At 62.9% G+C, this 46489-nt stretch carries 47 protein-coding genes (1 of these 47 cut by a window edge); 26 read left to right on the top strand and 21 right to left on the bottom strand.

The genetic code is table 11. The annotated features are described in order from the left end of the window. Positions 1–116 precede the first annotated feature (116 nt). From NCS02_RS19885 to pqqA, 3 genes are all read right to left on the bottom strand, one after another. Complete coding sequence (locus NCS02_RS19885; RefSeq protein WP_033536730.1) at positions 117–806, bottom strand: (5-formylfuran-3-yl)methyl phosphate synthase; 690 nt, start codon at positions 804–806, stop codon at positions 117–119. A 36-nt stretch (positions 807–842) separates the two neighbouring features. Continuing rightward, positions 843–1409: a DUF447 domain-containing protein gene (locus NCS02_RS19880; RefSeq protein ID WP_008354334.1), complete on the bottom strand. Its 567-nt coding sequence runs from the start codon at positions 1407–1409 to the stop codon at positions 843–845. Between the two features lie 80 nt (positions 1410–1489). Beyond that, a complete protein-coding gene (pqqA, locus tag NCS02_RS19875) occupies positions 1490–1564 on the bottom strand; it encodes a pyrroloquinoline quinone precursor peptide PqqA (protein ID WP_008354335.1) in 75 nt (24 codons plus the stop codon). Between the two features lie 392 nt (positions 1565–1956). On the opposite strand from pqqA, the gene NCS02_RS19870 reads away from it, so the two are divergent. From NCS02_RS19870 to fba, 7 genes are all read left to right on the top strand, one after another. Then, a complete protein-coding gene (locus NCS02_RS19870; protein WP_250503158.1) occupies positions 1957–3450 on the top strand; it encodes a form I ribulose bisphosphate carboxylase large subunit in 1494 nt (497 codons plus the stop codon). 684 nt (positions 3451–4134) lie between these two features. After that, positions 4135–4551, top strand: coding sequence for a ribulose bisphosphate carboxylase small subunit (locus NCS02_RS19865; RefSeq protein WP_008354337.1), 417 nt, complete (start codon positions 4135–4137; stop codon positions 4549–4551). A 15-nt stretch (positions 4552–4566) separates the two neighbouring features. Next, the gene (gene cbbX / locus NCS02_RS19860; RefSeq protein WP_008354338.1) at positions 4567–5487 is read left to right on the top strand and encodes a CbbX protein; all 921 of its coding nucleotides are present in this window, start codon (positions 4567–4569) and stop codon (positions 5485–5487) included. A gap of 16 nt (positions 5488–5503) precedes the next feature. Then, the gene (locus tag NCS02_RS19855; protein ID WP_008354339.1) at positions 5504–6598 is read left to right on the top strand and encodes a class 1 fructose-bisphosphatase; all 1095 of its coding nucleotides are present in this window, start codon (positions 5504–5506) and stop codon (positions 6596–6598) included. Positions 6599–6647: 49 nt separating this feature from the next. After that, positions 6648–7520, top strand: a complete 873-nt coding sequence (locus NCS02_RS19850) for a phosphoribulokinase (protein ID WP_175982833.1) — start codon at positions 6648–6650, stop codon at positions 7518–7520. A 35-nt stretch (positions 7521–7555) separates the two neighbouring features. Beyond that, positions 7556–9598 (top strand): transketolase, encoded by a 2043-nt coding sequence (gene tkt / locus NCS02_RS19845; protein ID WP_250503155.1) that lies wholly within the window; start codon positions 7556–7558, stop codon positions 9596–9598. Positions 9599–9626: 28 nt separating this feature from the next. Then, positions 9627–10664 carry a class II fructose-bisphosphate aldolase gene (gene fba, locus NCS02_RS19840; RefSeq protein WP_008354342.1) on the top strand — a complete coding sequence of 346 codons (1038 nt, stop codon included), beginning with the start codon at positions 9627–9629 and terminating at the stop codon, positions 10662–10664. A 164-nt stretch (positions 10665–10828) separates the two neighbouring features. Here fba and NCS02_RS19835 read toward each other — a convergent pair whose 3' ends face one another. Next, on the bottom strand, positions 10829–12205 hold the full coding sequence (locus NCS02_RS19835; RefSeq protein ID WP_250503154.1) for a glycosyltransferase family protein: 1377 nt from the start codon (positions 12203–12205) through the stop codon (positions 10829–10831). 192 nt (positions 12206–12397) lie between these two features. Between NCS02_RS19835 and NCS02_RS19830 the strand changes: the two genes are divergently transcribed. After that, a complete protein-coding gene (locus tag NCS02_RS19830) occupies positions 12398–12946 on the top strand; it encodes a thioredoxin family protein (protein ID WP_175982836.1) in 549 nt (182 codons plus the stop codon). Here NCS02_RS19830 and NCS02_RS19825 read toward each other — a convergent pair. The 3 genes from NCS02_RS19825 to NCS02_RS19815 are packed head-to-tail and all read right to left on the bottom strand — an operon-like array spanning position 12943 to position 16975. Further along, positions 12943–14343, bottom strand: a complete 1401-nt coding sequence (locus tag NCS02_RS19825) for a DUF6513 domain-containing protein (protein ID WP_250436150.1) — start codon at positions 14341–14343, stop codon at positions 12943–12945. The two genes, NCS02_RS19830 and NCS02_RS19825, sit on opposite strands and share 4 nt — an antisense overlap. Next, positions 14322–14921 carry a flavoprotein gene (locus NCS02_RS19820; RefSeq protein ID WP_250460606.1) on the bottom strand — a complete coding sequence of 200 codons (600 nt, stop codon included), beginning with the start codon at positions 14919–14921 and terminating at the stop codon, positions 14322–14324. Before NCS02_RS19820 ends, NCS02_RS19825 begins: the two co-directional genes overlap by 22 nt. Next, positions 14918–16975, bottom strand: coding sequence for a sigma-54-dependent Fis family transcriptional regulator (locus NCS02_RS19815; protein WP_250436148.1), 2058 nt, complete (start codon positions 16973–16975; stop codon positions 14918–14920). Before NCS02_RS19815 ends, NCS02_RS19820 begins: the two co-directional genes overlap by 4 nt. Before the next feature lie 327 nt (positions 16976–17302). On the opposite strand from NCS02_RS19815, the gene NCS02_RS19810 reads away from it, so the two are divergent. Next, positions 17303–17794 carry a dihydroneopterin aldolase gene (locus NCS02_RS19810; RefSeq protein ID WP_250503153.1) on the top strand — a complete coding sequence of 164 codons (492 nt, stop codon included), beginning with the start codon at positions 17303–17305 and terminating at the stop codon, positions 17792–17794. A 184-nt stretch (positions 17795–17978) separates the two neighbouring features. On the opposite strand, the gene NCS02_RS19805 is transcribed toward NCS02_RS19810, so the two are convergent. From NCS02_RS19805 to NCS02_RS19765, 9 genes are all read right to left on the bottom strand, one after another. Beyond that, a complete protein-coding gene (locus NCS02_RS19805; protein WP_008354350.1) occupies positions 17979–18380 on the bottom strand; it encodes a hypothetical protein in 402 nt (133 codons plus the stop codon). 85 nt (positions 18381–18465) lie between these two features. After that, a complete protein-coding gene (gene fae, locus NCS02_RS19800; RefSeq protein WP_008354351.1) occupies positions 18466–18975 on the bottom strand; it encodes a formaldehyde-activating enzyme in 510 nt (169 codons plus the stop codon). 171 nt (positions 18976–19146) lie between these two features. Beyond that, positions 19147–20004: a triphosphoribosyl-dephospho-CoA synthase gene (locus NCS02_RS19795; protein WP_175982838.1), complete on the bottom strand. Its 858-nt coding sequence runs from the start codon at positions 20002–20004 to the stop codon at positions 19147–19149. Continuing rightward, positions 19991–20920: an ATP-grasp domain-containing protein gene (locus tag NCS02_RS19790; protein WP_250503152.1), complete on the bottom strand. Its 930-nt coding sequence runs from the start codon at positions 20918–20920 to the stop codon at positions 19991–19993. The genes NCS02_RS19795 and NCS02_RS19790 overlap by 14 nt, the downstream gene beginning before the upstream one ends. Further along, positions 20917–21915: a methenyltetrahydromethanopterin cyclohydrolase gene (gene mch / locus NCS02_RS19785; protein WP_250503151.1), complete on the bottom strand. Its 999-nt coding sequence runs from the start codon at positions 21913–21915 to the stop codon at positions 20917–20919. Before mch ends, NCS02_RS19790 begins: the two co-directional genes overlap by 4 nt. Next, the gene (locus NCS02_RS19780; protein WP_008354355.1) at positions 21912–23087 is read right to left on the bottom strand and encodes an ATP-grasp domain-containing protein; all 1176 of its coding nucleotides are present in this window, start codon (positions 23085–23087) and stop codon (positions 21912–21914) included. Before NCS02_RS19780 ends, mch begins: the two co-directional genes overlap by 4 nt. Then, positions 23084–24013, bottom strand: a complete 930-nt coding sequence (locus NCS02_RS19775) for an NAD(P)-dependent methylenetetrahydromethanopterin dehydrogenase (protein ID WP_250503150.1) — start codon at positions 24011–24013, stop codon at positions 23084–23086. Before NCS02_RS19775 ends, NCS02_RS19780 begins: the two co-directional genes overlap by 4 nt. A 49-nt stretch (positions 24014–24062) precedes the next feature. Further along, positions 24063–25115 (bottom strand): beta-ribofuranosylaminobenzene 5'-phosphate synthase family protein, encoded by a 1053-nt coding sequence (locus tag NCS02_RS19770; RefSeq protein ID WP_008354358.1) that lies wholly within the window; start codon positions 25113–25115, stop codon positions 24063–24065. 833 nt (positions 25116–25948) lie between these two features. Continuing rightward, positions 25949–26329 (bottom strand): 4a-hydroxytetrahydrobiopterin dehydratase, encoded by a 381-nt coding sequence (locus NCS02_RS19765; RefSeq protein ID WP_250503149.1) that lies wholly within the window; start codon positions 26327–26329, stop codon positions 25949–25951. A 345-nt stretch (positions 26330–26674) separates the two neighbouring features. Here NCS02_RS19765 and NCS02_RS19760 point away from each other — a divergent pair, with 345 nt between their 5' ends. The 11 genes from NCS02_RS19760 (at position 26675) to NCS02_RS19710 (ending at position 37456) form a co-directional block, all read left to right on the top strand. Further along, positions 26675–28486 carry a methanol/ethanol family PQQ-dependent dehydrogenase gene (locus tag NCS02_RS19760; protein WP_008354360.1) on the top strand — a complete coding sequence of 604 codons (1812 nt, stop codon included), beginning with the start codon at positions 26675–26677 and terminating at the stop codon, positions 28484–28486. Between the two features lie 112 nt (positions 28487–28598). Continuing rightward, the gene (locus tag NCS02_RS19755; protein ID WP_250440783.1) at positions 28599–29021 is read left to right on the top strand and encodes a c-type cytochrome; all 423 of its coding nucleotides are present in this window, start codon (positions 28599–28601) and stop codon (positions 29019–29021) included. A gap of 62 nt (positions 29022–29083) precedes the next feature. Beyond that, a complete protein-coding gene (locus NCS02_RS19750; RefSeq protein WP_008354362.1) occupies positions 29084–29995 on the top strand; it encodes a substrate-binding domain-containing protein in 912 nt (303 codons plus the stop codon). Beyond that, entirely contained in the window at positions 29992–30741 is a 750-nt protein-coding gene (locus tag NCS02_RS19745) for a hypothetical protein (RefSeq protein WP_008354364.1), read from the top strand. The genes NCS02_RS19750 and NCS02_RS19745 overlap by 4 nt, the downstream gene beginning before the upstream one ends. 539 nt (positions 30742–31280) lie before the next feature. Then, the gene (locus tag NCS02_RS19740) at positions 31281–32255 is read left to right on the top strand and encodes a LysR family transcriptional regulator (RefSeq protein ID WP_033536897.1); all 975 of its coding nucleotides are present in this window, start codon (positions 31281–31283) and stop codon (positions 32253–32255) included. Beyond that, positions 32252–33184, top strand: coding sequence for a quinoprotein relay system zinc metallohydrolase 2 (locus NCS02_RS19735; protein WP_034473493.1), 933 nt, complete (start codon positions 32252–32254; stop codon positions 33182–33184). The genes NCS02_RS19740 and NCS02_RS19735 overlap by 4 nt, the downstream gene beginning before the upstream one ends. Positions 33185–33204: 20 nt before the next feature. Beyond that, on the top strand, positions 33205–34071 hold the full coding sequence (locus NCS02_RS19730; RefSeq protein WP_250503147.1) for a quinoprotein dehydrogenase-associated SoxYZ-like carrier: 867 nt from the start codon (positions 33205–33207) through the stop codon (positions 34069–34071). Continuing rightward, complete coding sequence (locus NCS02_RS19725) at positions 34068–35000, top strand: MBL fold metallo-hydrolase (protein ID WP_250519945.1); 933 nt, start codon at positions 34068–34070, stop codon at positions 34998–35000. The genes NCS02_RS19730 and NCS02_RS19725 overlap by 4 nt, the downstream gene beginning before the upstream one ends. Before the next feature lie 53 nt (positions 35001–35053). Next, positions 35054–35362, top strand: a complete 309-nt coding sequence (locus NCS02_RS19720; RefSeq protein ID WP_008354369.1) for an EthD family reductase — start codon at positions 35054–35056, stop codon at positions 35360–35362. A gap of 186 nt (positions 35363–35548) precedes the next feature. Beyond that, positions 35549–36163: a TetR/AcrR family transcriptional regulator gene (locus NCS02_RS19715; protein ID WP_250503145.1), complete on the top strand. Its 615-nt coding sequence runs from the start codon at positions 35549–35551 to the stop codon at positions 36161–36163. 69 nt (positions 36164–36232) lie between these two features. Beyond that, on the top strand, positions 36233–37456 hold the full coding sequence (locus NCS02_RS19710) for a YbfB/YjiJ family MFS transporter (RefSeq protein WP_175982847.1): 1224 nt from the start codon (positions 36233–36235) through the stop codon (positions 37454–37456). Here the strand turns inward: NCS02_RS19710 and NCS02_RS19705 are convergent. Together NCS02_RS19705 and NCS02_RS19700 are read right to left on the bottom strand one after the other, a co-directional pair. Then, the gene (locus NCS02_RS19705; protein WP_250440779.1) at positions 37453–38196 is read right to left on the bottom strand and encodes a Pr6Pr family membrane protein; all 744 of its coding nucleotides are present in this window, start codon (positions 38194–38196) and stop codon (positions 37453–37455) included. The genes NCS02_RS19710 and NCS02_RS19705 overlap by 4 nt on opposite strands. A 278-nt stretch (positions 38197–38474) precedes the next feature. Then, positions 38475–39863, bottom strand: coding sequence for a dihydrolipoyl dehydrogenase (locus NCS02_RS19700; protein WP_008354374.1), 1389 nt, complete (start codon positions 39861–39863; stop codon positions 38475–38477). Between the two features lie 228 nt (positions 39864–40091). Between NCS02_RS19700 and phnC the strand changes: the two genes are divergently transcribed. From phnC to phnE, 3 genes are all read left to right on the top strand, one after another. Then, positions 40092–40928 (top strand): phosphonate ABC transporter ATP-binding protein, encoded by an 837-nt coding sequence (gene phnC, locus NCS02_RS19695; protein WP_250459707.1) that lies wholly within the window; start codon positions 40092–40094, stop codon positions 40926–40928. Continuing rightward, entirely contained in the window at positions 40925–41887 is a 963-nt protein-coding gene (gene phnD, locus NCS02_RS19690; RefSeq protein ID WP_250459709.1) for a phosphonate ABC transporter substrate-binding protein, read from the top strand. The genes phnC and phnD overlap by 4 nt, the downstream gene beginning before the upstream one ends. Before the next feature lie 84 nt (positions 41888–41971). Continuing rightward, on the top strand, positions 41972–42706 hold the full coding sequence (phnE, locus tag NCS02_RS19685; protein WP_250519946.1) for a phosphonate ABC transporter, permease protein PhnE: 735 nt from the start codon (positions 41972–41974) through the stop codon (positions 42704–42706). Positions 42707–42758: 52 nt separating this feature from the next. Here the strand turns inward: phnE and phnN are convergent, their stop codons facing one another. Genes phnN through phnF form a run of 3 tightly spaced genes read right to left on the bottom strand, consistent with a single transcriptional unit; the run spans position 42759 to position 44763 of the window. Next, positions 42759–43319: a phosphonate metabolism protein/1,5-bisphosphokinase (PRPP-forming) PhnN gene (phnN, locus tag NCS02_RS19680; RefSeq protein WP_250503144.1), complete on the bottom strand. Its 561-nt coding sequence runs from the start codon at positions 43317–43319 to the stop codon at positions 42759–42761. Beyond that, a complete protein-coding gene (locus NCS02_RS19675) occupies positions 43316–44008 on the bottom strand; it encodes a DUF1045 domain-containing protein (RefSeq protein WP_250503143.1) in 693 nt (230 codons plus the stop codon). Before NCS02_RS19675 ends, phnN begins: the two co-directional genes overlap by 4 nt. After that, positions 44005–44763: a phosphonate metabolism transcriptional regulator PhnF gene (phnF, locus tag NCS02_RS19670; protein WP_034473492.1), complete on the bottom strand. Its 759-nt coding sequence runs from the start codon at positions 44761–44763 to the stop codon at positions 44005–44007. Before phnF ends, NCS02_RS19675 begins: the two co-directional genes overlap by 4 nt. 163 nt (positions 44764–44926) lie before the next feature. On the opposite strand from phnF, the gene phnG reads away from it, so the two are divergent. The 3 genes in view from phnG to NCS02_RS19655 are tightly spaced (each overlapping or abutting the next) and all read left to right on the top strand, a layout consistent with a single transcriptional unit that may run on beyond the window. Next, positions 44927–45409, top strand: a complete 483-nt coding sequence (phnG, locus tag NCS02_RS19665) for a phosphonate C-P lyase system protein PhnG (RefSeq protein ID WP_034473491.1) — start codon at positions 44927–44929, stop codon at positions 45407–45409. Continuing rightward, a complete protein-coding gene (gene phnH / locus NCS02_RS19660) occupies positions 45406–46029 on the top strand; it encodes a phosphonate C-P lyase system protein PhnH (RefSeq protein ID WP_175982855.1) in 624 nt (207 codons plus the stop codon). The genes phnG and phnH overlap by 4 nt, the downstream gene beginning before the upstream one ends. Continuing rightward, positions 46029–46489 carry the 5' end (the start) of a carbon-phosphorus lyase complex subunit gene (locus NCS02_RS19655; protein ID WP_250503142.1) on the top strand. Its footprint extends 640 nt past the window's final position, so the window shows 461 of its 1101 coding nt (coding positions 1–461); it begins with the start codon at positions 46029–46031; the stop codon falls past the right edge of the window. Before phnH ends, NCS02_RS19655 begins: the two co-directional genes overlap by 1 nt.

Genomic DNA, 46489 nt, shown 5'->3' with positions numbered 1-46489 from the left:
CTTTGCTTACTTTCTTTGCAGCAGCAAAGAAAGTGAGTGCCGCCCCGCACAGGGGCAACGCTAATAGACCGACGCGAAACCGGGATCCGGCGAAAAAGCCCCCGAATAACAGACGCTCAACGAGCAAGATGCAAAGCCCGAACCCACTTCTCGACGCGAAGCGGATCAAGCCTCCCAGTACGTCCATCGCGCTCATCGCAAAGAGCCCCACGAAACCCGGCAATATCCGGCGCGAGCAAACGAATCCTGTCGAGATCGTCCCACCTCAAAGATCCGGCGACGGCAATCATCGTCCCCCGCTTGCGCGCATCGCCGATGCAGGAAGCAAGCGCCCCCACATCGACGCAATCGAACAACGTGCGCCCGTCCTTGCTCGCCGTATCGAACACGATGCCCACAAAACCCAGTTGCGCCGCAAGCGCGGCCAGTTCGCGATCCACGCCATCGTCGGATAACAACACCGGCACGACAGCCGCCGGCAAGCTCGCCAGATGCCGCAAGCACGCAAAAGCGCCCGCCCCGGGCGACACCCCGACCTTCACATAATCGACGCCCGTAGCCGCGACATCGAGCACGCGCGCGGTCATCTCGTCGAGCGCATCGTTGGGCAAATCGCCGATGGTCGCGCTGATCGGCCGCACCGCATACCGCGCACGCAACGCCCCCACGATACGCGCGATATCGCCGATCGCAACAGCGCCCAGCGCGCCCGCGCCCGGCTCCTTCAGGTCGATCAGTTCGGCGCCGGCGTCCGCCGCATCGAAGGCTTCGTCGGCCGAGCGGACGCTCGCGAGCAATGCGGTCATCGTCGAAACTCCAGAGGGATGGCTACGGAAAACGCGTCAGCTCACAGCCTTCGCGCGATGCGCCTCGATCGCCTGCAAAAGCCATTGCCAGGCCTCGCGCTCGGCGTCGCCCGCAGTCTTGTCGATGGCGATCCGCAAATACGCCACCTCGCTATCCACCTTTTCAGGCGGCAACATGAACAGCCGGCTCACGAGAATCGCGCCTTCGACAACCGCCGCCTGCGCGCGATTGAAGCCCGGAAACGGCGCATGCGTCTCGCGATGCACACATTCCATGCGCAACGTCGGGCGCGCTTCGTCATCGAGAAGTTCGGCGAGACGCAGCTCGATATGCGCGAGCGTCGATGCGAGCCGCACGCTTGGCACCGTGCTCGCGGCAACCGTCGGCCAGTCGCGCGCAATGCCCGTCACGCAGCCCGCGAACACGCGCACGTCCGTCGTCAGATTGATGACGGCGCTCTTCGTCGCGATGACGTTATCGAGCGTCGTCGACGGACGGAACGGCGCAAGAATCGCGAGGCCCTCTTCGAAGCGCACGCCCATCGGCGCGATATGCGGCCGGCCATCGCGATCCGCGGTCGTGACGATGGTCTCGTAAATCATGATGGTCGGCGAAAGTATTCGTAGCCGCACGAAAGAGCCGCCATCGCTTCGATGCGGCTTCGTGCGGGTTCGGTCCGCGTTTAGCGGGTGGCGATATACATCGTGATTTCAAAACCAAAACGCATATCGGTGAAGCTCGGCGTGGTCCATTGCATGGGCGTTCCTCCAGATGAGTCGGGTTGATGCCTCGATACCGCTTCGATGATTTGCCGATGCGGACGAATCCGCCAGGCGGCCGGGAGGGGGCCGGCCCTTCGACGATGCAAGCGCCATGCCAATGACATGAAGCGGATGCCGAAGAGCGCGGCTCGCTCATCATGCGCGCCGACTGTGACGAAATCAGAACACAGTGTCCCATTGCTTCGTTCATAAACGCATCAGGGCTATTCCCGACTAAGGCATCGCTTAAGCCCGGGCAAGTAATTCGTGAATTCCTTTCTGTGCGACGCGTGCTTACTCTGCAATGACAGCAGGGCGCGGTTCACAAGCGGCGATCGCTTCGAGCAGCACCGCGACGCCACTCTCATCTCACTGTCGAGGAAACGGAATGAACGACTTCAGCAAGGCCGCCGTCGAGGCGGTGCGCAATCCGTCCGATCCGCGCTCGCGCTATGCGGCCGGCGTCATGAAGTATCGCGAGATGGGCTACTGGCAGCCCGATTACACGCCGAAGGACACCGACGTCATCGCGCTCTTTCGCATCACGCCGCAAGCGGGTGTCGAGCCGGAGGAAGCGGCTGCGGCCGTGGCGGGCGAGTCGTCGACGGCGACATGGACGGTCGTGTGGACCGACCGTCTCACTGCATGCGACATGTACCGCGCGAAGGCGTATCGCGTCGAACCGGTGCCGAATGCGCGCGCCGACGAGCCGCAGTACTTCGCTTACATCGCGTACGAACTCGATCTTTTCGAAGAGGGATCGGTCGCGAACCTGACGGCGTCGATCATCGGCAATGTGTTCGGCTTCAAGCCGTTGAAGGCGCTGCGGCTCGAAGACATGCGTATTCCCGTTGCGTATCTGAAGACGTTTCAGGGACCGCCGACGGGCATCGTCGTCGAACGCGAGCGGCTCGATAAATACGGACGTCCGCTGCTCGGTGCGACCGTGAAGCCGAAGCTCGGCTTGTCGGGAAAGAACTATGGGCGCGTCGTGTACGAAGGTTTGAAAGGCGGGCTCGATTTTCTGAAGGACGACGAGAACATCAATTCGCAGGCGTTCATGCACTGGCGCGATCGTTACCTCTTCGCGATGGAAGCGGTGAGCCGCGCGCAAGCCGAGACCGGCGAAGTGAAGGGTCACTATCTGAACGTGACGGCCGGCACGATGGAAGACATGTACGAGCGCGCGGAATTCGCGAAGGAACTCGGGTCGTGCATCGTGATGATCGATCTCGTGATCGGCTGGACCGCTATTCAGTCGATGTCGAAGTGGGCGCGTCGCAACGACATGATCCTGCATCTGCATCGCGCGGGACATGGGACTTATACGCGGCAGCGCAATCATGGCATCTCGTTTCGCGTGATCGCGAAGTGGCTGCGGATGGCGGGCGTCGATCATGCTCATGCGGGCACTGCCGTCGGCAAGCTGGAAGGCGATCCGTTGTCGGTGCAGGGCTATTACAACGTGTGCCGCGAGGCGCGCAATGAGCCTGATCTGTCGCGAGGGATTTTCTTCGATCAACCGTGGGCGGGGTTGCGCAAGGTGATGCCGGTGGCATCGGGCGGGATTCACGCAGGGCAGATGCATCAGTTGCTCGATCTCTTTGGGGATGACTGCATTCTGCAATTCGGCGGCGGGACGATTGGACATCCGCAAGGGATTCAGGCCGGGGCGACGGCCAATCGCGTCGCGCTCGAAGCCATGGTGAAAGCGCGGAATGAAGGGCGGGATATTGCTCATGAAGGCCCCGATATTCTTGAAACCGCCGCGCGGGGGTGTACGCCGTTGCAGCAGGCGCTCGATACCTGGCGCGATGTCACTTTCAACTATGCGTCGACGGATACGCCGGATTTTGCTGTTACTGCTACGGCGGGGGTTTAAGAGGTCTGTTGTTGTCGCCGGATCCCGTTTTCGTGTCGGTCTATTAGCACTGCCCCTGTGCGGGGCGGCAGTCACTTTCTTTGCTGCTGCAAAGAAAGTAACCAAAGAAAGCAGCTTTTCAGGCCCGCGGTCACACGCACGTTGGGTAGTCCTCTCGTCACAGGCGGCACTCGCCTAAAGAGTGCCCTCAAACACCTAATCGGGCTTGGATCGCGCACGGTCTGCCGCCCGAAGGTGTTGAGGACACTGGTTCAGCACGAAACAGCTTCGGCACAGCGCTACGCGCTGCCGCCGGGTCCGCAAGGAAAACCAAAGGGCGGCGATTGCAGTGAGATGGAGACGTTAGTAGAGAAGCACATGCATCCCCGATGGACCGGTCGGCCGCGAAGCGGGCTGGAGCTATTTGGTGCTGAACCCGTTTGGTGTGTGGTGCGATGTGACGGACCGTGCGCGATCCAAGCCCGGTTGGGCCTATGAGGGCACTCTTTAGGCAGCCCACGATGGACGAGAGGACTACCCAAATTGCGTGTGACCGCGGGCGTATCAGTAGCTGCTTTCTTTGCTTACTTTCTTTGCAGCAGCAAAGAAAGTGAGTGCCGCCCCGCACAGGGGCAACGCTAATAGACCGCCGCGAACACAGGATTTCATAGAAGAAGCCGAATCTCCAAACATAAGGAACCCGAAATGAACATCACCCAAGGAACATTCTCCTTCCTGCCACCATTAACCGACGAAGAAATATCCGCACAGATCAATTACGCGTTAGAGCAAGGCTGGGCCTGCTCGGTGGAATACACCGACGATCCCCATCCAAGGAATACGTATTGGGAAATGTGGGGCCTCCCCATGTTCGACCTCCACGATGCCGCCGGCGTGCTGATGGAAGTGAACGAATGCCGCAAGACGTATCCGAACCACTACATCAAAGTAAACGCCTTCGACTCCGTCCGCGGATTCGAAACGATGCGCCTCTCGTTCATGGTGAATCGCCCAGCGGAAGAACGAGGCTTCCGACTCGAACGCCAGGACGACAGAAGCCGCATCCAGCGCTATGCGATCCGCACCTACGCAACCGATCGCCCGAGCGGCGAGCGTTATTGATGAGGAACACCGACCATGAACGCCGAAGCCACGCTCGAAGAAGCGCCGCAAGCGAAAGCGATGCACGCCGACCTGATGGCGCTCTATCGCGAATCGCGCATCGGCGAAGTACTGGCGGAACTGGACCGCGATCTCATCGGCCTCGCGCCGGTCAAGACGCGCATCCGCGAGATCGCCGCCCATCTGCTCGTGGAGCGCGCCCGCGAGACACTCGGTATCGCATCGGGTGCGCCCACGCTGCACATGTGCTTCTCGGGCAATCCCGGAACCGGCAAGACCACGGTTGCGCTGCGCATGGCGCAAGTGCTGCATCGCCTGGGCTATATCCGCCGCAATCATCTCGTCTCGGTGACACGCGACGATCTCGTCGGCCAGTACATCGGCCATACCGCGCCCAAAACGCGCGAAGTGCTCAAGCGTGCGATGGGCGGCGTGCTCTTCATCGACGAGGCCTATTACCTGTATCGCCCGGAAAACGAACGCGACTACGGACAGGAAGCCATTGAAATCCTGCTGCAAACGATGGAGAACCAGCGCGACGACCTCGTCGTGATCCTCGCGGGATACGAGTCGCGCATGGAGACGTTCTTTCATAGCAACCCGGGCTTTCGTTCGCGCATCGCGCATCACCTCGTATTTCCGGACTACGCGCCCGGCGAGCTTCTGCAAATCGCCGAGCACATGCTGAGCGACATGCACTACCGCTTCGACGACGCCGCCCGATGCGCCTTCGAAGACTATCTTGCGCATCGCATCAGACAGCCGAACTTCGCCAACGCGCGTTCGGTGCGCAATGCGCTGGATCGCGCGCGACTGCGTCAGGCGAACCGGCTGTTCGCCGCGGCCGAAAGCGGCAACGGTGTCGCCGATGCCAACGCGCTGATGCAACTCGACGCCAGCGATATCCGCGCGAGCCGCGTGTTCACCGATTCATAACTCGAAGGAGAACGCGATGCAGGATGGACGCACGACCTTATCGAAGTTCCTGATCGACACGCTCGACCGCAAGCCCGGACCCGAGGCGGCGAGCGGACTCTCCGCGCTGTTGATCGACGTGGCCGCATCGATCAAGACGATCGCGGCCGCATTGACGCGCGGTGCGTTGAGCGGACAGCACGGCTCGGCACAATCGATCAATACGCATGGCGAGGAACAAAAGAAGCTCGACCTCGTGACCAACGATATCTTCCTGCAGCATTGCGAATGGGACGGTCTGCTCGCGGGCATGGTGTCGGAAGAAATGGACGACGTCTACGCGATTCCCGAGCCGTATCCGCGTGGCGAGTATCTGCTCGCGTTCGATCCGCTCGATGGCTCGTCCAACATCGATATCAACGGCGTAGTCGGATCGATCTTCTCGGTGTTGAGGCGCGCGAGCGACGAAAGCGACGCGCCCAACGATGCAGCGTTTCTGCGTCCGGGCCGCGAGCAGGTTGCGGCAGGCTATGCGATCTACGGCCCGTCGACGATGCTCGTGCTCTCCGTCGGCAATGGCACGCACGGCTTCACGCTCGAACGCGATGTCGGCAACTTCGTGCTCACGCACTCCGATATTCGCATTCCCGAGGATTCGTGCGAGTTCGCGATCAACGCATCGAACGAGCGCTTCTGGGAACCCCCCGTGCGCCGCTACGTGCAGGAATGCAAGGACGGCCGCACCGGATGCCGCGCGCAGGACTTCAACATGCGCTGGATCGCATCGATGGTCGCGGAAGTGCATCGCATCCTCATGCGCGGCGGCGTGTTCATGTATCCGCGCGACTTCAAGACGCCAGCGATGGAAGGCCGCCTGCGTCTCCTGTATGAAGCCAGCCCGATGAGCTTTCTCGTCGAGCAGGCGGGCGGGCTGTCGATCACCGGGCGCGAACGCATTCTCGATGTCGAGCCGAAAGCGCTGCATCAACGCGTGCCCGTGATACTCGGCTCACGCAACGAAGTCGACCGCATTCAGCGCTATCACGGCGAATACGATCGCGGCGAGGACAAGCCGTTCACGTCGCCCTTGTTCAAGGAGCGCTCGCTGTTCCTGCCGGAAACGGAAGCCTGATCCCGCATCTGAAACGGCGCTCATCGATTACATTCAGGGAGACAAGCGCATGTCAGTCAAACATCCGATCGTTGCAGTGACCGGTTCGAGCGGCGCCGGCACCACCACCGTCATGAAGAGCTTCACGCATATCTTCAGGCGCGAAAAAATCAACGCGCAGATCGTCGAAGGCGATGCGTTCCATCGATACGATCGCCTCGGCATGCGCGAAGCGATGAAGCAGAGCGAACGCGACGGTCTCGTCAACTTCAGCCACTTCGGGCCGGAAGCGAATCTGCTGCTTGAACTCGAAACGCTGTTCGATACCTACGGCGAAACCGGCGGCGGCAAGTTTCGCCACTACGTGCACGATGAAGGCGAAGCCGTGCATTACAAGCAGGAAGCGGGCACCTTCACGCCATGGGAAGACGTCACGCCCGGCACGGACATGATGTTCTACGAAGGCCTGCATGGCGCAGCCGTCACCGACAAGGTCGATATCGCGCGTCATGCGGACTTGCTCGTCGGCGTGGTGCCGATCATCAATCTCGAATGGATTCAGAAGCTGCATCGCGATCAGACGATGCGCGGATACTCGCATGAAGCCGTCGTCGATACGATCCTGCGCCGCATGCCCGATTACGTGAACTACATCTGCCCGCAATTCTCGCGCACGCATGTGAATTTCCAGCGCGTGCCGACCGTGGATACGTCGAACCCGTTCACGTCGCGCGAGATTCCGCAGCCCGACGAGAGCTTCGTCGTGATCCGCTTCGCGAAGCCGAAGGGCATCGACTTTCCGTATCTGTTGACGATGCTGCACGACTCGTTCATGTCGCGGCCGAATGTGATCGTCGTGCCCGGCGGCAAGATGGGTCTCGCGATGCAGCTCATCTTCACGCCGATGATTCTGCAGCTACGCGACCGGCGCGCGCGCGCATGAAAGGTTTCTCATCATCGCATCCAAGGAGGCATCACATGAATGCCGTCGCTGAAGCATTGCCCCGACTTCATCGCTCACCCGACACGCGGCAGATGGCGAACGCGTTGCGCATGCTCGCCGTCGATGCCGTGAGCCAGGCCAACTCCGGTCATCCCGGCATGCCGATGGGCATGGCGGAGATCGCGGTCGCGTTATGGGGACGTCATCTGAAACATAATCCCGCCGATCCCGACTGGCCCGATCGCGACCGCTTCGTGCTGTCGAACGGGCACGGCTCGATGCTGCTCTATGCGTTGCTGCATCTGAGCGGCTATGACTTGTCCATCGACGAGATCAAGCGCTTCCGGCAGATGGGCAGCAAGACGCCCGGACATCCGGAATTCGGCGTGACGCCCGGCGTCGAAACGACGACCGGACCGCTCGGGCAAGGGCTGACGAACGCAGTCGGCATGGCGCTTGCCGAAGCGTTGCTCGCGCGCGAGTTCAATCGGCCGGGGCATGAGATCGTCGACCATCGCACGTATGTTTTCGCGGGCGACGGCTGTCTGATGGAAGGCGTGTCGCACGAAGCGGCGTCGCTTGCGGGCACGTTGCGGCTGAACAAGCTCACCGTGCTTTACGACGACAACGGCATTTCCATCGATGGCCACGTCGACGGCTGGTTCACCGACGATACGCCGAAGCGCTTCGAATCGTACGGCTGGCATGTCGTGCGCGCGGTGGACGGCCACGATGTCGACGACGTATCGCATGCGTTGCAGCTCGCGCGCGAGTCGGACCGGCCGACGCTGATCTGCTGCAAGACGGTGATCGGCCTCGGCGCGCCGAAGATGGCCGGCACGCACGATGTGCACGGCGCGCCGCTTCCCGCCGACGAAGTGGAAGCGACGCGGCACGCGCTTGGCTGGATGCATCCGCCGTTCGAGATCCCATCGCCGATACGCGCGCTGTGGGACGCGCGCGAGGCGGGCGCGGCGGCACAGGACGACTGGAAACGTCGCTTCGGTGCGTATCGCCGCGTGTTTCCGGGCGAGGCCGCCGAATTCGAGCGGCGCGTGCGCGGCGCGTTGCCCGCGAACTGGCGCGACACGGCGCATACGCTCGTGCGCGATGCGGATCGCGCGCGACAGAGCATCGCGACCCGCAAGGCGTCGCAACTCGCGATCGAAGGACTGGCGCGCGCGTTGCCCGAACTGCTCGGCGGTTCGGCCGACCTGACCGGCTCGAATCTCACGCGCTGGAAGGACGCGGTCGATGTAAGCGCCGCGCCGGAGAAGGGCAACTACATCCACTTCGGCGTGCGCGAGTTCGGCATGAGCGCGGTGCTGAACGGCGTTGCGCTGCATCGCGGGTATCTGCCGTTCGGCGGCACGTTTCTGACGTTCTCCGACTATTCGCGCAATGCGCTGCGCATGGCCGCGCTGATGAAGACGCGAACGGTGTTCGTTTTTACGCACGATTCCATCGGACTCGGCGAGGATGGCCCGACGCATCAGCCGATCGAACACGCCGCGACGCTGCGCATGATTCCGGGCCTCGACGTGTGGCGTCCGTGCGATACGGTCGAGACGATGCAGGCGTGGATCGGCGCGATCGAGCGCGACCGGCCTTCGTGTCTGCTGTTGTCGCGGCAGAATTTGCCGTTCGTGCCGCGCGACGAAGCGCAGATCGACGGCATCGAGCGCGGCGGCTACGTGCTCGCCGACTGGCCTTCGACTTGCGAGCGCGATGCGCGCCGCGTCGTGTTGATCGCGACCGGCTCGGAAGTCGCGCTTGCGCTCGCCGCCGTCGAGCCGCTGAAGAAAGAGGGCATTCTCGCGCGCGTCGTGTCGATGCCTTCGACGACCGTGTTCGATCGCCAGTGCAACGCGTGGCGCGAACGCGTGCTGCCCGAAGGCGTGCCGCGTGTCGCGATCGAAGCGGGCGTCACGGCGTTCTGGCGGCAGTACGTCGGGCTGAATGGCGGCGTGATCGGCATCGATCGCTTCGGTGAATCGGCGCCCGCCAGCGAACTGTTCGCGCACTTCGGCGTGACGACCGATGCGCTCGTCGACGAAGCGCGCCGCGTGGCCGCATGATTTTCGCGTTTTGCATGGAGACATCACGATGGCTTTCATCGCATTGAGGCAGTTGCTGGATCACGCGGCGGAGCACGGTTACGGCGTGCCCGCGTTCAACGTCAACAACATGGAGCAGGTCCACGCAATCATGCAGGCGGCCGAGGCGACGAGAAGCCCGGTCATCCTGCAGGCGTCGGCGGGCGCGCGCAAGTATGCGGGCGAGCCGTATCTGCGGCATCTGGTGTTGGCGGCGGTCGAGGCGCATCCGGATATTCCGGTGGTGCTGCATCAGGATCACGGCGCGAGCCCGTCGGTTTGCCAGCAGGCGATTCGTTCGGGCTTCACCTCCGTGATGATGGACGGCTCGCTCATGCCCGATCAGAAAACGCCCGCGGAATACGACTACAACGTGGACGTGAGCCGGCGCGTCGTCGAGGCGGCGCATTCGGTGGGCGTGTCGGTGGAGGGCGAGCTGGGTTGTCTCGGATCGCTGGAGACGGGGCGCGCCGGCGACGAGGACGGCGTCGGCGCACAAGGCGCGCTGAGTCACGATCGCCTGCTGACCGATCCCGACGAAGCGCGCGCGTTCGTCGAGGCGACGGGCATCGATGCGCTCGCGATCGCCATCGGCACGTCGCACGGCGCTTACAAGTTCAGCCGCCAGCCAACCGGCGATATTCTCGCGATCGATCGCATCGCCGAGATTCACGCGCGCATTCCGGATACGCATCTCGTGATGCACGGTTCGTCGTCAGTGCCGCAGGAATGGCTCGCGATCATCCGCGAGCATGGCGGTGAGATTCCGGCGACGTTCGGCGTGCCCGTCGATGAAATTCGGCGCGGCATCGCGAACGGCGTGCGCAAGGTGAACATCGATACGGATATCCGGCTCGCGATGACCGGCGCGATGCGGCGCGCGATGGCGTCGGCGAAGTCGGAGTTCGATCCGAGGCATGCGCTGAAGGCGGCGACGGCGGCGGCGCGGGATTTATGCGTCGAGCGGTTCGAGGCGTTCGGCTGCGCGGGACACGCGGATCGCATCAGGCCGATGGGACTCGAGGCGATGGCGAAGCGGTATCACTGAGAGGAGCGCCGCTCGGTAAGACGGGCGGCTTCAGGCAGATCCTTCTGCGCTTCTTCGACACTGAAAATATACTCATGTCCTCGGATAGTTAAGGAGAACTTCGATGCTATCCGAGTGCAATCGCCCCACCAATATGCCAAACCGCCAATCGAAACAATTGGGACCTATTTCATGCCTACCGAATCACCGACAGCCATCCCCGCATGTTCCATCTCGGCCCTGCGCAATCGAAGATCGTACGACATGAGCAGCGCCCGCATCTGCGGCGACATGCCGTGATAGTGAACGAGAAAGCTCGACGGCACACGAAAGCCCCACGGCGTGTTGATGTCAACGAGGCTGCATATGTCTTCGCTGCCCAACGATGCCTGCTCCGAGACCGCGCAATTGAAATGCCATTGATCCCCGCCGCCCGATACGAGACTTTGCTTGTCATCGACGTTCTCGACGCTTGCGATGACCCGATCGAGTAGCGCGGCATTCGCAGGCGTGCGGCGAAAACCCATCACGCCTGAATTGAAAATCCAGGTGCCGACATCGCGCGCAAGAACGAGATCGCGGCTGCTGCAGAAAGACTCGAGTGGCCGGTCGAGATCGTTGACGAGCGTGTCGGCGTCGAGCCAGAAAGCCCATTCGTGATGCGGGAGGTTTTCGCGCAGCAGGAAAGGCTTGACCCAATTGCCGCGCATCGGCAGGCGTTCGGCGATGCGGCGCGGAACCTCGCGATGCACGTACAAGGTATAGCCATGACGTTCGCAATACTCACGCAGGTTCGCTTCTGCGATGCGTCCGTAGATCGCTGCCTCTGGCGTGTAGACGGTCGTGATCGACACGGGCCGTCCGGGATTGCAGGTGCTCATGGCCGTCATCGTGCTTTCATCGGATGCGCCGTCCTCGAACGCACGCGCATGGTTGTTGCGATGTGCATTGAGATGCTCGATGAGCGCTTCCCGCAGCCGGGGATGCACGCATGTTCGCGAGAGATCGGCGTGCTCTTCGGCGATAGCGAGCGCGAATACGCGAAACCGCGGCCATACGGGCATGAGGGGGCCACTGGCGGCGAGCACCGCGTAGATCGGGTTCCGCGCGTTACCGCAAACGCGAGGAAACGTGCATGCATCGAAGGCATCGAGCAGGTCGGTTTCGATTGGCGGTATAGGCGATCCGAACCGGCAGCGATTCACGACTTTCAGCAGCTCGGCGCGCACCCGATCCGTGTTGCGCCAGATTTGAACATCGGGTTGAGGCCGCACGTCCTTGATACGGGTGAGCAGCCAGTCGCGTTCGCCGAGCACGAAGTCGAGCGGCACCGGCTCGACGATCGCAGCGTTCTCGCTCAGCAACAAAACGATCTCGCCCTCTTCGGCGCGGTGCATTTCGGAGAGCAGCGACTCGTACTTGAAGAGCCATTGCGCCGGCGCGTTCCGATAGATGTCTGCCGCGTCGATGACGATATGGCGATACCCATGCAAGGCGGCATAGTGTCGATGATTGTCGAGCGCTGCGCGGGAGGGGTGAAGAAAAAGACTGATGACTTGCATGATGGCGGCGCCGCTCCGTTGAAAGGAGAGCTGCGCGAAGGCTTAAAGGCGTGGAGAAATGTTCAACGGCGGATGCGAAGTACAAAAAACTAAGGATTACGCTGTAGTTCATGTTGTTAGCGGAACCGCATTTTAGGCTATTTGCAGTCAACCATTGAATAGTTCGAGCAACCTTTTTGGAGCGATGTCATCATGCCTACCGAATCACCGACTGCCGAACTCGGCGCGATCGCATCCGGTTTCGTGCTCCCCGCGACCGACGGCAGCATGCACACACCTCATTCTCTGAAGGGTGAGAACGGCCTCGTGATCGTCTTCATGTGCAATCACTGTCCCTACGTGAAGGCCGCGATGCCGAACCTGATCCGCGATGCGCGCGCGTTGCATGAAATCGGCGTCAACGTGGCAGGCATCAATTCGAACGATGCGGCCGTCTACACCGACGACGCCTTCGATCGCATGATCGCGGTCGCCGAAGAATGGAACCTGCCGTTTCCGTATCTGCACGACGAAACGCAGGAAATCGCGCGCGCGTATGGCGCGGTCTGCACGCCGGAGTGCTTCGGCTTCGACCGCGAATTGCGCCTGAAATATCGCGGCCGAATCGATGCGTCGCGCAAGCAGGCTTTGCCCGATGCGCGCCGCGATCTCTTCGAAGCGATGCGCGCAGTAGCGATAAACGGCGAAGCGCCCGAAGCGCAATATCCCGCGCTCGGCTGCTCGATCAAATGGAAGCCTTAGCTTGTCTTTTTTGTGCTGCCGGGCGCATGCCACGCCATCAGGTCTTCATCGGGCCGATCGACTTCGCATCCCCAATCGAGTTGCTCATCCTGATCGAAGCGCTTGCCCAGCTGCCACGCGATTTCCGCGCGCGCGAGCTGCACGCCGAGGTAGAACGCGTGCCCGCCATCGTTTTCGATCTTCAGCGCGGGATAGAGCGCGAACGGATCGACGGCGACGTGATGCCCGTCGCGGTTATAGACATGTATGCCGTCCGCCGATACTTGCACGCGAAAATTCGGATCGCGCACGGCGGCGGCGAATGCGGCGATCTCTTCGGCATCGTACGGAAACGGCCGCTTTGCGTGCAGCGCGGACAGATCGGCGGATATGCCTTTGGGCAGCGTCTGCGTTTCGCGCGCGGCGTGCATCACGCGACGCGCGACATCGGCTTCGCGAACGGCGCGGCGCGCGTGCAGGCTGACCGACGTCGTCAGCACGGCGGCGATGCGCAATTCCGCCGCCATGCCGAACAACACTGCGTTGATGCCGCTCGTGTCGGCCTCGGTCAGCTCGGTCACATTGCCGACGCCCATCATGATCGGCACTTCGGGATGACGCTCGCGCAACGACACGTAACGCGCGATGGACGCCGCGAGTCCGAACGGAATCGGATCGAGAATCGGATCGGCGAGAAAGGCGCGGCCGCGCCTCGTCATCGCGTCGATTGCGGCATCGAGCGATGCGACGTCCGCGGGCTCGCGCGGCACGAGTATCGGCGTCGACGCAATTTCATCAGTTATCCATAGCGTATCGACGTTGAGGCTCATCACATAGTCCGCGCCCGCGCGCCCGCCGCGCACGAGTTCCTCTTCACGCATCGAATCGACGCTCACGCGATAGCCTTGCTCTTTAAGCATCGCGACCGCGTCCTCGAGATGAGCAAACGGCGTTTCCGGCAGACAGCCGATATCGATTACATCCGCGCCTTGCCGCTTGTATTCGCGCGCGCGCGCCGCGATGCCGTCGAGATCGAGACGCGGCGCATCGACGATCTCCGCGAATATCTCCGTCTCGTAGCGCGACAGATCGACATGCCGCGCCTCGCGTCCGAAGAATTGCGGCAAGTCCTTCACCTCTTCGGGACCGCGCTCGACCTTCACGCCGTAATGCGCGGTGAGGGCGTCGAGATCGCCGCGGCATCGGCCGGGCACGATCATGCGAGTCGTGCCTTCGCTCAAGGGCGTCGCGACGCGCCGGCGGATCATGTCGGCGGTCATCAGGCCCGCGACCTGAAGGCCGATCTCGCGCACTTCCCATGTGAACGGCGATCCTGCGGCCGCAGGCGCGATGCTTTCGAGCACTTGCCGAAGGCTCGGCTCCGCGAGCCGTCCCGTCAGGAAGACGATGTGTTCCATGCGAGCTTCAGGTCCGCCAGGCGTTGATCGAGCGCGGCTTTGAGATCGTCGAGCGAGCGGGCCACGGTGGTATGCGCGAAGCGCGCGAGCCGCTCGACGTTCTCGAACTCGATCGCGCGCGGCCTCACTTCGACCCATTCGTGCGGGGCCTGCGTGATGACGGAGGGCGCGGTATCGCATGCGAACACGATGCCCGGCACGCATTGCTTGCCGGCTTGCGCATAGAGATTGGTGGGCAGGGTGTCGGAGATGCCGAACGCGCATTTGGCGACGGTGTTGCTCGTCGCGGGCGCGATCACGACCGTGTGATATTCGCCGCTATAGATCATGCCGACGGGCACGCTGCTCGCGCTGTTGTCGCGCAACACCTTGAAGTGCTCGCGCAGTTTCGCGACAGTCCAGCCGTAGAGCGGCAGCACTTCCTCGCCGGCAGACGAGAGAAACAGATCGACGCCCGGAAGCTGCCGTGCGAGCGCGATCGATTCTTCGAGCATATGGCCCGAGCCCGTCACGCACCACGCAAAGCGCGCGTCGGGCTTGAACTCGTCGAGCCGGCGGGCGGGCGTGGGTTGCGTCATGCGTCGGATGCGCCCGGCGTATCGTGCGACAGCCGGATATGCAGACGATGCATCTTGCGATACAGCGTATTGCGGCTGATGCCGAGCACCTTCGCGACATTGCTCACGTTCCAGCGATGCTCGTCGAGCAACTGAAGCACGGTCTCGCGCTCCTTGACCTGGATCGCGTTGAGCGACGACGTATCGGCATCGTCGGCGAGATGCGGCGCTGCGGTTATCGGCGTGCGTGCGGCGGTTTGCGTGACCGGCGCGACGCCGTTCGCGATCTCTGGCGGCAGATGCGCGCAGCGAATCTCGGGGCCGTCGCAGAGTGCGATCGCCATCTGCAGCACATGCCGCAACTGGCGGATATTGCCCGGCCACGGATAGTTCAAGAGCGCCTGCTTCGCTTCGGCGGAAAGCGCGGGCGGTTCTTCGGCTTCGGTCTCGAGAATATGGCCGATGAGCGCGAGCGCATCGGCGCGTTCGCGCAGCGGCGGCAGATTGATCTCGATACCGTTCAGCCGGTAATACAGGTCCTCGCGGAACATGCCGGTTTGCACGAGCTCGACGAGATTGCGGTGGCTCGCGCTGATGAGCTGAAAGTCCACCTTCACCGTCGTTTCCGCGCCGAGCGGCGTGACCTCGTGTTCTTCGAGCACGCGCAGAAGACGCGCTTGCAAGGCGAGCGGCATGTCGCCGATTTCATCGAGGAAAAGGGTGCCGCCGTTCGCCTGCACGATCTTGCCGCGACGGCCTTCACGCTGCGCGCCGGTGAACGCACCGGCGCGATATCCGAACAGTTCGCTTTCGATCAGATTCTCCGGCAGCGATGCGCAATTCACCGCGACGAACGCACCGGTTCCGTTAGGGCTGATGCTGTGCAGCGCATTGGCGAAGACTTCCTTGCCGGTGCCTGTCTGGCCGCGCAGGATGATCGGGATCTTCCGCTGGATCACGCGCGCCGCGAGTTGAATCTGCGAGGCCATGCGCGGATCGCCGAACTCCAGATGCGCGAGCTTGTCGAGGCGGCCCGCCGATGCCGGCTCGCGCGCGTCCTTCTTCGACGCTTTGGCGCGCGCGCCGGGCGCGGACAGATCGCGCGATGCCGGATCGTTCATCAGGATGCGCGTTGCGCCCTTCGCGCCTTCGCGCGACGTCTGCGCAGTGAGGAAGAAGCGGCTGTTCGCCTTCGCGCTGTAGACCGTCACCGGATGGAACGAGCCGCGAATGCTGCGCGCGATCATGTCTTCGAGCGACGCATTGAACGCTTCCTCGATGCGCTTGCCGCACAGCTCGGCGGGCGAGCGCAGATCGAGCTGGAAGAGGGCGCTGCGGCTTGCGGCGAGCACGACGCCGTCGTCGCTGACGGCGAGCTTGCCCGCATGCAGAGTGCCGACGAACTCGGGCCGGCTATGAAAGTGGATCATGTTCGCGTGCCGGTAGCGCGCATCGATCAGACGATTTTCGATCATCTGCCGCGACATGCCGACGAGCACGAGCGAATGCTGCTGCAACAGCTTCGAGCGGCTCGTGACATCGAGCACGCCGACGACGGTGCCGCGTTCATCGAAGATCGGCGCGGCGGAGCACGTGAGCGATGTATAGCGTGGATAGAAATGCTCGTGCTGACAAACGGCGATGCAGTCGCGCTCGATGAGGCACGTGCCCATGCCGTTGGTACCGGCTTCGCGCTCGCTCCACATCGCGCCGACGCGCAGGCCGTCGGCGGCGACGGCTTCGCCGAACGGCACCGACGACACCTGATGCACGATGACGCCATCGGCATCGACGAGCACGACGGCGAGTTCAGGATCGGCGAGTTGCTGATAGAGCGTCGTCATTTCGAGCTTCGAGCACGCGATGAGATCGCTCGCGGCTTCGCGACGCTCGTTGAGTTCGTGCTGCGCGAGCACGGGCGGCATGACGAAGCGGCCTGGATCGAGCCTGAATTCCGTGAGGCATCGCAGCCACGATTGCGCGACCGAATCGCTGGCGCGGCGCGCGGCCAGCGGATTATTGACGATGTTCAGCACTTCCCGGACATGCGTGTCTACGTCAGCAAGTGACGACATGGGGGCAAGTCTCCGTTGCGCCGCATTCCGGTGCGCGTTTCGCGCGGCCGTTCGACGCCGAATCTGTTGTGTTTTACGCTGGCGCTGCGGCCAATCGTGCCTGAAGGCGCGCCTCGTGGCCGGATGATCGGGAGATTTCAGGTGCTGTCTGCGGACCCGAACGACCGGTTCTCAAAAACTGTACATCCTTAGGCGCGTAGGTTCAATAAGTAGTCGCATAGAGTGATGCGAACGCGCCCGCTTTTTGCTTGCCATTCGCGGATGGATTCGGCGATTGGCGCCGGGTCTCTTTTCTATAAAGGGCCGCATTCGCGCGGTGATGAACATATGGGCCGATTCGAACCGATCCGCGAAGCTGCGCATGTTGCGCCGCAACCTGATGCGTCCCTATCGCATGCTGCAATGGACATCGTTTATATCGAGGGACTGACGGGGCAGACGGTTATCGGCATCGACAAGAGCGAGCTGCATGATCCGCAGCCGGTGCGGATGAGCCTCGCGATCGGAGTGCCGTCGTTGCGCGCCTGCGTGACGGATCGGATCGAGGACACGGTCAACTATGCGGCAGTGCGGGAGGCGGTTCACGGGCTGCTTGCGTCGCATGGATTGCAGTTGCTGGAGGCGCTGGCGGAGCGCATCGCGCAGATGCTTATCGCGGATTTCGGTGCGCATTGGGTAAGGGTTACGCTGGCCAAGCCAGCCAAGTTCGATGATGTCGATGCTGTGGGTGTTGTGATTGAGCGACGACGTAGCGTCGATGTGCGGGGCGGCGGTTCTGTTAGCCTTGCTTGGATCGGGCGGGGGTATGTGCCGGGGTGATGGGTTTTTGGTTTTTTTTTCGCTTTTGGTTTTTGGCTTTGGTTTTCGCCGGATCCCGGTTTCGCGTCGGTCTATTAGCGTTGCCCCTGTGCCGCCCCGCACAGGGGCAGTGCTAATAGACCGACACGATCACGGGATCCGGCGAAATCAAGAGCGCGAGAGAAAACCGCAAGCAAAAAGAACTTCACTTGGCAGCAGCCTTCTGCTGAATCCCACAAGCCTTATAAGCATCCCTCTGCAATTCCCGATACTTTTTGGTTTGAGCCTTCGCGCGATCCACGCGAAACTCTGCCCCACCTTCCCCACCCAACGTAGCGTACTTAGAAAACGTAGATTGCTCGACGTAATCGTCATAAGTAAGCACCTTGGCGATCTTGTCGATCGCACACGAGCACTTGTACACGTTGGCGAAATCGTGCCCGTTATCGTCCATGCATCCGAGCACGTATTCCACGCGCCCTTCGGTCGGATAATCGTGCGTCTTCGCCGGCGGCGGCCCGCCACCCGCGCCTGTCGCGGCGAACGAAAGCGGCGAGATCAGCGAGAGGCAAAGAAGCACCGACAACGCGCAGCAACGTGGGGTCATGCGAAGAGCCTCGTGGTTATGAAACGAACAACGCCAAGACAGCCGGCACGCAAAAGACCCACACGCACCGGCCCCAAACAACAAATCAGCTCGGCGAGAACGGATGCGACATCGTTCCCTTCTTCGATACTACATCCTGGGCCGATGGCTCGCCCGCCACCGCGCGCGCAATCGCTTCCTTCGTCGCCTGATAGTTGAAGTCGTGAATCTTCTGGTCGTTGTCCGCTTCCCAGTGAATGAACACGCCGACGCAAATGAACAGGTCGTCGGCTTCGTCGGCGGGAATGACGCCGCCTTCCACGCTGTCGGCGACAGCCATCGCCACCGCGCGCTGCGCCGGGCCGAACATCTGCACGGCCTGCTTCGCGCCCTTGATCGTCACCTTGTTGAAGAGAATCGTGTTCGGCTTGGTCAGCAGATTCGGCGCAACCACGGCGAGCAGCGACGTGAAGCCGTCCTTGTTGTTCGTGAGCGCGTTGCAGAACGCGGTCTCGGCAGCGGAACCTCGCGGTCCGATGATCAAGTCGATGTGTGCCACCTCGTTGCCATCGCCGACGAGCGACTCTCCTACCAGGACGCGGTTGATCTTGGCCATGCTGTTCCTCCAGTGATGTGTGGTTCTAGGGATAGCGACTTGCTCTCGACTCGCGACGGGCACCTCTTTAGCCGCGCAAGGCTCGCGGTCCCACCGGATTGCCGATGCGACCGCTCAACCGCGAACTTCCTAACATGTTCCGTGCCAATTTCCGGTCCGCGCGGGCAGACTTCATGCATTCGCCGATGACGTCGTCAACGCGACGAAAAGCGCCGCCACCGCGAGGTCCGCGCTCGTGCCGGGATTGATGCCGCGCGCCTTCAGTTCGGCATCCCATCGATCGAGCGCGGGCGACTCCGCGGGACAACCCGCCGCGTGCCAGTTCGCGCGATGCATCGCCGCATCGCGCGTGACACTTTGCGCCATCGCCGCGCCCTGCTTGCGCACAATGTGCGAATCGGGCCAGCCGGAAAGAAACGTCAGGAACGCTTCCAGCATCGCGCGATGCTCCGTCGCCGACGACACGGCGCCCACCGCATCGAGGCCCGCGCCGAAGATATCGGCGAAACCGTTCTCATACTGACGCGCAATGCTGTCGCGATCCGCCGCGAGCGACATCGCCGCGCGCAAGGTCACGGTCGGCGGCGCATGCACGGGCTGCTCGGGCGCGTCGCCGAGGCCGCCCGGATTCGCCAGCGCGATCGCGCGATACGCGAGGCGCGCATCGTCGACGTCCAGTTCCGCGAGCACGCGCTCGGTCGCCGCGCGCCAGCGCGATGCATCGATCGGAGCGTCGCCATCGAAACGTTCGAGCGCGGCGCACAAAGGCGCGGCGAGCAGCACGATGCCCAGATTCGTGTTGCAGCCGACCGCGTCGAAAGTCCGCCGCACGGCGTCGAGAATGCGCGCGCCCACGCGTGCGCGCGGCGTGAAGAGTCCCGCCGCCGCCGTGCCCGCGCTCGCGATGAATTGCGCCGATGTCATGTTGTGCCCCGCGCTCGCGACGCTCACGTTGCCGGGCTTCCTGGTCTCGACATCGAGCCGGCACGCGCGCAGAAACGCGGTGCGCGCGGCGTCAGACGCGCTCATCGCCGCTGGCGAGCGCAAGCGGGCCTTTCGATGCGGCCAGCTTGCGATCGAGAAAATCGTCGACGAGCAGCGCCGCGATATCGCGCGGCGTCACCGATTGCAAACCGCGCCACGCCGCGACGCCGTTCACTTCGAGCACGACCGGCCGTCCGCCTTCCGACGGAATCAGATCGACGCCCGCGTAGTCGAGACCGAGCGCCTGTGTCGCGCGCACGGAGATGTCTGCGAGCGCGGGCGTGATTTCGGCAGGCTCGCATTTCGCGCCGCGCGCGAAGTTGTGGATCCAGTCTTCGCCGCCGACGCGCTTCATCGCCGCGACCGCCTTGCCGCCGATCACGAGCACGCGCCAGTCGAAGCCAGGCGCACCCGCATCGACATAACGCTGCAGATACGCGACCTGACTGAAGGGTTCCAGCGACGGCAGCGTCACGCCGGGCTTCTTCAGCCCTTTGCCCTGCGAACCGAAAAGCGGCTTCATCACGACTTGCCGGCCCGCCGCCGCCTCGCGCATCAGCACGCGCTGCGCATGCGACGGCGATTCGCTTGCCCACGTCGCGGGCGTCGGCACGCCGTATCGGTTGAGCAGAAAGCTCGTCATCGACTTGTCGACGCTGCGCTCGATCGCGCGCGCATCGTTATAGACGGGCACGCCGCTCTCGCGCAGCGCATGCAGGATGCCGAGCCGCAACGTCACCTGCTCGAACGTGCCGCCCGCGATGCCGCGCACGAACACCGCGTCGGGCAGCGTGTGGCCGAAGCCGGGAATCGCGAGACCGTGCGGTTTCCATGTCGTGTCGATGCGGCAATCCGCGAGATCGACGCAACGCGCTTCGACATCGCGCGCGCGGAATGCTTTCTTCAGGCGGCCGGTGTGCCAGCCTGTCTCATCGGTCATGATGGCGACGCGCAAGCTCATGACGCGCTCCATTGCGCGTCGAGCAAAGGCTTGTCGACCTTGCCGCCGTGATACGTCGCGCCGCTTTCGAGACTCGACACCCACGCTTCGGCGGGCGCGAAGAGCGCCGGATCGATCTGATAGAAGTCGTAGTTGAACGACGTGAAGATCTCCGCGAACGGGCGCCCGTAATCGCGCGCATTCGACGACGGCAATTCGGCGGCGAGCCGCTTCGCGACCGCATCGCTTTTGACCGTCAGATGCACGCGGCCGCCGTAGAGGATCGCGTCGTTGGTGCGGCCCATCGCCTGGATGCCGTCGGGCGCGGGCGGCGGAAGCGGCGCGCTGCCGCTGCCTTCGACGATCTCCGCGAGATCGACGCCCAGCACATGCGTCTTGTGCAGCGCGACTTCCACGACACGCGCGACGACCTGCACCGTGCCCGCAACAGACTGTGTCGGCGTCACGGCGATGACGAGCTTGTCCGGCGCGAGGCCGCAATCGTTGAGCACTTTGTCGATGACAACTTGCGGCGGCAGCCGGTCCACTTCCATCACGAGCGCACCGCGATCGTGGCGGTCGCGATAGCCCAGTTCGTCGAAGAGCGGTTCCTTGCACGCGAGCGCGCGCGCCGGCCCCGAGCCGAGCGAGAAAAATTTCTTGCCGCCCGTTTGCTCCTTGGTCGCGGAAAGGCTCCAACCCGCGTACTGACTCGCGAGGCACGCGAGCACCGGGTTGCTCGTATGCACTTCGATGAAGCTCGGCCAAAGCGGTGCGTCATCGAACGCGCTGCGCCGCGCGACCCGCCCGAGCCCGCCCATGCAGATGCGCGCAATCAGGATGCCCGCGTCGGCGCTGCCTTTGGCGTTCACGCCCGCATCGACGATGACGGTGCCGCCATCGGTGCGCGTGACGTCGACGTGAAGACGCGCGGCATCGTCGATGAGACGCGCGACGAGCCGCTCGCTCGATGCGTTGACGCTCACCGCCGAATCCGCCTGGAAAGTTGAAGTCATGGTCTCGATAAGAGTTCGATGCGTTGCAAAAGGCGCGCATGCTCGCGATCCAGCGCGTCGCGCAGATCGGAGAACGCGGGCGCGGACGCGGTCATCGTGCAGACCGGCTGGCCCGCTTCGATGCGCGCGCCGACGAGCGGCACGTCGTGACACGCGGGATCGTCGAAACATGCGTCGCTGAACGCGGGCGACGCCGTGAAGCCTTCGTGCGCGAACACGACGCGCTGCCCCGCATGGAGCGGCGGGGTGCGAGCGGCGGTATCCGGCGCGTGCGGCAGCTCGCCGTGCAGACACGCATCCAGATGCGCGCCGATCAAACCGCGCGGCCAGGCGTCGGGCCAGGCGGCTTCATAGAGCGCCATCGTCGATGACGGGCGCGTGTTGATTTCGAGCACGCTGAACGTGTCGCCGTCGAGCAGAAAGTCGATGCTGTTCAGCCCCGTCAGATCCGTTTGCCAGACGATTCGATCAATCGCTTCGACGATGCGCGCCGCGATGCGCGCGGACAATCGCACCGGCCCGAGCGAGCCCGCGTGCACGAAGGGCAGACGTCCCGCCGCGACCGTCAGTTGCTCCGCGAAGCCGATGACCGCCGCCTCGCGATGCGCGGCGACGAAAAGCGCGGACATCGAACGGCCCGGCGCGAGCCGCTGAAAATACGCGCCGGCGGGCGCGCGCCCGACATCATCGGCCCATTCGATATGCGTGCCGCCGCAGCCGTCCGAACGTTTGACGAGCCAGCCGCTGCGATCGGCGGGCGGCGTGTAGCGCACTTCCGGATGCGCGATGTGCGCTTCGTCGAGCAGCGCGAAGAAGCGGCGCGGATCGCGCACCGCCGCCGCCTGCGCGCCGTTGCCGATGAAGCGCGGCATGTGCGGCGCGCGGCTCAGTTCGCCCGCGAGCGGCTCCAGTCCGCTCGTCACGATTAGACCGAGCATGCGCGGCAGGCGCGCGGCGTGTTCGAGCGCATCGAAGAGACGCGCGCGATCGATCGACAGACCCTTGCCGCCAATATCGAACCACATGCCCGCGTGCTCGCGCGTGTCGCGATCGCCGAAGATATCGAGCGCGACGACGTTCAGTCCCGCGCGCGCCGCCGATTGCGCCAGAAGCCGCGCCGACAAACCCGCGACGGCGATGCGCGGTGCGCGGGATAGCTCGCCTGCGATCATGAGCTTTGTCCCGCGACGATCGCGCGGGCTTCGTCGAATGCTTCGGGAAAGCCGAGATAAACGGGCTTGCCGCCGGTGCGCATGCGCAAAAACAGCCGATGCTCTGCCTGATATTTGACGTTGCCGATCGCGAGCGCGCCGATGCCGACCGCGTCCGCGCGTGCGGCGCCCGCGAGCGGCTTGCCGTCGTCCATCACGTTGACGCCGGCGATGCCTTCGGGCGGCACGGCGTTCACATCGGCGGCGATCAGCACGTTTTTTGCGTGGGCGAGATCGGCGGATGTCATCACCTGTACGCCCGCGACCGCCGTCGCGAACACGACTTCGGCGCGCGCGAGTTCGCGATGCAACTGATCGGGCGAGCCGGTCGCGACGCCCGAAGTCGCGATATCGAAGCGGCGATTGATTTCGTCGCTCACTTGCGTCGCGCGCGACTGGCTCGAATGGCTCGCGACGACGACATCCGCGCCGAGCGATGCGGCCATCGCCGCGGCCACGCGTCCGACCGCGCCGGTGCCGCCGAGAATGAGCACGCGCTTGCCGCCGAGATCGACGGAATGCGCGGCGCGCAGATGCTTTTCCGCGAGCGCGACGAGCGCGGCGGCGGTCGTGTACGCGCCGCTCGGATCGGCGAAGACGGAGACTTCGAACGGCGGGACCATCGCGTTGCGGGCTTTTTCGAGCATGTCGGCGGCGAGCATCACGTCGCGTCCGCCGATGAAGATGCCCGTGCGCGACACGCCTTTTGGCCCGCGCGAGAAGATCGCGTCCTGCGTGAGCTGCACGACGATGTCTTCATCGACATTGCAGTAGGGCACGAGGATCTGATAGCCCGCGTCGGCGGCCATGTTCACATCGAACGGACTCATTTGCGGCGTGCTGGTGAACATGTGCAGGACGTAGGGTCTTTCGGTGGCTTCGGGCATGGCGATGGACTCGTTGGGCGTGGTGGATGGTTCGATGTGCGTTCCGTGCTCAGGCCGCGTCCGCGCCGTGATGACGATGACCCGCCGCACGCCACGTCGCGCCGCGATTGCGTCCGGCGGCGATCGTGAACGCGAGCGGTGCGCCTTGCGAGACGCGCTGCGCGGCGGCGAGCGCGCGTTCGGCGTCCTGCGCGCTCGCGACGAACGCGAAGCCGACCGGCCCCCACGATGTCTGTCCGATGCCCGCTTTCTGCTCCGCGGCGACGGCTTCGAGCGCGCGCGCGACGGCGGGGCTCGCGAACACGCCGCCTTGAACGGGCGCGAAGTATTCGCCGATGGTGTGTTGCAGGTCGCAGATGGCGTCGGCGTAGGTGTCGAAATCGTGTTCCGCGACGGCGGGCAGGACGCGCATCAGCACGAGATGCGAAAGGTGCGCGGCGAGCGATGCGGGGAAGGGTGCGAGCGATGCGAGGCCGCGTTTCTCTTCGTCGCCGTGGAGGCCTTCGCGCGAGGTGTCGTCGATGAGCAGGACGCGCCATGCGTCCGGGAATGGCTGGCGGGCGATGAGCGGCGGCAGTTTCGTCGTGGAGGTGTGGCGGGTATTGCGCGCGTCGCGGCCGCCGTCGACGATCAGGCCGCCGTGATCGAAGCCATGTATGCCGATGCCGGAGCGCGCGCCTCGCGCGAGGATTGTGGCGATATCGGCGGTGGTGGCTTCGTGGCCTCGTACGCGGGCGTAAGCGGTTCCCAGGGCCAAGGCCAGCTGCGTGCCGGAGCCTAAGCCCGTGTGGGCGCGCGGGGTTTCGTGTACCTCGATGTCGATCGTTGGGCCTTTGCCCAGTGCTGCTTCCAGTTGCTCGACGTGGTGTTCGATGCGTTCGCGTTGTGCTTCGGTGGTTGCGCCTTCGATGTGCGCATCGCGTCTGGATGCTGGTGCTTGCCTCGCCGTTATGCGCGTGCCGTGCGCGTCGATCGCAAGACCCACGCTGCCGAAGACGCGGCCCAGCGAGCCATTCGGATCGATGAAGCCAAGATGCAGGCGCGCAGGCGATTCGACTGTGATCGCCGTGGGCGGCGAGATGCGTGCTGGTTGAGTCGGCATCGGGATGGGCTTCCTTTTTCTTGGCGGGATTTTTTTGGGGCTTTGGGGTTAGGCAAATCCTGTACCAGTTTTTTTGTTTCGCCGGATTCCGTGGTCTGTCGGTCTATTAGCGTTGCCCCCTGTGCGGGGCGGCACTCGCTTTCCTTGCTGTAGTCGCCGGATCCCGGTTTCGCGTCGGTCTATTAGCGTTGCCCCTGTGCGGGGCGGCACCTACTTTCTTTGCTGCTGCAAAGAAAGTAGGCAAAGAAAGCAGCTTTTCAGGCCCGCGGTCACACGCAATTTGGGTAGTCCTCTCGTCGCAGGCGGCACTCGCCTAAAGAGTGCCCTCATCACAATAACGGGGCTTGGATCGCGCACGGTCCGCCGCCCAATAACTTCGAGGGCGCTGGTTCAGCACGAAATAGCATCGGCACAGCGCTACGCGCTGCCGCCGGGTCTGCAAGGGAAACCATCGGTTTGCGCGCGCAGTGCGATAAAGATGTTAGTAGCGAAGCACGCGCCGACCCGATAGACCGGTCGGCCGCGCAGCGGGCTGGAGCTATTTGGTGCTGAACCAGTTGGTATGTGGTGCGATGAGACGGACCGTGCGCGAGCCAAGCCCGATGGGGCCTATGAGGGCACTCTTTAGGCAGCCCACGATGGACGAGAGGACTACCCAAATTGCGTGTGACCGCGGGCGTGTCAGTAGCTGCTTTCTTTGCTTACTTTCTTTGCAGCAGCAAAGAAAGTGAGTGCCGCCCCGCACAGGGGCAGTGCTAATAGACCGACACGAATACGGGATCCGGCGAAAGCGAAAGCGAAATCAAAAGCGGAACCGAAAGCAAAAGCAAACCTCAACCCTCGTCATACTTGATATAGCGGAAGCGCTGATCATCCGAGGGAGTGCCCTCGAGCGGCCCATCCTCCTTCCCGGGCTGCCATTGAATGACCTCTTCGATCTTCGAAGCAAGAGCAAAGTCCTTATCCGTGATGCCTTTAGCGGAATGCGTCTTGAGCTTGACGATGACGAACGCATAAGAAACCGTGAGATCCGGATGATGCCAGGCCGCTTCGGCGAGATGCGCCACCGTATTCACGACCATGAGCGTCCCCTTCCAGCTTTCCGTCTTGAACTTGCGCCTGAGCCACCCATCCTCGACATACCAGTGCTGGAGCACACCGGTCAGACGCTGCTTGATCTCCTCATCGGAATAGACCTTCTCGGCTTGAGCCATGGCGAAGCCTCCGCAAAATTATCGACGCAAGACCCAGTATGCGCCAAACAAAACATGCTGCATCGCGTCATGTCACACGCGCCGCATGACTGTTCGCGTATTTGACACAGTATGTGTCGCCACCCGACAGAAATTCGTCCACTAACGACAGCATCACCCGTCGAATTCCCGATTTAAAGCAACAGAAGTTAAACCGGCATGGAATATGCAATTGGCCTCTCTACGCAAACGTCCGGCTATGTACTGGACGAAGCGCAACTCGTTACCTGCATTTGAAGGCGCGCACGATGCAACCCGGTAGCGTGGTCATCCCTGGGTCGGAGGCATCACCATTCTGGAGGAGACATGAACTTACGCACCCTGGTTCTTGGACTGGCGGTGGCAGCGACGGCAGGCCTGAATTCTTATGTCGCTCAGGCCGACTCGCAGCTCGACAGCCTGATCAAGAATCCCTCGAACTGGGCGGCGCAAGCGGGCGATTACTCGAATCACCGCTATAGCACGCTCAAGCAAATCAACGAAAACAACGTCGGCAAGCTACAGGTTGCCTGGACCATGTCGACTGGTGTGCTGCGCGGTCATGAAGGCTCGCCGCTCGTCATCGGCGACACGATGTATATCCACTCGCCCTTCCCCAACAAGGTTATCGCCATCAACCTGAAGGATCAGACCTTCATCTGGCAATACCAGCCCAAGCAGGACAATCAGGTCATATCGGTGATGTGCTGCGATACGGTCAACCGTGGCCTTGCATATGGCGACGGCAAGATCTTCCTCCAGCAAGCCGACACCAAGCTCGTCGCGCTCGACGCAAAAACCGGCGACGTCGTATGGACCGCGACCAACGGCGATCCGAAGAAAGGCGAAACCAACACCAACGCGCCGCACGTTTTCGGCGACAAGGTCCTGACCGGCATCTCGGGTGGTGAGTTCGGCGTGCGCGGCCGTATCGTCGCGTACAACATCAAGGACGGCAAGGAAGTCTGGAAGGCCTACAGCACCGGTCCCGACAACGAAATGCTGATGGACCCGCAGGCGACCATGACCTGGACCGACGGCAAGATGACGCCGGTCGGTGCCGACTCGTCGCTCAAGAGCTGGCAGGGCGACCAGTGGAAGTACGGCGGCGGCACGACATGGGGCTGGTACGCATGGGATCCGAAGCTGAATCTCATCTACTACGGCTCGGGCAATCCGGGCACATGGAACCCGACGCAGCGTCCGGGCGACAACAAGTGGTCGATGACGATCTTCGCGCGCGATCTCAACACGGGCCAGGCGAAGTGGGTCTATCAGATGACGCCTCACGACGAGTGGGACTATGACGGCGTCAACGAGATGATCCTCTCGGACCTGAACATCGGCGGCAAGACCGTGCCGGCGATCGTTCACTTCGACCGCAATGGCTTCGGCTATACGCTGAATCGCCAGACGGGCGAACTGCTCGTCGCGCAGAAGTACGACCCGGCGGTGAACTGGGCCGATAGCGTCGATCTGAAGAGCGGCCTGCCGATTCGCAATGCGAGCTACTCGACGCAGAAGGCCGGTCCCGATCACAACGTGAAGAACATCTGCCCCGCAGCGCTCGGCTCGAAGGATCAGCAGCCGGCCGCATTCGATCCTGGCTCCAAGCTCTTCCTCGTGCCGACGAATCACGTCTGCATGGACTACGAGCCGTTCCAGGTCGATTACGTGTCGGGTCAGCCGTTCGTCGGCGCGACGCTCTCGATGTATCCGGGCCCGAACGAGAAAGGCGCGATGGGTAACTTCATCGCGTGGGATGCCTCGAAGGGCAAGATCGTGTGGTCCAAGCCGGAGAAGTTCTCGGTGTGGTCCGGCGCGCTCGCGACCGCAGGCGGCGTCGTGTTCTACGGCACGCTCGAAGGCTACATCAAGGCAGTGCGCATCAAGGACGGCAAGGAGCTGTGGAAGTTCAAGACGCCATCGGGCGTCATCGGCAACGTGTTCACGTACCAGTACCAGGGCAAGCAGTATATCGGCGTGTACTCGGGCATCGGCGGCTGGGCCGGCATCGGCATGGCGGCGGGTCTCGAGAAGTCGACGGAAGGCCTGGGCGCGGTCGGCGGCTACAAGGAGCTCGCGAAGTACACGGCTCTCGGCGGCACGCTCTTCGTGTTCGCGATTCCGGGCGGTTGATGTTTCTTCGATGTGAATGAGTCGATGTGCGATGCGCGGCGGCTGCAACGGCCGCCGCGCCGCAGCAACACGAAGCACCTCATATACAAGACATGTTCAAGGAGTCAGACGTATGAAAGGCCGATCACTCTTGATGCTGACGATGACGCTCGCTGCTTCGTCCGCTTCCTTTGCACAGACGCCGCCTGCGATGCCTGCGCAAATCAAGCCGGTCGCGTATAAGGTCGTCGATGGCAACAAGGTAGACAGCGACACGCTGCAGGGCTGGAAGACCTGGCGTGCGCTCGCGTGCGAACGCTGTCACGGGGCGAAGCAGGAAGGGATGGTCGGCCCGTCGCTGATCGATGCTTTCAAGACGCTCGACAAGAATGAGTTTCATCGAACCGTATTCGGCGGTCGCGTGGACAAGGGTATGCCCGACTTCAGCGCGAGCCAGATGATGCAGAAGAACTGGGAGAACCTCTATGCGTATCTGAAGGGGCGCTCCGACGGCAAGATCAACCCGGGCGATCTGCAGGCAATCGATGCAAAATGAAGACGTTGCATGGCCGATTGGCGGCTGACGTCTGATGACTGCTCTCATACCCGGAGGTGTCGATGTCTGATCGTAATGCAAGCCGCGCCGCTTCGTTCCGATTCGTAGCCACGTTATGCGCGGCATTCGCGACGTTCTCGGCGCAACAGGCGTTCGCGCAAGGTGCGCTCGCTCCGCCGCCCGATCTGCCGAACAACGATGGCGCGGACGGCATCCTGCGCGTGTGCGCCGATCCGAACAACATGCCGCTCTCCAACAAGAAGGGCGAGGGTTACGAGAACAAGATCGCGAGTCAGATGGCGAGCGATTTCGGCTACAAGCTCGAATATACGTATTGGCCGCAACGCATGGGATTCGTGCGCAACACGCTGCGCGAGAAAGTGCCGCAGACGGAGCGCTTCAAATGCGATCTGATCATCGGCGTGCCGAAGGGTTATGAATTGACCGCGACGACGCGTCCGTATCTGCATTCTACTTACGCGATGGTGTTTCCGAACAAGCCCGAATACGCGAGCATCAAGACTCCATCGGATCTGATGAATCTGCCGCCGGATCAGTTGAAGAAAATGAAGCTCGGCGTCTTCGTGAAGAGCCCCGCCGTGGACTGGCTGCTTCGCCATGATCTGATCGCTCAGGCTGTGTCGTATCAGGGGCAAAGCGGCGATCCCGAGGCGTTTCCCGGCGAGATGATCGAACGCGATCTGGCGAAGGGCGACGTCGATGCGGCTTTCGTATGGGGGCCGATCGCGGGCTATTTCGCGAATCGTTCCGATAACAAGGTGCGTCTCGTGCCGTTCCCGGCCGGTCAGCCGATTCGCTTCGACTATGAGATTTCGATGGGCGTGCGTTATGGCGAAAAGGCGTGGCGGGACAAGGTGGATAACTGGATTGCATCGAACCAGCCGAAGATCGATCAGATTCTGACGAGCTATCAGGTTCCGTTGTTGCCGTTGCAGCCGGAAAGCGCCCAATGAAGCGGATATACGCGGCTTCTCTTTGCGCGTGGGTTATCGCGCTGGGCAGTGCGATGCCGCGCGTCGCGATGTGTGCGGACGCGCCCGTGGCTTCGGCGCCGACGTCCGTCGATATCAAGCCCGCTGAGCAGTTGCTCTTCATGCAGCCGCATATGACCGGTGTCGAGGCGCAGACCGAGCTCGATTACGCGGTGGATTATTCCGGGCCGCCGTCGAAGGTCAATGACACGTTGCGCGTGCTCGTCGTGAGTCAGGGCAACAGCAAGAACGACGCGAAGGTTTCCGATCGGACGGGGAATGTCAACGTGCCGGGCGGCTTGCCTTGCAATCCGGTGATCATCTATTTTCTGGAGCATGACATCGCGGAGATGGAGCAACTGACGGGCGGTCAGCGGCGCTATTTCCAGCAGCGCGTGAGGATGGCGCTTGCGGCGGGGCCTGCTATCACGCCGGTGTCGAGCGAAGCGCTCGGGCTTGGCAAGCATGCGAAGGCGCAGCAGATCGTCATTCAGCCTTATTTGAACGATCCCAACGCCGAGCGGTTCACCAAGTACCTCGCCAAGCGCTATACGTTCGTCATGGCCGATGACGTGCCCGGGCGATTGCTCATGATTCGCACCGAAGTGCCCGGTGATGGGAACGATTTTGCGCATCCGCTGCAGAAGGAGACGATTGCTTTTCAAGGGACGTTCAGGAATATGGGCGCGCCGGGGAAGCCCTCGAATGCGCCTCGGGCTAGTCGGTGATTTTTTTTTCTTCTAGATGGCACTCGCCTAAAGAGTGCCCTCATCACAATAACCGGGCTTGGCTCGCGCACGGTCCGCCGCCCGAAAACGCTGAGGACACTGGTTCAGCACGAAACAGCTTCGGCACAGCGCTACGCGCTGCCGCGGGGTCTGCAAGGGAAACCAACGGGCGGCGAAGGCGGCGAGATTGAGACGTTAGTAGAGAAGCACATGCATCCCCGATTGACCGGTCGGCCGCGAAGCGGGCCGGAGCTATTTGGTGCTGAACCAGCGCGTGGTGTGGTGCGATGTGACAGACCGTGCGCGAGCCAAGCCCGATTAGGTGTTTGAGGGCACTCTTTAGGCAGCCCACGATGGACGAGAGGACTACCCAAATTGCGTGTGACCGCGGGCGTATCAGTAGCTGCTTTCTTTGCTTACTTTCTTTGCAGCAGCAAAGAAAGTGAGTGCCGCCCCGCACAGGGGCAGTGCCAATAGACCGACACGATCACAGGATTCCAAAGAAGCCGCAGCGAACCAAACCCGCCCAAAACGACCCCGTGAATTTCATCCGCTCCCTAACCCTGCGTCAGCTGCAAATCTTCGTGATAGCAAGCCGCTGTCCAAGCTTCGCCCGCGCAGCGGAGGAACTGCACCTCACCCAACCAGCGGTATCGATGCAAATCCGGCAACTCGAAGAAGCGATCGGCTTACCGCTATTCGAGCGAGTCGCGCGACGCTTATCGCTGACCGAAGCCGGCGAAAGGCTCTCACATCACGCGAGCCGCATACTCGGCGAAATCAAAGACGCCGAAGACGCCATGATGTCGCTCACACAAGCCGATAGCGGCGCGATAGCGGTGAGCATCGTCAGTTCGGCGACGTACTTCGCCCCCAAGCTTCTCGCGCTCTACAGGCAGCAATATCCCAAGGTCGATGTGCGCTTCTCCGTCGGCAACCGAGAAACGCTCTTGCGTCTCTTGCAGGACAATGCAACCGATCTAGCCATCATGGGCCGCCCGCCGCCCGAACTCGGTACGACCGCCGAGCCACTCGCCTATCATCCGCATGTGATCGTCGCGCCGCTGTCGCATCCGCTGCGTCATGCAAAACAATTCGACCTTCAGGAACTTGCGAACGATACGTTCCTGCTACGCGAACCCGGCTCGGGCACGCGCGCCGTCGCCGAGCATGTCTTTCGGCAGAACCTCTTCGTGCCCGCGCATAGCGTCACGCTCGGCAGCAACGAAACCATCAAGCAGGCCGTCATGGCGGGCATGGGCGTGAGCCTCATCTCGCTGCACACGCTCTCGCTCGAACTGCGCACCGGCGAAATCGCCGTGCTCGACGTGAACGGCACGCCCGTCGAACGCACGTGGCAACTCGTGCATTCACGCTCGAAACAACTTTCGCCGACTTGCCTCGCTTTTCGCCGCTTCCTCCTCGAACACGCCGAACCGTTTCTGGAGCGCGAATACGCGCAGTTCGGCCTGCGCAGACCCAGGCGGCTCGCCGAAGCAAGCGACGTCCGATGAACGTCGCATCGGCCTGCCGTCGCATCACGTTCCTCGTACTAATTGCGTGTGCAACTATCGCGCGTGCGCAGACCGCGCTGCAGGTCACGCAGATCGCGCCCGGTAACTACGCGCATCGCGGTCACGACGATGTCGCGACGCACGAGAACGGCGGCGATATAGCGAATGTGGGCTTCATCGTCGGAACACGCTGCGTCGCGGTGATCGACACAGGCGGCACGCTCGCGGAAGGCCGCGCGTTGCGCGCCGCGATACGCGCTGTCACGCCGCTGCCGGTCTGCTATGTCATCAACACGCACATGCATCCGGATCACATCTTCGGGAATGCGGCTTTCAAGGACGATCATCCGCAATTCGTCGGCAGCGTGACGCTCGCGCAAGCCGAAGCCTCGCGCGCGGACAACTACATGCGCGCGCTCAATCGCGAGTTGGGTAGCGCGGCAGCGGGCAGCGAAATCGTCGCGCCGACGAAGACGATCGACGGCACGGGCACGCTCGATATCGGTGGACGCACGCTCACGCTGCGCACATGGAAAACCGCGCATACCAACAACGACTTGACGGTATACGATGAGAAGAGCGGCACGTTGTGGACGGGTGATCTGCTGTTTGTGCACTGCATTCCTGTGATCGATGGCAGCGTTATCGGCTGGCTCGACGACATTGCGCGCATTCGACAGATGAATCCGCGTCATGTCGTGCCGGGGCACGGTCCGCTCGATCCGCCTTGGACGCAATCGCTCGACGCCGAGGAACGCTATCTCGCCGATCTGGCGCGCGATGTGCGTGCTGCGATCAGGAAGGGCGAAACGATCGGGCAGGCAGTCGATAGCATCGGTCTCGGCGAGAAAGACAAGTGGCTTCTCTTCGACATGTATCACCGTCGCAATGTGACGGCCGCTTATGCGGAGCTCGAATGGGAGCAGTAGTGCAGGACTGGAGGGACATCATGAAGACAACATGGTCCGGCGTTCGCGCGATGACGGTCGCGAGCCTCGCCGCCGCGGCGCTCTCGCCGTATGCCGCGCAGGCGGCGCAGCCCGACGACGATCCCGACAAGGTGGCGCGCTGGATCGACTTCAGGGAAGGGACGTTCAAGGGCCGCACGATCGACACGCACGGCGATGCGGTCATCAAGCTCGACGCCCCCGCGCGCGCAGCCGATGCCGCCGTCGTGCCGATCGCGATCAACGCGCAGTTTCCGCAATCGCCCGCGCGTTACATCAAGAAGCTTTATCTCTTCATCGACGAAAATCCCGAGCCGTATGCAGGATCGTTCGAGTTCACGCCGGAATCGGGACTCGCGACGATCGAAACGCGCGTGCGCGTGGAGGACTACACGTTCATGCGCGCGATTGCTGAGACGAACGACGGCAAGCTCTATAGCGCCGTTCGTTTCGTGAAGGCGTCGGGCGGATGTTCCGCACCCGCCGACAAGGACGAAGACGCGGCCGAGCGGACAGCGGGACAGGTCCGTCTTCAGGCCGAAGGTCACGCCGTGGCGGGCAAGCCCGAACTCGCGCAACTGATGGTGCGTCATCCGAATCGAACCGGCATGGCGATGAACCAGGTCACGCGCAACTACGCGTCGGCGTATTTCATTCGCAAGGTGTCGGTCACCTATGCGGATAAGCCGGTGATGACCGCGAACGTCAACTTCTCGATTAGCGAGAACCCGAATTTCCGCTTCTATTTCGTGCCGAGCGGAAGCGGCGAACTGAAGGCGTTTATCGAGGATACGAAGAACAAGCATTGGGACGGCGCCGTGGCGGTCAACGCGCAAACGGGCAGCGCGCAGACATCGGCGATGAAATGACGGTGCGCCGCTTGCGAGCGCTGTTCTTCACGCTGCTCTTGGCTGTCAGCACGCTCACGCATGCGGCGATGAGCGGCATGCCCGCACCTGTCGCCATTGCGCCGGGCGTGTACGCGTTCATCGGCGACAACGATGCCGTCGCGCCCGCGAATCACGGCATCGTCGCGAACAACGGCTTCATCGTCGGACAGAACGGCGTGACAGTCATCGACACAGGTTCGTCTTATCGCTATGGCCGCGCGATGATCGAAGCGATCCGCAAGGTCACGCCGTTGCCGGTGAAGCTCGTCATCATCACGCATCAGGCGCCCGAGTTCGTGTTCGGCGCGGCCGCGTTTCGCGACGAGGGCGTGCCGATCCTCGCGCACGCGCGCGCCGCGCAATTGATTCGCGAACGCTGTTCGATTTGTCTCGCCAATCTGCGCAAGACGCTCGGCGAAGATGAAATGGCCGGCTCGCGCGTGACCGTTCCCGATCAGACGGTAAACGGCACGACGGAGATCGAAAGCGGCGGACGCAAGCTGCAACTGCTGCACTTCGGTCCTGCCAGCACGCCCGGCGATCTCGCCGTGCTCGACACGCAAACCGGCGTGCTGTTCGCGGGCGGGCTCGTATCGAATGGACGCATACCCGAGCTGCGCAACGAGCAGATTTCCGGCTGGCTCGCCGCGCTCGAGAACCTGCGCGGGCTCGACCTGAAGACGGTTGTACCCGGCTTCGGCAAGCCCTTGCGCGGCGACGACATCATGCGGACCGGCACGTATCTGCGCGAGCTCGAAGCCGCGGTGAAGCAAGCCTACACGAGCGGCGTCGGACTGACCGAAGCGATGCACACCGTACAGGTGCCCGCGTTCAGGAACGACAAGCTCTACGCGACCGCGCAGCCGCAGAACGTGCAGCGCATCTATCTGCAACTGGAAAAGCAGTAGCGCGTTGACGCAACCTTTCTTCCAACGCCGTAAAACTACCAGGAGACACAACGATGGCCCAGCTCGTAGCGCTATATAAAAATCCGTCCGACCCGCAGGCATTCGACGACTACTATGCGTCGACTCACGCGCCGCTGGCAAAGACGCTGCCGGGCCTGCGGCGCTATGAGATCAGCGCGGGACCGGTCGTGGCGGCATCGGGAGAATCGCCATATCACCTCGTCGCGCTGCTTCAGTTCGATTCGCTGGAAGCGATCCAAGCCGCGTTCGACTCGCCCGAAGGCCAGAAGACCGCCGGCGATCTCGCGAATTTCGCGCAAGCCGGCGTCGATCTGCTGATGTTCGATTCGAAAGAAGCCTGACCGACCTTTATGCCTTCGGAGATGCAACCGCGTCTCCGAAGCGCGTCTCTTTCCTCAGCTTATTTCCCCGAACGCAAGACCCGCGTCGCCGAATGGGGATGCTGCACGGTTTTATATCCATCGATACAATACGTTTTCTATCGGACGATATAAAACGTCCGTCCTTCAATTCGATGGAGCGGGATCATGGCGCGACCGCGCAATTTCGACGAGGACAGCGTGCTGCATGCCGTTGCCGAAGCGTTCTGGACGCACGGCTACGACGGCACGTCCACACGCGACCTCGTGCAGTACACGGGCCTTACACAGCCGAGCCTCTATAACGCTTTCGGCGACAAGCGCGCGCTCTTTCTGCGCGCGCTCGATCACTATCTCGAACACACCTTGCGCGAGCGCATCAACAGGCTCCAATCCACGATGACGCCCGATCGCGCGATCAGCGCGTTCTTTCGCGAGGTCGTCGAGCGTTCGGTGTCGGACGAGCATCGGCGCGGCTGCATGCTCGTCAATGCGGCGCTCGGCGCATCGCCGGAAGACGAAGCGTTTCGCGAGCTCATCGCGGAGGAGATGTCGCTGATGCGCGCGTTCTTCGAGCGCTGCCTGAAGGCCGGATTCAAGAGCGGCGAAATCGAGCGCGTGATGCCGGCCGATGCCGCCGCCACGAATCTGCTCGCGGTGCTGCTCGGCGTGCGCGTGCTCGCGCGCGTCGATCCGAAGCCCGCGTTGTTGATCGGCGCCGTCGCGCCGACGCTGGCGATGCTGAGGCTGCCGCCGCTCGGGCTCAGCGTCGGCAAGCGTTAAGGCCTTCGTATCCATTCACGTCACGTTGTCCGTCCGCGTGCAAGCGCTGCGGCCGGGGGAGTCGTCATCATGTCGGAACAAACGGTATCGGCCGTCAGCGCCGATCAGCCCACTGCGCTCGATGCCCGCACTTTCTTCGCGATGCTCGCGGGCTTTTGCGCGAGTCTCGTCGCCATCGGCCTCGCGCGCTTCGCCTACACGCCGCTGATTCCGCCGCTGATCGAGGCGCACTGGTTCACGTCTTCCCAAGCGGTGACGCTCGGCGCCGCTAACTTCGCGGGCTATTTCGCGGGCGCGCTCTTCGGCCGCGCGATCGCCCATGCGCTCACGAATCGTCACGCGCTGCGGCTGCTCATGGCGATCGCGACGGTGGCCTTCTTCGCCTGCGCGTTTCCGCTGTCGATTGCCTGGTTCTTCGCGTGGCGGTTCCTTTCGGGCTTGTCGGGCGGCGCGATCATGGTGCTCGTCGCGACGACGATCCTGCCGCATGTTCCGCCCGCGCGTCGCGGCTTCGCGAGCGGGATGATCTTCGTCGGACTGGGCTTCGGCATCGCTGCATCGGGGACGCTGATTCCGAAGCTCCTTCATCACGGATTGCACGATACGTGGATGGGGCTCGGCGTGTTTTCGCTGATATTGACGGCGATTGCGTGGTTCGGATGGCCCGCGTCGAACCCACCTGCCGTCGCAAAGCAAGATGCGGCAACGCATTCGAACCCGCACGGCAATACGCGTTTGCGCCTGCTGTATGGGCAATATGCGGCGAACGCGCTCGGCCTCGTGCCCGTGATGATCCTGCTCGTCGATTGCATCGCGCGCGGCTATGGCCGAGGCGCCGAAGTGGGCGCGAGCTATTGGGTGCTGTATGGCGTCGCGGCGATCTTCGGGCCGCTCGTCTGCGGCAATGCGGGCGATCGCATCGGCTTCGGCATGGCTTACCGTTTTGCGCTGCTGGTGCAGGCGTGCGCGGTGGCGTTGCTGGCTTTATCGGCGAATCCGTATGTGATCGGTGTCGCGACGGTGGCGCTCGGCATCTCGACGACCGGCATCGTGCCCCTCGCGCTCGGGCGCGTGCATGAACTGCTGCCGCACGATCATACCGAGCAGCGTGCGGCATGGAGCAGGGCGACGTCGGCGTTCGCGTTGTGTCAGGCGCTTGCCGGATATGGCTACTCGTTTCTGTTCTCGCATACGCATAACGATTACGCGCTGATTTTTGCGTGCGGAGCGTGTGCGCTGGCCGTTGCGTTCATTGCGGATATCGTCGTGAACCGCAAGCGCGCCGCGAGCTAATCGATGTGGCCGGAAGTCGAATCGTCCGCTTCGACTTCGGGGTCTGCGACGCTCAAGTCCTCGCGTCGATGATTGATGACGAGAAACACGCTCATCAGCGCGAGGAAGGCACCGACCAGCATCGCGGCATTGATGAAGACACGTTCATAGCCGAGCTCGGCGACGTTGATGAACGGATAGGGATAAAAGTCGGAGAGACGTCCGCGCCACAGCGTGATGCAAAGATAAGACAGCGGATAGACGAGCCAGAGCGCGCATCGTTTCAATGAAAGGTGAAAGCGCGGCACGAAGAGATACCAGTACAAGGCCGCGAGCGCGGGCACGATGGTATGCAGCGATTCGTTGACGAGCGCGCGATAGCCCGATGGTGTCCATAGATAGCGCAGCAACGCGTTATAAGCGATACCGACGAACACGATATATACGACGACCGCCGTGACGACGGTCGGTTTGCGGAAGAAGCGCGCCAGGGGGAATCGCGCGCGTGTTGCAACGCAGGTGAAGCAGAACGCGGTCAGCGATACGGTCAGGTTCGTCAGGTAGCTGCTCATGCGCGCGAGGCCGTCGAAGACGGTGAAGCCGCGATTGACGAGACGCGCGATGGTGATGTCCGTCTGCGCCGCGAACGCGAGCCACGCGATCATCGCGATGGCGGCGGCCAGCGCGAGCGATGCGGTGCTGGGCGTGTGAAGCGGCAACTCGGGTTCTTGCCGGGGAGGTTGGCGGGACGTGTTCGACATGACGCCATTTTACGTGCGCGCCAGGCGACTGCACCGACGATCGCGTCAGCCGTCACGGCATGAAGCGTGGAAGGCCAAAGATCCAGCCTGGCGCCCGTTCGAGACACGTCCGATTCTGGTGCACGGCAAAGTCGACTTATAAGTATCCGTGCTTCGCCCTCGAGGAAATCCAGACATGATGTGGCGGGGATTTCCCGGATGCGCACAACAACGTTCGTCTCGCTTGGAAGTGCGGCGGGGCGCAATCGATACGCACGGAGTGCCTCGCCGCGACCCGCTCACCCGAGCCTGACAACCGCATCCCTCAACGCCGTCCTCAACCCTTCCTCGACCACCGGGTGATAAAACGGCATCCGCAGCATCTCATCGACCGTGAGCTTCATCTGCAACGCCCACGCCAGCAAATGCGCGATGTGTTCCGCATCCGGCCCAATCCATTCCGCCCCGACGAAGCGGCGGCTCGCGCGATCGACATACACATGCATCAACCCGCGATTTCTGAGCATCACGCGGCTGCGGCCTTGATCCTCGAAACTCACTTCGCCCGTCACGAACGACTCGGGCTTAAGGTCGACATGACGCGAGCCGACCATCGCAATGCCCGGATCGGTGAACGCAATTGCAATCGGCGCGCGACGCTCGACCGCTTCGACATGCGGATAACGCGCGGCATTCGTGCCCGCCGCGCGGCCTTCGTCGGCGGCTTCGTGAAGCAAGGGCAGCACGCCGTTCGCATCGCCGGCGATGAAGACCGGATGAGCGCCCGCCTGCAGCGTGAGCGGATCGTAGACCGGCAAGCCAACGTCATCGAGTGCAAGCGATGTATTGCTCAAAGCCAGCCCGCCGACATTCGGCTTGCGCCCGGCAGCGACGAGCACGTAATCAAAGGTTTCCTCGATCGACTCGCCCGCATCTGACACATAGCGCAAACGCACTTCATCTCCTTCGCGCACGGCGGCCTGCACTTGCGCAAACGGCTCGAAACGAAACGCTTCGCTGAACACACGCCCGGCATACGCACGCACATCGGGATCGGTGAAAGGCCCGACGCGCCCGCGCGCGCCCAGCAGCGACACACGCACGCCGAGCCGCGCCAGCGCCTGACCGAGTTCGAGGCCGATGACGCCCGCGCCGATCACCGCAACGCGCTTCGGCAAATCGTCCCACGCGAACACATCGTCGTTGATGATGGCGCGATCGCCGAGCGCGCGATACATCGACGGCATAACGGGACTCGACCCCGTCGCGATGACGATGCTCTTCGCCTGCACCTTCGTATCGTCGCCCACTTGCAGCAGGTTATCGTCGATGAAGCGCGCGTAGCCGGTGAGCTTGTCCGCATCGGGCATCGCATCGACGCCCGCGACGACGAAGCTGACGAAACGATCGCGCTCGCGCTTCACGCGCGCCATCACTTCGCGCCCGTCGATGCGCAGCGCGCCATCGATATGCACGCCGAACGCCGCCGCGTGCGCCGCGTGATGCGCGGCATCGGCCGCTGCGATGAGAAGCTTCGACGGCATACAGCCGACGCGCGCACACGTCGTGCCGTGCGCGCCGCCTTCGATGAGAATCGCCGAAGCGCCCGCAGCCTTCGCCGCGCGATACGCCGAAAGTCCCGCGCTGCCCGCGCCGATGATGGCGACATCCGTATGGATCGTGTTCATGATGAAGTTCCGAGTGATTGATGCAGTTGCGGATCATCATGAAGCGCGGCACGCAAAACGTGAATGCTTGTTCGTATCGCTTTTCTGCTCGATCGTCTCAACTCGCGACGCATCGAAGTGATGTATTCATCTAGACGTCTCATGCGCGTCACTATCTCGTCATGTTCGCTTCCTAGAATCTCCCGAACGTTTCAGCGCGCCATGTGAGCGCGCCCATCGAGGGAAGCTATGGACGCAATTCGCATCGAGCGTCTCACCAAGACGTTCCGGAATGGCCGCAAGGCGCTCGACTCCGTCGATCTGCGCGTGGAAGAGGGCGAGATGGTCGCGCTCATCGGCGCTTCCGGATCGGGCAAGTCGACGCTTCTGCGGCACATCGCAGGCTTCACGGCATCCGACCCCGCGCCGTCGCACGTCACGTTGCTCGGCCGCCCGATCCAGCAGAACGGCAGGATCGTGCGTGAAGTGCGCTCGATACGCCGCGACGTCGCCTTCGTGTTTCAGCAGTTCAATCTCGTCGGACGTCTTTCAGTGCTGACGAACGTGCTGATCGGCGCGTTGTCGCGCGTGTCGTTGTGGCGTCGTATGTCCGGGCGCTTTCCGCGCGACGAACGCTCGCTCGCGATGGATTCGCTCACCGCGATGGGCATCGGCGAACACGCGTTCGAACGCGCGAGCAATCTGTCGGGCGGTCAGCAGCAGCGCGCGGCACTGGCACGCGCGCTCGTGCAGCGTGCGCGCATCGTGCTCGCGGATGAACCGATCGCATCGCTCGATCCCGAATCGGCGCGACGCGTCATGGAACTCATGCAGACGCTCAATCGCGAGCGCAAGCTGACGGTCGTCGTGTCGCTGCATCAGATCGATGTCGCGATGAAGTACTGCCCGCGCACGATCGCGTTGCGCGATGGCCGCGTCGTCTTCGATGGCGCGAGCGAGCGTCTCACGCCCGAGGTGCTGCACAAGCTCTACGGATCGTCCGCCAGCGAACTGCTTGCGCATCACGTAGCGCGGACGCACGCCGCGGAACTTCAACTCAACGTCAACTCCTGGATCGCATCATGAAAAAATTTCTGGCCGGCGCCGCGCTCGCGTCTTGCCTGCTGACGCAATCCGTTCTTGCCGAGACGATCAACTTCGGCATCATCTCGACGGATTCGTCGGCCGCGCTCAAGCAACGCTGGCAACCGCTCATCGACGATCTGAACAAGCAGACGGGTCTCGACGTGAAGGCCTACTTCGCGACCGACTACGCGGGCATCATCGAAGCGATGCGCTTCAACAAGGTGCAGATCGGCTTCTTCGGCAATGCATCGGCGATCGAAGCGGTCGATCGCTCGAACGGCGAAGTCTTCGCGAAGGTGAAGTACAAGAACGGCGAAGCGGGCTATTACTCGCTGCTCATCACGAACGCGAACAGCAAGTGGAAATCGCTCGATCAGGTGCTGAAGAACACGAAGGAAATCAATCTCGGTTTCGGCGATCCGAACTCGACGTCGGGCACGCTCGTGCCGTCGTATTACCTCTTCGCGAAGAACGGCATCAACCCGAAGTCGTCGTTCAAGAGCGTGCTGCCGTCGAGCCATGAGGCGAACATGCTCGCGGTCGTCAACGACAAGATCGATGTCGCGACCAACAACACCGACATGCTCGACACCATCAAGACGCAACATCCCGAGCTGTATCCGAAGGTGCGCGTGTTGTGGAAGTCGCCGCTTATTCCATCGGACCCGCTCGTATGGCGTCGCGATCTGCCGCAAGCGACGAAGGACAAGCTGCGCAACTTCTTCGATCACTACGCGGAAAAGGACCCGCGCGAACAAGCGGTGATGACTGCGATCTCGGGCTATTCGGGCTTCGCCGATTCGTCGAATGCGCAACTCGTGCCGATTCGTCAGATGGCGCTCTTCCAGAAGAAGCAGCAGGTGCAGAACGACGCGCATCTCGACGACGCCGACAAGAAGGCGCAGATTGCCGCGCTCGATCAGAAGATCGCCGCGCTCGACACGACGGCGGCGAAGTAAATGAAGCCGCTCGACGTAACGACGTTCGAGGCCGGCATCGTGCGGCCCGTGCGGACGAGTGCACCGAAGCGCAGCTGGACATCGATGTTCGGCTGGATCGTTCTGATCGCCGTGCTGGGTCTGTCATGGCAGAGCGCGGAAATGCGCCCGCTCGATCTGCTCGGCGCATCGGGCAACATGAGCCAGTTCGCGCGCGACTTCTTTCCGCCCGACTTCACGGAATGGCGCACGTACGTGCATGAAATGATCGTGACGCTCGCGGTCGCCGTGTGGGGCACGGCGCTCGCGCTCGTCTGCGCCGTGCCATGCGGGCTGCTATCGGCGCTGAACATCGCGCCCGTATGGATCTCGCAACCCGTGCGCCGCCTGATGGACGCGTGCCGCGCGATCAACGAAATGGTCTTCGCGATGTTGTTCATCGTCGCGGTCGGACTCGGGCCTTTCGCCGGCGTGCTCGCGTTGTGGGTTCATACAACAGGCGTGCTCGCGAAGCTCTTCGCCGAAGCGGTCGAAGCCGTCGATGCGCGGCCCGCCGAAGGCGTGCGCGCGACCGGCGCGAGCAGTCTCGATGAAATCGTCTACGGCGTGCTGCCGCAAGTGTTGCCGCTGTGGATTTCGTTCGCGCTGTATCGCTTCGAGTCGAACGTGCGCTCCGCGATGGTCGTCGGCATGGTCGGCGCGGGCGGTATCGGCGTCGTGCTGTATGAAGCGATCCGCTCGTTCAACTATGCGCAGACGTCGGCGGTGATGCTGATCGTCATCGCGATCGTGTCGATGATCGATCTCGCTTCGGGGTGGGTGCGCGAACGCGTGATTTGATTGCGCTTGCAACTATCGATGCCGAGCGCCTCATCAGGCGCTCGCGTCGTTTTCAGGCGTGGTTCGTACGCGCGAGCAGCGCGAGCAATTGCGTGCCGGCGTCTGCGAGCATGCCCGAGTTGTCGATCTTCACGACATGCGCGTGCGACGGCAGTTCGAAGGCCGGACGGCGCGCGAGACGCGCTTCGATCTGCCGGGCGTCTTCGCGTCCACGACGCGCGAGGCGCGCGGCAAGCACGGACGGCGCTGCATCGATATGCACGAAGCGCGCATGCGGATAACGTTCGAGCGCGAGTTCCGCATGCTGGCGCGAGCCGTTCACGACGACTGGCCTGCCGCGCGCGAGCCACGCATCCAGCTCGATGCCGATGCCATACCGCAGCCCGAGGCTTTCCCAATGCATCGCGAAGAGGCCGTATGACAGTCTCGAAGCGAATTCGTCATGCGAAAGGGCGATATGGTTCTCGCCGTCCGCGACCGCGCGCGTGATGTAGCGATGTGCGAACAGCACCTGTGCGCCGATGCGTTCGCGCGCGAAGCCGAGCAGCGAGTCCTTGCCCGCGCCTGACGGTCCCATCACGTAGACCAGTTTCGTGCTATCCACTTCGGTCATGCCACTTCCCGTGCGTTGTTGAACGGCAGGCGCTGCCATAGCGCGAACGGCGCGCCCGGCTGCGGCTCGATGAAAAGCGCCGCGCCGTGCACCGGCAGCGGGCCGAGCGTATCGATGCGCGCCTTCCATTCCGACATGATCGACGCGCGCGCGTTCGCATCATCGAGGGAATCGGAAAGGGTCATATGGAAGCGATATTCGTCGAGGACATACGGATAACCCCATTCGCGCAGCAATTCGATCTGCCGTGCGCTCATGCCATCGAGGATGCGCCGCTCGATGCTTTCCCGCGATGGCATCGTACGCAACGCGGAGAGCGCCTTCAGTGCGCTCGCGGCCAATGCTCGAAGGGTTGCGTCGTCGGCGGGCGCGGCGGGCTGTAGCGCGACGAAACGGCCCATTTCCGTGGGGCATACCGGCATCTCGAAGCGCGGCGTCGAACTGGCCCACGCACGCGCACATGCCAGCACGTCCGCGAGCTCGACACCCGGGGCCATATGAAACGGCGCGACGAGCGTCGCGTGCCAGCCGTAACGGCGCGGGGCGTGCGTCACGGCATGCGCGGGCGTCGCGGTTTCGCGGCCGCTCTCGGGATCGCGGCCGAGCCATTCGCAACCTTCGCGCCACCATGCGGAAGCGGCAGGCGGCGCGTAGTAGAGCGCCACGCGCGGATGAACGGCGGCGCTCATCGATCGTGCTCGACCATCAATTGCACGCGATCCGCCGCGAAATGCGTGATGCCGTATTTGATCGGCACGCCGTCCTCGTCGACATCGACGTTTTCGACCCACAACACCGGCTGCTGACGATTGATCTGCAAGCGCCGCGCCACGTCCGACGAAGGCAGCACGCTGCCGATGCGGCTCCATTTGCGCATGTAATCCTTTACGCCGAACGTCTCCAGCGCGGCACTGACACCGCCCGCCGCTTCGATGACCGCGGGCAGATCGTTGAAGCGCGCGGCTGGGTACCAGTTGCGCGCATACGTCATCGGAATGCCGTCGGAGTCGTGGCGCGTTTCGATCTGATAGACGAGCGTGCCGGCGCGCACGCCGAGCGCCTTCGATACGGTCGGATCGGCCTTCACGCGCTCCGAACTCAGCACGACGCCAGCCGACGTGTGCTTCTGGCGGCGCAGATTCTCGGTGAAGCGCGTGCGCCGGCCGATCTGATAATCGATCGCGCCCGGCTGCACGAACGTGCCGCGCCCCTGCTCGACGCTCACGAGACCCGTTGCGGCAAGCCGCAGCATCGCGCGGCGAACCGTATGACGGTTCACGTCGAAACGCTTGGCGAGTTCCGCCTCGCTCGGCAGGCGTCCTTCGTCGCCGAAGCTCTTCGCGGCAATCTCGGCGGCGAGTATCTGCTCGATCTGCCGCCAGACCGCGACCCCCGCGCCGCGCTCCACGGCAACGCCAGGCGCCGCATTTTCGTTGGATGTCATTGCGCTGTCATTCCTGTCGGTTTGAATATCGTTCTCCCGGATTGTAGTGCGCAACTCGTGATGGAAATGTGAAAGCCTCACTACACGACCAAACGTCTAGACGACTAGACTAGACAACGAGTAGCATGACGATGATCCGATCCTTCCAGACAAAGGGAATGCGATGAGTACTTCAATGGAGCCGCGCGCAACGCGAGGCCGCCGCGAATGGATGGCGGTGCTTGCCCGCACGCCGCGCGAGGCGCTGCAACATGCGCTCGAAGCGGCGCTCGAAGGCGCGCGGGTGCCCGACTACGAGTGGCTGCGCGCGCCGGATATCGGGCTTGCGATGGTGCGCGGGCGCATCGGCGGCACGGGCGATGCGTTTAACCTCGGCGAAACGACCGTCACGCGCGCCACGCTTCGTCTCATCGCCGATGACGGCAGCGCGCCGGTCGGTGTCGCCGTGCACATGGGGCGCGACAAGGAACGCGCGACGCTCGCCGCGCTCGCGGACGCCCTCCTGCAGATGCCGCGCTTCGCCGACAAGTTGCAGACGCAACTCATCGAGCCGCTGGCTGCGCGCATCGCAGATGAACGACGCCGCAAAGAAGCCGAAGCGGCCGCGACGAAGGTCGAATTCTTCACGATGGTGAGAGGCGAATGATGCGAATCGACATGACCACGCTCGTGCCCGGCTTCAACGACACGGTGCACGACGCGCAACGCGTGTTCCGCGCATTGCTCGATGCGCTGTCGCGGCCCGGCAGCATCGTTGCGATCGATGCCGCGCTGCCGGACAACCATGCGATGCGCGACGGCCTCGCCGGGCGCGTGCCGCTCGCGGCGTTCGCGTCGCTGCTCGCGCTGACGGATTATTCGACGCCGGTTTTCATCGAGCGCGAAGACAACGTGCTTGGCGATGCGCTGCGCTTTCACGCGAGCGCGCGCTTGACGCGCGATCGCCGCGAGGCCGCATTCGTCTATATCGACGATGCGCGCGACATGCCTTCGCTCGATGCTTTCTCGCACGGCGAACCCGAATCTCCCGAGCATGCCGCGACGCTCTTTATCCATGTGCCGTCGCTGACCGAAGGCGAGCCGCTCGTGTGGAGCGGTCCGGGCATCGCGCAATCGCGCAGCGTCGCCATTGCGGGCCTGTCACGCGAGTTCTGGCGTCAGCGCGCGGCGCTCACGGCGCTCTTTCCTTGCGGCATCGATTGCTACTTCGTCGCGGGCGGCGCGCTCGTCGGCCTGCCGCGCACGACGCAAGTGGAGGTGAACTGATGTACGTCGCGGTCAAAGGTGGCGAACGCGCCATCGAACGTTCGTGGGACGTGCTCGCGAAGAAGCGTCGCGGCGATGTTTCCGTCCCCGAGTTGTCCGTCGCGCAGATTCGCGAGCAGATGCGTCTTGCCGTCGCGCGCGTGATGACGGAAGGCTCCGTCTACGATGAAGACCTGGCCGCGCTCGCGATCAAGCAGGCAGCCGGCGATCTCGTCGAAGCGATCTTTTTGCTGCGTGCGTATCGCACGACATTGCCGCGTTTCGGCTACACGCTGCCGATCGATACTGAAGCGATGTGTGTCGAGCGCCGCATCTCGGCGGCCTTCAAGGACATTCCCGGCGGACAGATGCTGGGCGGCACGTACGACTACACGCAACGCCTGCTCGATTTCACTTTGCTCGCCGAAGGCCAACAAGTTGCGAATGCAACTATCTCGGCGAAAGAGACGGACGCGAGCGC

The sequence above is a fragment of the Caballeronia sp. NCF2 genome (assembly GCF_023631205.1).
GTDB lineage: Bacteria > Pseudomonadota > Gammaproteobacteria > Burkholderiales > Burkholderiaceae > Caballeronia > Caballeronia zhejiangensis.
The sequence above is the reverse complement of the archived record's forward strand: the minus strand, read 5'-3'. Positions and strand labels throughout refer to the sequence as shown.

Excerpts from the sequence above, each read along its gene's own strand:
- NCS02_RS19885 (WP_033536730.1), bottom strand. The coding sequence starts at position 806 with ATGACCGCATTGCTCGCGAGCGTCCGCTCGGCCGACGAAGCCTTCGAT.
- NCS02_RS19880 (WP_008354334.1), bottom strand. The coding sequence starts at position 1,409 with ATGATTTACGAGACCATCGTCACGACCGCGGATCGCGATGGCCGGCCG.
- NCS02_RS19870 (WP_250503158.1), top strand. The coding sequence starts at position 1,957 with ATGAACGACTTCAGCAAGGCCGCCGTCGAGGCGGTGCGCAATCCGTCC.
- NCS02_RS19865 (WP_008354337.1), top strand. The coding sequence starts at position 4,135 with ATGAACATCACCCAAGGAACATTCTCCTTCCTGCCACCATTAACCGAC.
- cbbX (WP_008354338.1), top strand. The coding sequence starts at position 4,567 with ATGAACGCCGAAGCCACGCTCGAAGAAGCGCCGCAAGCGAAAGCGATG.
- NCS02_RS19855 (WP_008354339.1), top strand. The coding sequence starts at position 5,504 with ATGCAGGATGGACGCACGACCTTATCGAAGTTCCTGATCGACACGCTC.
- NCS02_RS19850 (WP_175982833.1), top strand. The coding sequence starts at position 6,648 with ATGTCAGTCAAACATCCGATCGTTGCAGTGACCGGTTCGAGCGGCGCC.
- tkt (WP_250503155.1), top strand. The coding sequence starts at position 7,556 with ATGAATGCCGTCGCTGAAGCATTGCCCCGACTTCATCGCTCACCCGAC.
- fba (WP_008354342.1), top strand. The coding sequence starts at position 9,627 with ATGGCTTTCATCGCATTGAGGCAGTTGCTGGATCACGCGGCGGAGCAC.
- NCS02_RS19835 (WP_250503154.1), bottom strand. The coding sequence starts at position 12,205 with ATGCAAGTCATCAGTCTTTTTCTTCACCCCTCCCGCGCAGCGCTCGAC.
- NCS02_RS19830 (WP_175982836.1), top strand. The coding sequence starts at position 12,398 with ATGCCTACCGAATCACCGACTGCCGAACTCGGCGCGATCGCATCCGGT.
- NCS02_RS19825 (WP_250436150.1), bottom strand. The coding sequence starts at position 14,343 with ATGGAACACATCGTCTTCCTGACGGGACGGCTCGCGGAGCCGAGCCTT.
- NCS02_RS19820 (WP_250460606.1), bottom strand. The coding sequence starts at position 14,921 with ATGACGCAACCCACGCCCGCCCGCCGGCTCGACGAGTTCAAGCCCGAC.
- NCS02_RS19815 (WP_250436148.1), bottom strand. The coding sequence starts at position 16,975 with ATGTCGTCACTTGCTGACGTAGACACGCATGTCCGGGAAGTGCTGAAC.
- NCS02_RS19810 (WP_250503153.1), top strand. The coding sequence starts at position 17,303 with ATGGGCCGATTCGAACCGATCCGCGAAGCTGCGCATGTTGCGCCGCAA.
- NCS02_RS19805 (WP_008354350.1), bottom strand. The coding sequence starts at position 18,380 with ATGACCCCACGTTGCTGCGCGTTGTCGGTGCTTCTTTGCCTCTCGCTG.
- fae (WP_008354351.1), bottom strand. The coding sequence starts at position 18,975 with ATGGCCAAGATCAACCGCGTCCTGGTAGGAGAGTCGCTCGTCGGCGAT.
- NCS02_RS19795 (WP_175982838.1), bottom strand. The coding sequence starts at position 20,004 with ATGAGCGCGTCTGACGCCGCGCGCACCGCGTTTCTGCGCGCGTGCCGG.
- NCS02_RS19790 (WP_250503152.1), bottom strand. The coding sequence starts at position 20,920 with ATGAGCTTGCGCGTCGCCATCATGACCGATGAGACAGGCTGGCACACC.
- mch (WP_250503151.1), bottom strand. The coding sequence starts at position 21,915 with ATGACTTCAACTTTCCAGGCGGATTCGGCGGTGAGCGTCAACGCATCG.
- NCS02_RS19780 (WP_008354355.1), bottom strand. The coding sequence starts at position 23,087 with ATGATCGCAGGCGAGCTATCCCGCGCACCGCGCATCGCCGTCGCGGGT.
- NCS02_RS19775 (WP_250503150.1), bottom strand. The coding sequence starts at position 24,013 with ATGCCCGAAGCCACCGAAAGACCCTACGTCCTGCACATGTTCACCAGC.
- NCS02_RS19770 (WP_008354358.1), bottom strand. The coding sequence starts at position 25,115 with ATGCCGACTCAACCAGCACGCATCTCGCCGCCCACGGCGATCACAGTC.
- NCS02_RS19765 (WP_250503149.1), bottom strand. The coding sequence starts at position 26,329 with ATGGCTCAAGCCGAGAAGGTCTATTCCGATGAGGAGATCAAGCAGCGT.
- NCS02_RS19760 (WP_008354360.1), top strand. The coding sequence starts at position 26,675 with ATGAACTTACGCACCCTGGTTCTTGGACTGGCGGTGGCAGCGACGGCA.
- NCS02_RS19755 (WP_250440783.1), top strand. The coding sequence starts at position 28,599 with ATGAAAGGCCGATCACTCTTGATGCTGACGATGACGCTCGCTGCTTCG.
- NCS02_RS19750 (WP_008354362.1), top strand. The coding sequence starts at position 29,084 with ATGTCTGATCGTAATGCAAGCCGCGCCGCTTCGTTCCGATTCGTAGCC.
- NCS02_RS19745 (WP_008354364.1), top strand. The coding sequence starts at position 29,992 with ATGAAGCGGATATACGCGGCTTCTCTTTGCGCGTGGGTTATCGCGCTG.
- NCS02_RS19735 (WP_034473493.1), top strand. The coding sequence starts at position 32,252 with ATGAACGTCGCATCGGCCTGCCGTCGCATCACGTTCCTCGTACTAATT.
- NCS02_RS19730 (WP_250503147.1), top strand. The coding sequence starts at position 33,205 with ATGAAGACAACATGGTCCGGCGTTCGCGCGATGACGGTCGCGAGCCTC.
- NCS02_RS19725 (WP_250519945.1), top strand. The coding sequence starts at position 34,068 with ATGACGGTGCGCCGCTTGCGAGCGCTGTTCTTCACGCTGCTCTTGGCT.
- NCS02_RS19720 (WP_008354369.1), top strand. The coding sequence starts at position 35,054 with ATGGCCCAGCTCGTAGCGCTATATAAAAATCCGTCCGACCCGCAGGCA.
- NCS02_RS19715 (WP_250503145.1), top strand. The coding sequence starts at position 35,549 with ATGGCGCGACCGCGCAATTTCGACGAGGACAGCGTGCTGCATGCCGTT.
- NCS02_RS19710 (WP_175982847.1), top strand. The coding sequence starts at position 36,233 with ATGTCGGAACAAACGGTATCGGCCGTCAGCGCCGATCAGCCCACTGCG.
- NCS02_RS19705 (WP_250440779.1), bottom strand. The coding sequence starts at position 38,196 with ATGTCGAACACGTCCCGCCAACCTCCCCGGCAAGAACCCGAGTTGCCG.
- NCS02_RS19700 (WP_008354374.1), bottom strand. The coding sequence starts at position 39,863 with ATGAACACGATCCATACGGATGTCGCCATCATCGGCGCGGGCAGCGCG.
- phnC (WP_250459707.1), top strand. The coding sequence starts at position 40,092 with ATGGACGCAATTCGCATCGAGCGTCTCACCAAGACGTTCCGGAATGGC.
- phnD (WP_250459709.1), top strand. The coding sequence starts at position 40,925 with ATGAAAAAATTTCTGGCCGGCGCCGCGCTCGCGTCTTGCCTGCTGACG.
- phnE (WP_250519946.1), top strand. The coding sequence starts at position 41,972 with ATGTTCGGCTGGATCGTTCTGATCGCCGTGCTGGGTCTGTCATGGCAG.
- phnN (WP_250503144.1), bottom strand. The coding sequence starts at position 43,319 with ATGACCGAAGTGGATAGCACGAAACTGGTCTACGTGATGGGACCGTCA.
- NCS02_RS19675 (WP_250503143.1), bottom strand. The coding sequence starts at position 44,008 with ATGAGCGCCGCCGTTCATCCGCGCGTGGCGCTCTACTACGCGCCGCCT.
- phnF (WP_034473492.1), bottom strand. The coding sequence starts at position 44,763 with ATGACATCCAACGAAAATGCGGCGCCTGGCGTTGCCGTGGAGCGCGGC.
- phnG (WP_034473491.1), top strand. The coding sequence starts at position 44,927 with ATGAGTACTTCAATGGAGCCGCGCGCAACGCGAGGCCGCCGCGAATGG.
- phnH (WP_175982855.1), top strand. The coding sequence starts at position 45,406 with ATGATGCGAATCGACATGACCACGCTCGTGCCCGGCTTCAACGACACG.